Below are 42,919 nucleotides of genomic sequence, written 5' to 3'. Positions count from 1 at the left end.
GCGAAGAAGCGCTGGGGGAAATTTTCGGGGTCAGCCGCACCATCATTCGCCGCGCCTTGTCGCGCCTGGCCCATGAAAGCGTGGTGCTGTTGCGTCCGAACCGCGGTGCCGTGGTCGCCAGCCCGAGTGTCGAAGAGGCTCGGCAGGTGTTCATGGCCCGCCGTCTGGTGGAGCGAGCGATTACGGAATTGGCGGTCCAGCACGCCACCGCCGAGCAGATCGCCGAGTTGCGCCAAATGGTCAACGACGAACGCGACAGTTTTTCCCGTGGCGATCGTGGTGCCGGTATCCGTCTGTCGGGTGAGTTCCACCTGAAACTGGCCGAAGCGGCGAAAAACGCGCCGTTGATCAGTTTCCAGCGCAGCCTCGTGTCGCAGACCTCGCTGATCATTGCCCAGTATGAAAGCGGCAACCGATCCCACTGCTCTTATGACGAGCACACCCAGTTGATCGACGCCATCGAAGCGCGCAATGGTGAACTGGCGGTGGACCTGATGATGCATCACATGGATCACATCGACAGCAAGCTCAACCTCGATGAGGAAAGTGCTTCGGATGACCTGCATGCGGTGTTCTCGCACTTGTTGCAGACCAAGAAGCCAGGGCGATCGACTGCCAAGCTCTGACTTCCTGATACTGATCGTTCCCACGCTCTGCGTGGGAATGCCTCAATGGACACTTCGCGTCCGCTTCGGCAGGAACGCGGAGCGTCCCGGGCTGCATTCCCACGCGGAGCGTGGGAACGATCAAATCGCTGGCAAGCCAGCTCCCACAGGGACCGAGCTGAAACGCAAATTGTCTGGATCGTTCCCACGCAGAGCGTGGGAACGATCATGCACGCAATGCCTTAGCGCTGATGCACCAGATTCCCCGCCGCATAGGTCTGCAACACCGTCCGGTCATCCCCCAGCGTCATCAACACAAACAACGTTTCGGCGATGTTATTGGCCTGCTTCAGGCGATAGCCCAGCAGCGGCGTGGCGTTGTAGTCGAGCACCAGGAAGTCGGCGTCGGTACCCGGTTGCAGGTTGCCGATCTTGTCTTCCAGGCGCAATGCGCGGGCACCGCCGAGGGTGGCCAGGTACAGCGACTTGAACGGGCTCAGGCGCGCACCTTGCAGTTGCATGACCTTGTAGGCCTCGTTGAGGGTTTGCAGCAGCGAGAAACTGGTGCCGCCGCCGACATCGGTGCCGATGCCGACATTGAGTTTGTGCTTCTCGGCCATCGGCAGATTGAACAGGCCGCTACCGAGGAAGAAGTTTGAAGTCGGGCAGAACGAGATGGCCGAACCGGTTTCCGCCAGGCGCGCGCACTCTTCATCGCACAGGTGCACGCCGTGGGCGAACACCGAGCGTTCACCGAGCAATTGGTAGTGATCGTAGACGTCCAGGTAGCCCTTGCGCTCCGGGAACAGCGCCTTGACCCACTCGATTTCCTTGAGGTTTTCGCTGATGTGGGTCTGCATGTACAGATCCGGGTATTCGCTCAGCAACTGGCCGGCCAAGGTCAGTTGTTCCGGGGTGCTGGTCGGGGCGAAGCGTGGAGTCACGGCGTAGTGCAGGCGACCCTTGCCGTGCCAGCGCTCGATCAACGCTTTGCTTTCGAGGTAGCTCGATTCAGCGGTATCGGTCAGGTAGTCCGGGGCGTTGCGGTCCATCATCACCTTGCCGGCGATCATCCGCAGGTCGAGCTGCTCGGCCGCTTCAAAGAACGAGTTCACCGATTGCGGATGTACGCTGCCGAAAACCAGTGCCGTCGTGGTGCCGTTGCGCAGCAATTCCTTGATGAAGATATCCGCGACTTCGTCGGCATGGGCCTTGTCGGCGAACTGGCTTTCGCACGGGAAGGTGTAAGTGTTGAGCCAGTCCAGCAATTGTTCACCGTAGGCACCGACCATGCCGGTTTGTGGCAGGTGGATGTGGGTGTCGATAAAGCCGGGGGTAATCAACGCGTCCTGATAATGGGTGATTTCGATGTCTGCAGGCAGCGTCGGCAGCAAATCACTGGCGTGGCCAAGTGCGCTGATTTTGCCGTTATCAACCACCAGCAAGCCGTCCTCGAAATATTCATACGAGGCTTCGATGCCAACGATGGCAGGGTCGGCGATGCTGTGCAGGATGGCGGCGCGGTAGGCTTTGCGAGTCAGTGGCATGAGCGTTCTCAATGGGAGGCTTGGCTGCGGCGTGACGCAGGCAGCAGTTTGGCAATCGATCCGGCGCTGGCGGTGTGCTGGCCGAAGTTCGCGTTGTAAGTGGCGATGATCTCGCCGGCGATGGAGATGGCGATTTCCACAGGCAACTTGCCTTTGACTTCGCCGATGCCCATCGGGCAGCGCATGCGTTGCACGACGCTGCTGTCGAAGCCGCGATCACGCAGACGATGTTCGAACTTGACCCGTTTGGTCTTCGAACCGATCAGGCCGAAGTAGGCGAAATCGTTGCGCTTGAGAATCGCGGCGGTGAGTTCGAGGTCGAGCTGGTGATTGTGGGTCATGACGATGCAGTAGCTGCCGGCGGGCAGGTCGTCGATTTCATCCACCGGTTCTTCGGCAACGATCTTGCGAACGCCGTGGGGGATCTGCTCTGGAAACTCATCATCGCGTGAGTCGATCCAGCGCACGCGGCAGGGCAGGCTGGAGAGCAATGGCACCAGCGCCCGGCCGACGTGGCCGGCGCCGAACACAGCGATTTGCGCTTGCACCTGGCCCATCGGTTCAAACAGCAAAACGGTGGCACCGCCGCAGCACTGACCAAGGCTGGCACCGAGGCTGAAACGCTCCAGATGCGTATCCTGCTTGCCGCTGGCGAGCATCTCGCGAGCGATCTGCATGGCCTTGTATTCCAGGTGCCCGCCACCGATGGTGTCGAAGGCCTGACGGGCGCTGATGACCATCTTCGAGCCGGCATTGCGCGGAGTCGAGCCGAGCTCTTCGATGATCGTCACCAACACGCAGGGCTCACCCTGGTTTTGCAGGTCGGCGAGGGCGTCGATCCAGTTGTACATGTTTCACCTCGACATCTGTGTGTCAGATCGTTCCCACGCTCCGCGTGGGAATGCATCACTGGACGCTCCGCGTCCGCTGTTCAGGATGCGACGCGGAGCGTCGCCGGCTGCATTCCCACGCAGAGCGTGGGAACGATCATCAGAGCGAAGCCAGTTCGGTTTCAGCTTCGACAGCCTTCGTCGCCTTCAACTGGCGCATCTGCTCGCAACCCCACAACACCCGTTCCGGCGTCGCCGGAGCGTCGATCTTCGGTTGATGCTTGTAGTCACCCAGGCTCGCCACGGCGTCTTTGATCGCACACCACGCGGCGATGCCGAGCATGAACGGCGGCTCACCCACGGCCTTGGAATGGAACACCGTGTCTTCCGGGTTCTTGCGGTTTTCCACCAGCTTCACCCGCAGGTCCAGCGGCATGTCCGCCACGGCCGGGATCTTGTAACTGGCCGGGCCGTTGGTCATCAGCTTGCCCTTGTTGTTCCACACCAGCTCTTCCATGGTCAGCCAACCCATGCCCTGGATGAAACCACCCTCGACCTGACCAATGTCGATGGCCGGGTTCAACGACGCGCCGACGTCGTGGAGGATGTCGGTGCGCAGCATCTTGTATTCGCCGGTCAGGGTGTCAACCAGCACTTCGCAGCACGCCGCGCCAAAGGCGAAGTAGTAGAACGGACGGCCACGGGCCTGGCTGCGGTCATAGTAGATTTTCGGCGTCTTGTAGAAGCCGGTGCTCGATAGAGATACCTGGGCGAAATAGGCCTGCTGTATCAACGCTTCGAAAGTCAGGATGTGGTCGCGAACCCGCACGTGGCCGTTGTGGAATTCGACGTCCTCTTCGCTGACCTTGTATTGGCGGGCGGCGAATTCCACCAGGCGCTGCTTGATGGTTTCGGCGGCGTTCTGCGCGGCTTTGCCGTTCAGGTCGGCGCCACTGGACGCTGCGGTCGGCGAGGTGTTCGGTACCTTGTCAGTGTTGGTCGCAGTGATTTGCACGCGGTCCATTTCCACCTGGAACACTTCGGCCACGACCTGCGCGACCTTGGTGTTCAAGCCCTGGCCCATTTCGGTGCCGCCGTGGTTCAAATGGATGCTGCCGTCGGTGTAGACGTGCACCAGAGCGCCGGCCTGGTTGAGGAAGCTGGCGGTGAAGGAAATGCCGAATTTCACCGGAGTCAGCGCCAGGCCTTTTTTCAGGATCGGGCTGTTGGCGTTGTAGCGACGGATCGCTTCGCGGCGCTCGGCGTACTGGCTGCTTTCTTCCAGTTCGGCGGTCATTTCCTCGAGCATGTTGTGCTCGACGGTCTGGTAGTAATGGGTGACGTTGCGCTCGGTCTTGCCGTAGTAGTTGGCTTTGCGTACGGCCAGCGGATCGAGGGCCAGATGCCGGGCGATGGCGTCCATCACCTCTTCGATGGCGACCATCCCTTGCGGGCCGCCGAAACCACGGTAAGCGGTGTTCGACGCGGTATTGGTCTTGCAACGGTGACCGTTGATGGTCGCATCACCGAGGTAATAAGAGTTGTCGGAGTGGAACATCGCGCGGTCGACGATCGAGGCCGACAGGTCTGGCGAGCAACCGCAGTTGCCGGCCAGTTCCAGGGCGATGCCGTGCAGGCGGCCGGTGCTGTCGAAGCCGACGTCGTACTCGACATAGAACGGGTGACGCTTGCCGGTCATCAGCATGTCTTCGACGCGCGGCAGGCGCATCTTGGTCGGCTGGCCGGTCAGGTGCGCGATCACCGCGCACAGGCACGCCGGGCTCGCCGCCTGGGTTTCCTTGCCGCCGAAACCACCGCCCATGCGGCGCATGTCGACGACGATCTTGTTCATCGACACGTCCAGCACTTCAGCCACCAGCTTCTGCACTTCGGTGGGGTTTTGCGTGGAGCAGTAGACGATCATGCCGCCGTCTTCGGTCGGCATCACCGAAGAGATCTGGGTTTCCAGATAGAAATGCTCCTGGCCGCCGATGTGCAGCGTGCCCTGGATGCGATGTTCGGCGGTGGCCAGCGCCGTGGCTGAATCGCCGCGCTGATGGGTGTGGCTGTCGAGCACGAAGTGGCGTTTGCGCAGTGCTTCGACCACGTCAAGCACGGGTTCCAGGTCTTCGTATTCGATGATTGCGGCCATCGCTGCCTTGCGGGCGGTTTCCAGATCCTTGGCGGCCACGGCCAGCACCGGCTGCCCGACGAACTGCACGTCATCAATGGCCAGGAGCGGATCACCGGGCAACAGTGGGCCGATGTCTTTCAGGCCTGGTACGTCTTCGTGGGTGATGGCGATGCGCACGCCCTCGAAGGCGTAGCAAGGCTGGGTGTCGATGCTGATGATCTTCGCGTGGGCGCGGTCCGACAGGCGCGCGTAAACGTGCAACTGGTTGGGAAATTCCAGGCGATCATCAATGTACTGCGCTTCACCGGACACATGCTTGGCCGCGCTGTCGTGCTTGACGCTGCGACCGACACCGGTGGTCAGGTCCTTGGCGAACAGTTCAGCCAGTTCGGCCTGGGTCTTCTCTACGGCGTGATGATTAGACATAAGCGGTCACCCGAGTCTCGATGTGCGGTGTTTGCAGTTCAATGAAGTATTTGCGCAGCAGGTTTTGCGCGCTGAGCAGGCGATATTCCTTGCTGGCGCGAAAATCCGAGAGCGGCGTGAAATCTTCGGCCAGTGCGGTGCAGGCGCGTTCGATGGTGGCATGGTTGAACGGCGAGCCGAGCAGCGCCGCTTCACAGGCTGCGGCACGTTTCGGAATGGCCGCCATGCCGCCGAACGCCACGCGGGCTTGCGCGACGATGCCGTTTTCCAGGCGAATGTTGAAGGCGGCGCACACGGCAGAGATGTCGTCGTCCAGACGCTTGGAGACTTTATAGGCGCGGAACAGATTCTCGACGCTGGCGCGGGGCACGATGATCTTCTCGATGAACTCGCTTTCCTGACGCGCGGTCACGCGGTAATCGATGAAGTAGTCCTCCAGCGCCAGGGTACGGCGGGTTTCGCCTTTGCACAGAACGATTTGCGCGCCGAGGGCGATCAACAGCGGAGGCGAATCGCCGATGGGCGAGGCATTGCCGATGTTGCCGCCCAGCGTGCCCTGGTTGCGGATCTGCAAGGACGCGAAACGCTGCAGCAGTTCGCCGAAATCCGGGTATTCAGCCTTCAAGGCTTCATAGCAATCGGAGAGGGCGGTGGCGGCACCGATTTCCAGGCGGTCGTCGAAACGCTCGATGCGCTTCATTTCGGCGACGTTGCCGACATAGATCATCACCGGCAGGGTGCGGTGGAACTGCGTGACTTCCAGCGCCAAGTCCGTACCGCCGGCCAGCAGGCGGGCCTGCGGGTAAGCGTCGTAGAGATCGGCCAGGTCGGCCACGGTCAGCGGCACCAGGCAGCGTTTGTCGCCGCTGTTGAGTTCGCCGATGTCGGTCGGTGCGATGGCTTTCAAGCGGGCAATGGTGTCCGCTTCACGCGCATCGAACTGATCCGGTTGTTTACCGCAGCAGGATTGTTCGGCGGCTTCGAGAATCGGCCGATAGCCGGTGCAACGGCAGAGGTTGCCGGCCAGGGCTTCGTGGGCTTTGTGGGAATCGGGCGCTTCGCTGTTCTTTTGCAGGGCGAACAACGACATCACGAAGCCCGGTGTGCAGAAGCCGCACTGTGAGCCGTGGCACTCGACCATGGCTTTCTGCACGCTGTGCAGTTCACCTTTGTGCTTGAGGTCTTCAACGCTGATGAGTTGTTTGCCATGCAGTGACGAAACGAACGTCAGGCATGAGTTGAGGCTGCGATAACGGATGTGTTCGCGACCGGTGTCATCCGTCTGCAATTCGCCGACCACCACGGTGCACGCGCCGCAGTCACCGCTGGCGCAGCCTTCTTTGGTGCCGGGCTTGCCCACATGGTCGCGCAAATAGTTGAGCACGGTCAGGTTCGGGTCCAGGGCGTGCTCGCTACGGAGTTCCTGGTTTAGTAAAAACTGGATCACGGAAGGCCTCGCAGACTCATTATTGTTGTTAACCGACGTGAACCGAATTTAGCAGGTCTGACTTTTCGGTCAATGATTTTCTGACTTAAAGGTCAGGAAAATGCATTTTGTCGACTCACAACTGTTTCTTCATTATTGACCCTCGCAGGCCAGCCTGCTTTTTGCTTGAATCGTGCCAAAACCCCCGCCAGGGCTGTGCGCCATGACGTATCAATTGCGCTACACTGCGCCGCTTGTGCAGATCGAACAGTTTGAAGGACAACCATGACGTTCAAGGCGCCGGACAGCCTCGCCGAGCAAATCGCTCACCACCTCGCCGAACGCATCATTCGCGGCGAAATGAAGCCCGGGGAGCGCATCCAGGAACAGAAGGTCACGCTGGCACTCAATGTCAGCCGCGGCTCGGTCCGTGAGGCCTTGCTGATCCTTGAGCGTCGCCACCTGATTGCGATCCTGCCGCGACGTGGCGCCCACGTGACCGAGCTCACCGCGCACAAGGTACGGAGCCTGTGCACGCTGATGGGCGAGATGTACATCCTGCTCGCCAATGCCGTGGCCACCGGCTGGAAAGTCCAGGCCGACCTGGCGCCGTTCGTACAGATTCAGCAGCGGCTTACCGCCAGCTACGAACGCCAGGACATCCATACCTTCGTCGATGAAAGCTTCAATGTGATGCGCGCCACGTATTCGTTCGCCAACAATCCGTATTTGCAGGAAACCGTCGAGAATCTGCAGCCGGCCATGAGCCGTGCCTATTTCCTTGCCCTGGATCAGCGCAAGGCCTCGATGAGCGAATATCTGGAGCTGTTCGAGCGTCTGCTCGCGGCAGTGATTGCCCGGGACTACGCTCAGATCCGCGAAGTGCTGATCGCCTACGGCCAGCGCAGCTGCGATCTGGTGATCTCCGCCCTGACGGACGCCTGATCTTGCGGCTCAAATGCATCAAGCTGGCGGGGTTCAAATCCTTCGTCGATCCGACCACGGTGAACTTCCCCAGCAACATGGCGGCGGTGGTCGGACCCAATGGTTGCGGCAAGTCGAACATCATCGACGCCGTGCGTTGGGTCATGGGCGAGAGTTCGGCCAAGAACCTGCGTGGCGAGTCGATGACCGACGTCATCTTCAACGGCTCCACCAGCCGCAAGCCAGTGAGCCAGGCGAGCATCGAGCTGGTGTTCGATAACTCCGACGGTACATTGCTCGGCGAATACGCCGCTTATGCGGAAATTTCCATTCGTCGCAAAGTGACCCGCGACAGCCAGACCACCTATTACCTCAACGGCACCAAATGCCGTCGCCGCGACATCACTGACATCTTCCTCGGCACCGGCCTCGGCCCGCGCAGCTACTCGATCATCGAGCAGGGGATGATCTCCAAGCTGATCGAGTCCAAGCCCGAAGACCTGCGAAACTTCATCGAAGAAGCCGCGGGCATTTCCAAGTACAAGGAGCGCCGGCGCGAGACCGAAAACCGCATCCGCCGCACCCACGAAAACCTCGAACGCCTGACTGACCTGCGTGAAGAGCTGACGCGTCAGCTGGAACGCTTGCACCGCCAGGCCGAGGCGGCCAAGAAATATCAGGAATGCAAAAGCGAGGAGCGTCAGCTCAAGGCGCAGTTGTCGGCACTGCGCTGGCAGGACTTGAACGATCAGGTCGGTCAGCGCGAAGCGATCATCGGTACCCAGGAAATCAGTTTCGAAGCCTTGGTGGCCGAGCAGCGCAACGCCGATGCCAGCATCGAGCGCTTGCGCGATGGTCATCACGAGCTCTCTGAACGCTTCAATCTGGTGCAGGGACGCTTCTATTCGGTCGGCGGCGACATCGCTCGGGTCGAGCAGAGCATTCAGCATGGACAACAGCGCCTGCGTCAGTTGCAGGACGACTTGAAAGAAGCCGAGCGCGCGCGGCTGGAAACCGAATCTCACCTGGGGCACGACCGCACGTTGCTGTTGACCCTCGGCGAAGAGCTCGACATGCTCACGCCGGAACAGGAAGTCACCAGCGCCGCCGCCGAAGAGGCCGCCGCGGCACTGGAAGAATCCGAAACGACCATGCACGGCTGGCAGGAGCAGTGGGACACGTTCAATCTCAGCGCCGCCGAACCGCGCCGTCAGGCTGAAGTGCAGCAGTCGCGGATCCAGCAACTGGAAACCAGTCTGGAGCGCTTGGCAGATCGTCAGAAACGTCTTGGCGAAGAACGCGCGTTGCTCTCGGCAGACCCGGAAGACGCAGCGATCATGGCGCTCAGCGAACAGCTCGCTGAATCCGAGGCGACCCTCGAGGATTTGCAGACCAGTGAAGAAGCCCAGGTCGAAAAACTCGAGCAACTGCGTCAGCACTTGCAACAAACGCTGACGGCGCAGCAACAGGCCCAGGGCGACCTGCAGCGGCTCAATGGGCGTCTGGCGTCGCTGGAAGCCTTGCAACAAGCCGCGCTCGATCCCGGCACCGGCACCGCCGAATGGCTGCGCGAGCAGCACCTCGCGGATCGCCCGCGTCTGGCCGAGGGCCTGAAGGTCGAAGCAGGTTGGGAGCTTGCGGTGGAAACCGTCCTGGGCGCCGACTTGCAGGCCGTGCTGGTGGATGACTTCAATGATTTTGATCTGGCCGGGTTTGCCCAGGGCGATTTGCGCTTGCTCAGCCCCGCTGGCGACGGCGTGCGGGTGCCGGGCAGCCTGCTCGACAAGGTCGAGGCACAGATTGATCTGTCGCCTTGGTTGGGGCAGGTCAAACCGGTTGAAAATCTTGAGCAGGCGCTGACCTTGCGCGGGCAGTTGGGCGTGGGCCAAAGCCTGATCAGTCGCGACGGTTTCTGGGTTGGCCGGCATTTCCTGCGGGTGTGCCGGGCCAGCGAAGCAGAAAGCGGTGTGTTGGCCCGTGGCCAGGAAATCCAGGCGCTTGGCCTTGAGCGTGAAGAGCGCGAAGCCGCCGTCGAAAACCTCGAAAGCCAGTTGCAGAACCTGCGCGCGCAACAGCGCCAGCAGGAAAACGGCCGTGAACATTTGCGCCGTTTGCTGCAAGATGAAGCCCGTCAGCAGGGTGAATTGAAAGCCCAATTGTCGGCCGGTAAGGCCAAGGCCGAACAGTTGAGCCTGCGCCGCACTCGCCTCGATGAAGAGCTCATTGAGCTGGACGAACAGCGTGCGTTGGAACACGAAAACATCGGCGAAGCGCGTCTGCAGTTGCAGGAAGCTCTGGACAGCATGGCGCTGGACACCGAGCAGCGCGAATTACTGCTGGCCCAGCGCGACAGTCTGCGCGAACGCCTTGACCGGGTGCGCCAGGAAGCGCGGCAGCACAAGGATCACGCCCATCAACTGGCGGTGCGGTTGGGCTCGCTGAAGGCTCAGCACGATTCGACGCGACAGGCGCTCGAGCGCCTGGAAATGCAGTCTGAACGCCTGACCGAAAAGCGCGAGCAATTGAGCCTCAATCTGGAGGAGGGCGAGGCACCGCTGGAAGAGCTGCGTTTGAAACTTGAGGAATTGCTCGACAAACGCATGACCGTCGACGAAGAGCTCAAGACCGCACAGATCGCCTTGGAAGATGCCGATCGTGAACTGCGTGATGCGGAAAAACGCCGCAACCAGGCTGAGCAGCAATCACAGCTGATCCGCGGTCAACTCGAACAGCAACGCATGGAATGGCAGGCGTTGACCGTGCGCCGCAAGGCTTTGCAGGATCAGTTGCTGGAGGACGGCTACGATCTGCACGGCGTACTCGCCACGCTGACAGCCGAAGCCAGCGAGAAAGCTGCCGAGGAAGAGCTCGAACGCATTGCGGCGCGGATTGCGCGCCTCGGTGCGATCAACCTGGCGGCCATCGACGAATACCAGCAACAATCGGAGCGTAAACGTTATCTGGATGCCCAGGACGCCGATCTGGTGGAAGCACTGGAGACCCTGGAAAACGTGATTCGCAAGATCGACAAGGAAACCCGAAACCGTTTCAAGGATACCTTTGATCAGATCAATGGCGGTTTACAGGCGCTTTTCCCAAAAGTTTTCGGTGGCGGTCGCGCGTATTTGGAACTGACGGGCGAAGATCTACTCGATACAGGGGTAACGATCATGGCGCAGCCGCCAGGAAAGAAGAACAGCACCATCCATTTGCTCTCCGGTGGCGAAAAGGCCCTGACCGCATTGGCTCTGGTTTTTGCGATCTTCAAGTTGAACCCGGCGCCGTTCTGCATGCTCGATGAAGTTGACGCGCCATTGGATGACGCTAACGTTGGACGCTATGCAAGGCTGGTCAAGGAGATGTCGCAAACGGTGCAATTCATCTATATCACCCACAACAAGATCGCCATGGAAATGGCCGAACAACTGATGGGGGTGACGATGCATGAGCCCGGTTGTTCGCGTCTGGTGGCCGTGGATGTCGAGGAGGCGATGGCAATGGTGGATGCCTGAGTTGTATCTGTAAGACAGGTACTACAGGGTTATCGGACTTTTTTGCTTGCGTTGACTTGCTGGCTAATCGACATATTCGCGCTAGCCACAGTGACAGACGGTGTAAAGTTGCCTTTGGTCGTGCTAGTTTAATGTCAATTTTTCGTATACGTGGGCAAAACGCCTGTCAGAACATAGAGTTGGCGCCACGTTTTAAAGCGGTTTGCAGCTTGTAAACCCCTTATTTTTCAGCATTTTTTATAGAGGCACGGGATTACATGGAAATCGGTCTGCGCGAGTGGCTGATCGTCATCGGCATTATTGTCATTGCCGGTATTCTTTTTGATGGCTGGCGCCGGATGCGCGGCGGCAAGGGAAAATTGAAATTCCGTCTTGATCGAAGTCTGTCCAATCTTCCGGACGAAGACACCAGCGCCGAGTTGTTGGGTCCGCCCCGTGTGCTGGATTCCCACAAGGAACCGCAACTGGACGAACACGACTTGCCTTCGGTGAGCATGCCGGCACGTGAACCGCGTGAGTCGGGCTCCAAACGCGGCAAGCGTAGTCATGGCGAGCCGGCTCAGGGCGACATGAACCTCAGCCTGGATCTGGACGGCGGTCCGAGCTTCAGCAGTCGTGACGACGATTTTCCGGATGACACCAAACCCTCTCCATCGGTCAGCGAGAAAGAGCAGCCCCAGGCTGAAGAAGTGCTGGTGATCAGTGTCATTTGCCGCGACGCAGCAGGTTTCAAAGGACCGGCGTTGTTGCAGAACATCCTCGAAAGCGGCCTGCGTTTTGGCGAGATGGACATCTTCCATCGTCACGAAAGCATGGCGGGCAACGGCGAGGTGCTGTTCTCCATGGCCAACGCGGTCAAGCCAGGTGTGTTCGATCTGGACGACATCGACCACTTCAGCACTCCGGCGGTAAGCTTCTTCCTCGGTTTGCCAGGCCCGCGTCATCCCAAGCAAGCCTTTGACGTGATGGTGGCTGCAGCGCGCAAACTGTCGCAAGAGTTGAACGGCGAATTGAAAGACGACCAGCGCAGCGTGCTGACCGCCCAGACGATCGAGCATTATCGTCAGCGCATCGTCGAGTTCGAGCGCCGCGCCCTGACCCAGAAGCGCTGATATTGAATGGACGGGGCAGGCTTCTGTGACACAGGAGCTTGTTGTGGCGAGGGAGCAAGCTCCCTCGCCACAATGTCCATAGCCTTGAGCTACTGTACTTAGAAAATTGAGCAGCCTCGGCTGCTCTTTTGCTTTATGAGAGAACACCCATGACTGCCGCCAAAAACCGCATTCTAGAGCTGCGTACCGAGCTGGATCAGCACAACTATCGCTATCACGTGCTGGACGAGCCGAGCATTCCGGACGCCGAGTACGATCGGTTGTTTCACGAGCTCAAGGACCTGGAAGCCGCTCATCCAGAGCTGGTGACCAGTGACTCGCCAACCCAGCGAGTGGGCAGCGCGGCGTTGTCGGCATTCACTCAGGTGCGCCATGAAGTGCCGATGCTCAGCCTTGGCAACGCGTTCGAAGAAACCGACATGCGCGAGTTCGATCGACGGGTCACCGAGGGTCTGGATCTGCCGGTTGGCGATCTGTTCGGTGGCGGCGCGGCGGTGGAGTACAGCTGCGAACCCAAACTCGATGGCCTGGCGGTCAGTCTCCTGTATCAGGACGGCGTACTGGTGCGTGGCGCCACGCGCGGCGATGGCACCACTGGCGAAGACATCAGTGTCAACGTGCGCACTGTGCGCAACATTCCGCTGAAGTTGCACGGCACTGGGTGGCCGGCGACGCTGGAAGTGCGTGGTGAAGTGTTCATGTCCAAGGCCGGGTTCGAGCGGCTTAACGCCACGCAACTGGAGGTGGGCGGCAAGACTTTCGCCAACCCGCGCAACGCGGCGGCGGGCAGTCTGCGACAGCTGGATTCGAAAATCACCGCCAACCGGCCACTGGAGTTCTGCTGCTACGGCATTGGCCAGGTGTCGGCGGACATTGCCGATACACACATCGGCAATCTGCAACAGCTCAAGGCCTGGGGCTTGCCGATCAGCCATGAGCTGAAGCGGGCGAACGGGATCGATGAATGCCTGGCGTATTACCGCGATATCGGTGAGCGTCGCAATGCGTTGCCTTATGAAATCGACGGTGTGGTGTTCAAGGTCAATAGCATCGCTTCACAGCGGGAACTGGGTTTCCGCGCCCGCGAACCGCGTTGGGCCATCGCCCATAAATTCCCGGCCATGGAAGAACTCACCGAGTTGCTCGACGTGGAATTCCAGGTCGGTCGTACCGGCGCCGTGACGCCGGTGGCGCGACTGAAACCGGTCAAGGTTGCCGGCGTCACCGTCGCCAACGCGACGCTGCACAACATGGATGAAGTGGCGCGCCTGGGGTTGATGATCGGTGATACGGTGATCATCCGCCGAGCGGGTGATGTGATTCCGCAAGTGGTGCAGGTAGTGCTCGAACGCCGTCCGGATAACGCCCGGCCGGTGCAGATTCCCGAGCAATGCCCGGTCTGTGGTTCCCACGTCGAGCGTACGCAACTGGTCAAGCGCAGCAAGGGCCGCGAGACGGTCAGTGAAGGTGCGGTGTACCGCTGCGTCGGCCGACTGGCCTGTGGCGCGCAACTCAAGCAGGCGATCATTCACTTCGTCTCGCGACGGGCGATGGACATCGAGGGTTTGGGCGACAAGAGTGTCGAGCAACTGGTGGACGAAGGGTTGGTCAGTTCGCCGGCCGATCTGTATGCCCTGAAGTTCGACGACATCGTCGATCTGGAAGGCTTTGCCGAGGTGTCGAGCAACAAACTGCTCAGTGCCATCACCGACAGCAAGACGCCGGGGCTGGCGCGGTTCATCTATGCCCTCGGGATTCCCGATGTCGGCGAAGAGACGGCCAAGGTCCTGGCGCGTTCCCTCGGTTCGTTGGAGCGGGTGCAGCAGGCATTGCCACAAGTGCTCACGTATTTGCCGGATGTCGGGCTGGAAGTGGCCCACGAGATCCACAGCTTCTTCGAGGATGCCCATAACCGGCAAGTGATCACAGCTTTGCTCAAGCACGGGCTGCAGATCCAGGATCAGGGCGAACTCGGCGCCGAGTTCGCCGCCAGCACCACCCTGGGCGGTTTCCTCGACAAGCTGCACATTCCTTCGGTGGGGCCGGGCGGGGCGCAGAAACTGGCCGAGAAATTCGGCTCGCTGCAAGCGGTCATCGGTGCCGATTGGCTGGATATGCGTCAGGCGTTGCCGGAGAAGCAGGCCAATTCGGTTCGGGAGTTTTTTACCATCGAGGAAAATCGTCGACTCGCCGAAGCGGCTGAAAAACAGCTGGCCGATTTCGGCATGCACTGGCGCAGCGAAAAGAAAATTGTCGAAGGCCTGCCATTGGCTGGGCAAACCTGGGTGCTCACCGGCTCGCTGGAGCTGATGAGTCGCGATGTGGCCAAGGACAAACTCGAAAGCCTTGGTGCCAAGGTGGCGGGTTCCGTGTCCGCCAAGACCCATTGCGTAGTGGCGGGGCCGGGCGCCGGTTCGAAGTTGACCAAGGCCAATGAGCTGGGCTTGAAGGTGCTGGATGAAGAGGCGTTTGTTGAAACATTGCGCGGGTTCGGCAAGGTGGACTGAGCAGCAATATAAACTGTAGGGGCCGTCCCGCCGCCGCGCTGTGATCGTTCCCACGCTCCGCGTGGGAATGCCCCAGCGGACGCTCCGCGTTCGGGCGCTGAAGGGTGGGGCGCGGAGTGTCCTGGCCTGAGTTCCCACGCAGAGCGTGGGAACGATCCAGTGTCCGCAATGATCTAGTCTTGGCAAGCCCCAGGGAGAGATCGCCATGTACCGCTTCTTCGAACAGCTCAGCTCACGCATCGCGGCGCCCTTCATGGGGGAGAGTTCGCGCAACAGCAAGATCTGGCCGTGTCGATGCGGGCAGTCGCTGTTCTTTCGCAATAGCCAGTGCCTGGCCTGTTCGGCGGCGCTGGGCTATCAGCCGCAGGAGAGCCGTCTGTCATCGTTGCAGCCCGGCGATCAGCCGGATAGCTGGTGGCTTGATGCCGATCCCGCAGCCGGTTTGTTTCGTCGTTGCGCCAACCTTGATTCCCCGGCAGCGTGCAATTGGCTGCTGCCTGCCAATGACCACGATGTGTTGTGCATCGCGTGTAGCCTGAATCGCACCATTCCCGATTTATCGATAGCCGAAAACCATGAGCGCTGGCGCAAGATGGAAACCGCCAAGCGGCGGCTGGTCGCGCAATTGGTCAGCCTGGGGTTGCAGGTGATACCCAAGACGGTCGATGAAGAAACCGGTCTGGCCTTCGATTTCATTGGCGTCGACCTCGAAGGCAAGTCGCCCACCACCGGTCACGCCAATGGCCTGATCACCCTCGACATCGAAGAAGCTGACGATGCTCATCGCGAGCAGATGCGGGTACAGCTACACGAACCCTATCGCACATTGCTCGGGCATTTTCGTCACGAAGTCGGGCATTACTACTGGGACCGTCTGATCGCCAATAGTGATTGGCTGCAAGCGTTCCGCGGCTTGTTCGGTGATGAGCGTGCCAGCTACACCGACGCCCTTGAACGACATTATCAGCAGGGCGCACCGCTTGATTGGCAGCAATCCTGTGTCAGTGCCTATGCCACCATGCATCCTTGGGAGGACTGGGCTGAAACCTGGGCGCATTACCTGCACATGATGGATGCAGTCGATACGGCACTGGGGTTCGGCATGAGTGCGCGGGAAATGGACCTCGATTATCAGCCGTTTCCGATCGATACCCTTTACGATCCGCAGCATCCCGGTGGGGCGGCGTTTCTCTCTTTCGTCAATGCCTGGATCGAACTGGCCGGCATGCTCAATGAACTGTCGCGCAGCATGGGCCAGCCGGATTTTTACCCTTTCGTGCTGCCGCCGACGGTGATCGCCAAGCTGCACTTCATTCATCTGGTCATCCAGGGCGAGGGCGGCAGGGCGGACGAAGTGGTGCAGGACCTGTAGAGCGAGCAGGCTCGCGCCTGCATAAGCCGATTTTCACCATTCGCGCATGTCTTTGACCGGCCTCATATTTTTAATCCGCCGCAACGGTTGTAACTTCGACTGAGATAGGTACAATGGCGCGGCTCGCCGTCAGGTGAGCGTCGTTATGGTGACCCCATCGGTCCCCCCGCAACGATTACCCGTGAACCTGGTCAGATCCGGAAGGAAGCAGCCACAGCGGGAACATTGTGTGCCGGGGTGTGGCTGGTGGGGTTGCCTCCATAACGCAGCGCGAATCCTCTGTCGCGTTATCCTGTTCAAATACTTTCACTGTGCTGCCATGGATTTTGTCCATAGCGGTTTTTTGTCGTTTTCGATTTGGCTGACGCTGTAAAAACATCAGATGATTTGCATCATACTGCGCCATGATCGATCACCTTGCCTTGCAATATGCGATGCATCTCGTAGAATCGCCGCCGGAAACCGGCACTTGGTGACCGGTTCCCGGAAGATCGATCAAGACAACAAAGCCGACATGGCGTCTACTCACAGGGTTGCGTGAGTCCTTTAGCAGCGCTGATATTGCGCGAATGATCCGCGCTAATTTGCTGCTCCACCGCCGCCAATGTAAGCAACAGCGAGTCTGACTCATGGATGAGAAGTACCGCAGGGCCGTGGATGCCGCCGCGATTTTTTCCGAGACCGATCTGACCGGCCGGATAACCCACGTCAACGACCAATTTTGCGCCATTTCCGGGTATAGCCGGGAAGAACTGCTGGGGCAAAATCATCGGCTGCTCAATTCCGGCACCCATTCGACCGAGTTTTTCGCCGGCATGTGGCGCACCATCGCCATGGGCAATGTGTGGAAAGGCGAAATCTGCAATCGCGCCAAAAATGGCAGCCTGTATTGGGTAGAAAGCACGATGGTGCCGGTCCTCGATGAAGACACCGGCCGGGTCGAGCGTTATTTGTCGATCCGCTTCGATATCAGCGAAAAGCGCCAACTGCTGCATACCCTGCAATGGCGGGTCGGGCACGATGTGTTGACGGGACTGCCCAATCGCGCGTTTCTGTCGGACCTGCTTGATCAGGCGCTGGAGTTTTCGCGACAGGAAAACACTCCGCTGGCGGTGTGCATGCTCGATCTCGACGGTTTCAAGGCTGTCAACGATGGTTACGGGCATGCCAGCGGCGATCTTTTGCTGGTCGAAGTGGCCAAACGATTGCGCGGTATCGTCCGTGCCGAAGATGTCGTGGCGCGGCTGGCGGGTGACGAGTTTGTCCTGGTGTTGCGTTACGTGCGCGATCTGCCGGAATTGAATGCGGCATTGAATCGGGTCCTGGGCACGATCTCGGCGCCATACACATTGCGCGGTAAGGAAATCAATGTGTATGCCAGTATCGGCGTCACGCTGTATCCCCATGACAATGCCGATGCCGAAACCCTGTTGCGTCATGCCGATCAAGCCATGTACGTGGCCAAGCAAAGCGGGCGCAAGCGTTTTCATTTGTTCGATGTGTCCCGGGATCGGGAGGTCAAGGCTACTCACCAGACCGTCGAGCGGGTGCGCCAGGCACTGATCAATCATGAATTACGTCTGCACTTCCAGCCCAAGGTCAACATGCGACGCGGCGAGGTTGTCGGCTTCGAGGCATTGCTGCGCTGGAAGCACCCGCAAAACGGCATGATGACTGCCCGGGAGTTTTTGCCTTTGGTCGAGGAAACGGATCTGATCGTCGACATTGGTGAGTGGGTGATGGATCAGGTGCTGTTGCAGCTGGAGGTCTGGCAGCTGCAGGGGTATGACTGGCCGGTCAGCGTGAACATCGCGGCGCGGCATTTCCAGCGCGCGGATTTTGTCGGCCGGCTTGAAAGCGCGTTGGCCCGGCATGGGCGAGTGCCTGCGCAGAGACTGGATCTGGAAATCGTCGAGTCGGTGGCCATCGAGAATATTCAGCACGTCAGCGCCTGCTTGCAGGCCTGTCAGGCGCTGGGCGTGCAGTTTTCGTTGGGTGATTTCGGCACCGGTTTCTCATCCTTCAGCTACCTCAAACGGTTGCACACACAAACGATCAAGATCGATAAATCGTTTGTCAGGGATATCCTGCATGACGGTGACGATCTGGCCCTGACCACTGCAGTAATCAGCCTGGCGAAGGCATTTGGTCGACAGGTGATTGCCGAGGGGCTGGAAAGTGTCGAACACGGTGAGTTACTGCTGCGGCTGGGGTGCGAGGTGGCGCAGGGGTATTTCATTGCGCGCCCCATGCCGGCCACCGACGTGCCGGGCTGGGTGGCAGGCTACGTCGCACCGTCGCAATGGCGGGCGCTGGCGCCTGCCGGCTAAGGCTTGCCTCCGATATAAAGCCGAATGATGTCATCGATTTCGCCGGACATTTTCATCCGCACCAACGTGCGCAGAATTCGCTGCACCGGCACGTCCGGGTCGTTGCGTACGTAGCAGCCGACACGCTGCTCCTGCAATACCGCCACACTCAGTAATTGCTGCTGTGGCAGCAGGCGCTGGTTGAACCAGTCCAGCGTCCATTGGTTGCTGACCGCGTAGCGGTTGCGTCCGGCCTGGAGTTTCTCCAGCACCTGTTCCTGATTGCGCGCGTCATCGCGGTGCAGGCGCTTTGCGTCGAACAGCGGTTGCAAAGTCGGGTAGCTATAGCCCAGAACCGTACCGATCGATTGTGGCGACAGACTCGCCGCGATGACCGGATCGGGTTGGGCGGGGCGGCTGATCAGCAGGTCAGGTTGCGTCCAGAGTGGAATGCTCCAGATGTAGTCGCCGGATTGATTGGGTAACCACGATTGTGCGGCATAGCAGCGGACATCGACCTCGCCGTGTTCCATCGCGTTTTGCACCCGGCCCCGGGGCAATACAACAAACCTGGCCGGTACGCCGACCTGGGTCGCAAGGCTGAGCATCACGTCATAAAGAATGCCTTGTGTGGGCCGGCCGTGCTCAAGCTGCACCATCGGCATCGCCCAGCTGTCGGGCACCACAAAGCGCAACGGCGCGTCCGCAGCCGCACTGTCCAGGCTGATCAACAGCAGTGCCCCCAAGGCCAACCGCATAAACGCTCCAACAATCACCGCAAATTGCAGCTTAACCAGATTAGACGAGCGCACCGGATGCATTTTTGCCCTTGCTCCGCTAGCATTAGCCGCTTCTGCTTCCTTCGCTGCGACGGTTTTCGATGAGTTATCAGGTTCTTGCACGTAAATGGCGTCCGCGCTCGTTCCGCGAAATGGTCGGCCAGACCCATGTGCTCAAGGCTCTGATCAATGCCTTGGACAGCCAGCGGCTGCACCACGCCTACTTGTTCACCGGTACGCGCGGGGTCGGCAAGACCACCATCGCGCGGATCATCGCCAAATGCCTGAACTGTGAAACAGGTATTACTTCATCGCCGTGTGGCGAGTGTTCGGTGTGCCGGGAGATCGATGAGGGCCGGTTTGTCGACCTGATCGAGATCGACGCCGCGAGCCGGACCAAGGTCGAGGATACACGCGAACTGCTCGACAACGTGCAGTACGCCCCGAGCCGCGGGCGCTTCAAGGTCTACCTGATCGACGAAGTGCACATGCTCTCCAGCCATTCCTTCAATGCGCTGCTCAAAACCCTTGAAGAGCCGCCACCCTACGTCAAGTTCATCCTGGCCACCACCGACCCGCAGAAACTTCCTGCAACGATTCTTTCGCGGTGCCTGCAGTTCTCCCTGAAGAACATGACCCCGGAACGGGTGGTCGAGCATTTGACCCACGTGCTCAGTGTCGAAAACGTGCCGTTCGAAGACGACGCGTTGTGGTTGCTGGGGCGTGCCGCCGATGGTTCGATGCGCGACGCCATGAGCCTGACCGACCAGGCGATTGCCTTCGGCGAGGGCAAGGTCATGGCCGCCGATGTGCGGGCGATGCTTGGAACTCTCGATCATGGTCAGGTCTACGACGTCCTGCATGCGTTGATCGAAGGTGACGCCAAGGCCTTGCTCGAAGCGGTCCGCCACTTGGCCGAACAAGGCCCGGACTGGAATGGCGTGCTGTCGGAAATTCTCAATGTGCTGCACCGTGTCGCCATCGCCCAGGCCCTGCCCGAAGGCGTCGACAATGGTCACGGCGACCGTGACCGGGTACTGGCTTTGGCGCAGGCGCTGCCGGCTGAGGATGTGCAGTTCTACTACCAGATGGGCCTGATCGGCCGCCGCGATTTGCCGCTGGCGCCGGATCCCCGCGGCGGGTTTGAAATGGTGCTGCTGCGGATGCTCGCGTTCCGACCGGCAGACACTGCGGATGCCCCGAGGCAACCGCTAAAGCCAGTGGGGATCAGCCAGGCCACAGTTGATTCCGCAGATTCAGTGGCTGCCGCGCCGGTTGTTGCGCCGGTAGTCGCTGCTGCAGTGGCACCGACACCCGTTGCGCCCATCGCACCAGCTGCGGCTGCGGTTGTGGCTCCGGCACCAGCACCAGAGCCCGAACTTGAGCCGGTTGCATCGGTTGTCGAGCCTGAGCCTGCGGTCGATGCGGCCGTGGTCGAAGATGTGGTCGATCTGCCGTGGAACGATCCGGTCGAGCCTGCTCCGGCTCAGCAGCCAGCGGTCGAGCCTGTACTGGAAACCACCAGCGAACAGCCCGAGTTGCCACCGATGCCGTTGCCGACGCCTGACAGTGTGGTGCCGGATGCGCCTGAATGGGCCGCTACGCCAATTCCGGAACCATCTGTGGCAGAGGTCGATGCCGCGACGCCTGGCATGGACATCGACGACGAGCCGCCGCTCGATGAGGACTACATCGAGCCGGACATGGATTCGGCTTACAGTTATCTCGACGAACTGGCCAGCGAGCATGCCGCCGAGCCCGCACCGGAACCCGAACCTGAGCCCGCAGCGGCACCGGCCACAGGCCTTGCCCTGCAGTGGCTGGAGCTGTTCCCGAAGCTGGCGATCTCCGGCATGACCGGCAGCATCGCTGCTAACTGCACGCTGATCGCCGTGGATGGCGACAACTGGCTGTTGCACCTGGACCCGGCTCACAGTGCCTTGTTCAATGCCACGCAACAGCGCCGGCTCAACGATGCCCTGAACCAGTATCACGGGCGCACCCTGACCCTGACCATGGAACTGATCAAGCCCGAGCAGGAAACCCCGGCCCAGGCGGCGTCCCGTCGTCGTGCCGACCGTCAGCGCGAGGCCGAGGAGTCGATCCACGGTGATCCGTTCATCCAGCAAATGATGCAGCAGTTCGGTGCAGTGATCCGTAACGATACTATTGAACCTGTCGAAGCTCTGGTCAGTCAGGGCTAATAACTGAGGGCGTTCGGCCGTCAGGGCCGGGCGCTGTTTTTATCCAAGTACTTTTGAGGTGATTCCCATGATGAAAGGTGGCATGGCCGGCCTGATGAAGCAGGCACAGCAGATGCAGGAAAAAATGGCCAAGATGCAGGAAGAGCTGGCCAACGCCGAAGTCACCGGTAAAGCCGGTGGCGATATGGTCACCGTGGTGATGACCGGTCGTCATGACGTCAAGCGCGTGACCATTGACCCAAGCATGGTCGAAGGCCTGAGCGAAGACGATCGCGAGATGCTGGAGGCAGTGTTCGCCGCAGCCGTCAACGATGCGGTGCGCAAGATCGAAGCCAACAGCCAGGACAAGATGTCCGGCATGACCGCAGGCATGCAACTGCCGCCGGGCATGAAGCTGCCGTTCTGATTCGCCTTTGGGCGATAGATGAGCTACAAAAAATGCCAGGCATCACGCCTGGCATTTTTGTTTTCGGCTTGTTTTCATGAGGTGTCTGGCAGGACTTCATCGCGGCAGAACTGAGATACATCGAACGCCATACCCGCACAAAGGTCTGCTCCCTATATCCCCCAACTCATTGATCAAAGGAGACGCTGACATGTCCGATCCCATGACGCTCAACCAACGTATCGTCCTGGCCTCACGCCCGGTAGGCGCACCGACGCCGGAAAACTTCCGTCTGGAGCGTGTCGCGCTGCCCGAGCTTGCCGACGGTCAGGTACTGCTCAAGACCCTTTACCTTTCGCTGGACCCTTACATGCGCGGACGCATGAGCGACGCTCCGTCCTACGCCGCCCCCGTGGAAATCGGCGACGTGATGATCGGTGGCGCTGTCAGCCGGGTCGAGCGCTCGCTCAATCCCAAGTTTCAGGAAGGCGATCTGGTGGTTGGCGCCACGGGTTGGCAAAGTCACAGCATCAATGACGGTCGCGGCATCATTCCAGTCCCGAACGGCTTGCCGAGCCCATCCATGGCCCTGGGGGTGTTGGGTATGCCCGGCATGACTGCTTACATGGGCTTGATGGATATCGGGCAGCCCAAGGCCGGCGAAACCCTGGTGGTTGCGGCGGCTTCCGGCGCGGTGGGGTCGGTGGTTGGCCAGGTGGCGAAGATCAAAGGCCTGCGCGTGGTCGGCGTGGCTGGCGGTGCGGACAAATGCCGCTATGTGGTCGAGGAGTTGGGCTTCGATGCCTGCATCGACCACAAGAGCGCGAGTTTCGCCGATGAACTGGCCCAGGCGTGTCCCGATGGCATCGATATCTACTACGAAAATGTCGGTGGCAAGGTGTTCGATGCTGTGGTGCCATTGCTCAATCCCAAGGCGCGGATTCCGCTGTGTGGCCTGATTGCCTCGTACAATGCCAGCGAAGCGCCGAGCGGGCCCGATCGTCTGCCGCTGTTGCAGCGTACGCTGCTGACCAAGCGCGTACGCATTCAGGGTTTTATCGTGTTCGACGACTATGGCGATCGGCAGCCGGAATTCATCAGTGCGATGGCGCCGTGGGTGCGTGATGGCAAGGTGAAATTCCGTGAAGACGTAGTCGACGGCCTGGAGAACGCACCGCAAGCGTTCATCGGTCTGCTGGAAGGACGCAACTTCGGCAAACTGGTGGTGCGCGTTGCACAGGGCGCGTAATTGACAACGTGATTTGACGCTAATCAGAGGCGCGGGTATAAACCGCGTCTCGTTGTTTTGTCGGACTTTTTCCTCATGAGCTTCAGCCCTTTGATTCGCCAACTGATAGACGCCCTGCGAATTTTGCCAGGCGTAGGTCAGAAAACCGCCCAGCGCATGGCGTTGCAGTTGCTCGAACGTGATCGCAGTGGCGGATCGCGATTGGCGCTGGCCCTGAGTCAGGCCATGGAAGGGGTCGGTCATTGCCGTTTGTGCCGCACACTGACCGAGGATGACCTCTGTCCGCAATGCGCCGATACCCGCCGCGACGATACGCTGTTGTGCGTCGTGGAAGGGCCGATGGATGTCTACGCCGTGGAACAGACCGGTTTCCGCGGCCGCTACTTTGTACTCAAGGGGCATCTGTCGCCCCTTGATGGCCTGGGGCCGGAAGCCATCGGGATTCCGCAGTTGATGGCGCGGATCGAGGAGGCTGGCAGCTTTACCGAAGTCATTCTCGCGACCAATCCGACGGTAGAAGGCGAAGCCACGGCCCACTACATCGCACAGTTGCTCAGCAGCAAAGGCCTCATCGCCTCGCGTATCGCCCATGGCGTACCGCTGGGTGGCGAGCTGGAATTGGTGGATGGCGGGACGCTGGCGCATTCGTTTGCGGGGCGTAAGCCCATTGTCTTTTAGCGGCTCAAGCGACGTCTTCGCGGGCTAGCCGTGATCCTCCAGGACAAAACCGGTAGGAGCGAGGCTTGCCCGCGAAAGCCGCGCCCAGATCTCCCTGATATACACAATCCTGTTGAAAACCAAGCAAGCGCTCGGTTAACTTCGCTGAACCCTTCAGTGGAGTTCGCCGATGTCTGCCTTTCAGGAATACTTCGACCCCAGCCACCAATTGGTCCGCGACAGCGTCAGACGTTTCGTCGAGCGCGAGATTCTTCCGGACATCGACCAGTGGGAAGAAGCCGAAAGCTTTCCCCGTGAGCTTTATCTGAAGGCTGGCACGGCCGGGATTCTCGGCATTGGATACCCTGAGCGTTACGGTGGCAGTCACGAGGGCGACCTGTTCGCCAAGGTCGCCGCCAGCGAGGAACTGATGCGTTGCGGCTCCGGTGGCCTGGTGGCGGGGCTCGGTTCTCTGGACATCGGCCTGCCGCCCATACTCAAGTGGGCCACACCTGAAATCCGTGACCGAGTGGTGCCGCAGGTACTGGCCGGGGAAAAAATCAGCGCCTTGGCTGTCACCGAACCCGGCGGCGGCTCCGACGTCGCCAATCTGCAAACCCGCGCCGTGCGTGAGGGTGATGTTTACCGGGTCAGCGGCAGCAAAACCTTCATCACCAGCGGTGTCCGTGCCGATTACTACACCGTGGCCGTGCGTACCGGCGCGCCGGGTTTCGCCGGTATCAGCCTGTTGCTGATCGAGAAGGGCACTCCCGGTTTCACTGTGGGGCGGCAGTTGAAGAAAATGGGCTGGTGGGCGTCAGACACGGCCGAACTGTTCTTCGATGATTGCCGTGTACCTGTAGGCAATCTGATCGGCGCCGAGAACATGGGCTTCGCCTGCATCATGGGCAACTTTCAGAGCGAACGCCTGGCACTGGCCCTGATGGCCAACATGACCGCGCAACTGGCGCTCGAGGAAAGTCTGAAGTGGGCGCGGGCGCGTGAGGCTTTCGGCAAACCGATCGGCAAGTTCCAGGTGATCAAGCACCGCCTCGCCGAGATGGCCACACAGCTTGAGGTTTCACGCGAATTCACCTACCGGCAAGCAGCGAAAATGGCGGCGGGGCAGAGTGTGATCAAGGATATTTCCATGGCCAAAAACTTTGCGACGGATACGGCGGACCGGATCGTCAGCGATGCCGTGCAGATTCTGGGCGGGTTGGGCTACATGCGCGAAAGCCTGGTGGAGCGGCTGTATCGGGATAACCGGATTCTGTCGATTGGCGGCGGGACACGTGAGGTGATGAACGAGATCATCAGCAAGCAGATGGGGTTATAGGCGGTCGTGTGGCCGATGACGCCATCGCTGGCAAGCCAGCTCCCACAGTGGTTTATGCCGTACAGACATCCTGTGCATGACGGTGAAACCTGTGGGAGCTGGCTTGCCAGCGATAGCGGTCTGACAGCCGCCGGTTATTTATCCGTCAGCGCAAACTGCGTCAGGCAGAAGGTCGGGATGCCCATGTCCTGCAATCGCTGCGAGCCACCCAGCTCTGGCAGATCAATGATCGCCGCCGCTTCATGCACCCGCGCACCCATGCGTCGAATCAGGTTCGCAGCGGCGATCAGGGTGCCGCCAGTGGCAATCAGGTCATCGAACATCACCACCGAATCGCCTTCGCACAGGCTGTCGGCGTGTACTTCGAGAAACGCTTCGCCGTATTCGGTTGCGTAGCCCTCGGCCAATACGTCGGCAGGCAGCTTGCCTTGCTTGCGGAACAGCACCAGCGGCTTGTTCAGCTGGTAGGCCAGCACCGAACCGATCAGGAAACCCCGGGCATCCATCGCGCCAATGTGGGTGAAATCGGCCTCGACGTAACGATGGGCGAAGCTGTCCATCACCAGGCGCAGCGCCGTGGGCGACTGGAACAGCGGGGTGATGTCACGAAAGATCACGCCCGGCTTGGGAAAGTCGATCACGGGGCGGATGAGGGATTTGATGTCGAAGGAGTCGAAGACCATCGTCGGGTGTCCTGGCAGGCTGCAAACGACGCAGTATAACGGCGGCTGAACCGTTTCGCTCAGCCGCAACCGCTTGTTTCAGCTTTCCAGTGAACCGCCGGCCAGGGCGCACAGCTGGATCGGGTCGAGGATGCGGATTTCCTTGCCCTCGGCGGCAATCAGTTCGTTCTGCTGGAAACGCGTGAACACCCGTGACACGGTTTCCACCGCCAGACCCAGATAGTTGCCGATTTCGTTGCGCGACATGCTCAGGCGGAACTGGTTGGCCGAGAAGCCCCTGGCACGGAAGCGTGCTGACAGGTTGACCAGGAACGTGGCAATGCGTTCGTCAGCGGTTTTTTTCGACAACAGCAACATCATCTGTTGATCGTCACGAATCTCGCGGCTCATCACACGCATCAATTGACGACGCAATTGCGGCAGTTGCAGGGCCAGTTCGTCGAGGCGCTCGAAGGGGATTTCACACACCGATGTGGTTTCCAGCGCCTGCGCCGATACCGGGTGTTTTTCGGTGTCCATGCCCGACAGGCCGACCAGTTCGCTCGGCAAGTGGAAACCGGTGAGCTGTTCTTCGCCGGCATCACTGAGGTTGAAGGTCTTGAGGGCTCCGGAGCGGACCGCGTAAACGGAGTCGAAAGTGTCGCCCTGACGGAACAGAAACTCGCCTTTTTTCAGTGGGCGGCCACGTTTGACGATTTCGTCCAACGCGTCCATATCTTCCAGATTCAGCGATAGCGGCAAACACAGCGGGGCCAGGCTGCAATCCTTGCAGTGGGCCTGGGTATGAGCGCGCAACTTAACTGGCTCGGACATTTCTTCAATCCTTGTGGGAAAACACACATAAGACGTAAGGGTAACTCACCCAAGGACATTGAGGCCAGTACGTGGCGGTTATGTCGCAGCGATTAGATCACTCTGGAAAACCGTTGGCGGCTGTGTTGTTCCAGGTAGGCATCGAACACCATGCACACCGAGCGAACCAGCAAGCGCCCGGCTGGCAACACGGTAATTGCGTCGCTGTCGAACGCGATCAGGCCGTCTTGGGCCATGCGCTGCAACTGCGGCCACAGTTCGCCGAAATAGCCCTGAAAATCGATGTTGAAGGCCTGTTCGATCTGGGCAAACTCCAGGCTGAAGTTACAGATCAATTGTTGTATCACTGCACGGCGCAAGCGGTCGTCGGCGTTGCACAACAGGCCGCGGCTGGTGGCCAGTTGCGAAGAGGCCAGGGCGTTCTGGTATTGATTCAGGTCGCTACTGTTCTGGCAGTACAAGTCGCCGATCTGGCTGATCGCTGAGACGCCGAGACCGATCAAATCGCAATGGCCGTGGGTGGTGTAGCCCTGGAAATTGCGTTGCAGGGTCGATTCTTCCTGGGCGATCGCCAGTTCATCGTCGGGCAGTGCAAAGTGGTCCATGCCGATGTAACGGTAACCGGCGGCGGTCAATTGCTCGATGGTGCGCTGGAGCATTTCCAGTTTCTTGGCTGGCGTCGGCAGTTCATTACCGTTGATTCGCCGTTGCGGCATGAACCGTTCCGGCAGGTGCGCGTAGTTGAATACCGAGAGCCGGTCCGGTTGCAGGCTGATGACTTCCTCGACGGTGCGGGCGAAGTTTTCCGGTGTCTGCTTCGGCAAACCATAGATCAGGTCGATGTTGATCGAGCGAAACTGCAGGGTCCGGGCGGCGTCGATCACCGCGCGGGTTTCCTCCAGGCTTTGCAGGCGATTGACGGCGCGCTGCACGGCGGGGTCGAGATCTTGCAGGCCGATGCTGACCCGATTGAAGCCCAGCTCGCGCAACAACCCCATGGTCGACCAATCTGCCTCGCGGGGATCGATTTCGATGCCGTAGTCGCCGGTATCATCGTCGAGCAGATTGAAGTGTTTGCGCAGGTGCGCCATCAATTGACGCAGCTCGTCATGGCTGAGAAAGGTTGGCGTGCCGCCACCGAAGTGCAGTTGCTCGACTTTTTGCGCCGGGTCGAGGTGGCAGGCGATCAGTTGGATTTCCTGCTCCAGGCGCTGCAAGTAGGGCAGTGCCCGGCCACGATCCTTGGTGATGACCTTGTTGCAGGCGCAGTAGTAGCAAATGTTCGCGCAGAACGGTACGTGCACATACAGCGACAACGGGCGCAGGGCCTTGCGGCTGTCGCGCAGGGCGTGGAACAGGTCGAAAGTGCCGATCTTGCTGTGGAATTGCACGGCAGTCGGATAGGAGGTATAGCGCGGTCCCGCCAGGTCATAACGGCGGATCAGATCGGTGTCCCAACGAATGGCGTCGAGCATCATGCGGGCATTCCCCCGGATAGTCTGGCAGTGCCGGCCAGTCTAGGGGCGGTGGTGTTGATGCATCTTGATTTGCATCAAGGATATCCGGGCTCCGATCGTTTTTGTGGCGAGGGAGCTTGCTCCCGCTGGACTGCGCAGCGGTCCCATTTTTTGGGGCCGCTTCGCGCCCCAGCGGGAGCAAGCTCCCTCGCCACAATCAGTGCCCCATGAGCCAATGCTGGTGCGGTCCCGGCAAGGTCCAGATACCAAACAGCATGACCAGCAGCCCACCGGCCATGCGTATGCTGCGCTTGCGCAACAACGCGGTCACCCGTTCAGCCGCCAGCCCGGTGGCCAGCAGCACCGGCCACGTTCCCAGCCCGAATGCCAGCATCAATAAGGCACTGTCCAGGGCATTGCCCTGACTGGCCGACCACAGCAAGGTGCTGTAAACCAGGCCGCACGGCAGCCAGCCCCAGAGCGCGCCCAGCAGCAGCGCACGAGGAAGGCTCGACACCGGCAGCAGTGTGTTGGCAATCGGCTGGATATGCCGCCAGAGGCCACGACCGAGACTTTCAATGCGCGTCAGGCCGCTCCACCAGCCCGCCAGGTACAAACCCATCGCAATCAGCAACAACCCGGCAAGGAGTCGCAGGAACATTGCCGCCGGGCTGTTGGCCACGGCCCAGCCGGCCAGGCCGATCAACAGTCCTGCGGTGGCGTAGCTGAGGATTCGTCCAAGGTTGTAGGCCAGCAGCAGGCGAAAGCGACGACTGCGTTGTTCCTTGGGAATCGCCAGGGTCAGCGCGCCCATCAGGCCGCCGCACATGCCCAGGCAATGGCCACCACCGAGCAGACCGAGAATCAGCGCAGACACCAACAGTGGCGCCAATTCAAGCATGGGGCGGAGCCTTGTCGTCGGGTTTGGCCGGATGGCCGCTGGCCTCGTCGACCGCAGCGGTGTGATTCGGGTCCTGGTCATCGAACAGGATGCTGTGGGCCGGGCCGTCGAGGTCGTCGTACTGACCGCTGTCGACCGCCCAGAAGAAAATGTACACAGCGATGGCCACGATCAGCAGTGCGGCCGGGATCATCACGTAGAGAGCTGGCATCTGGACTCCATGCCCGCGCGGCTCAGGCCGGCAGCGGGCGGGTTTCTGGCGTGGCGTCGGCACCTTGTACACCCGGCAGGCGAGTGAGGCGCAGCGCATTGAGCACCACGGTCAACGAACTGATCGACATGCCGACGGCAGCCCACACTGGCGTGATCCAGCCGAGGGCGGCGAACGGCAACATGAGGCCATTGTACAACCCGGCCCATAACAGGTTCTCGATGATTACCCGACGGGTGCGTCGCGCCAGACTGAAGGCTTGCACCAAGGCATCGAGGCGATTGGACAGCAGCACCGCGTCGGCGCTGGTTTTTGCCAGGTCAGTGGCCGAACCCATGGCGACGCTGATGTCCGCCGCAGCCAGCACGGGTACATCGTTGACACCATCGCCGAGCATCAGCACTTTGCGTCCGTCCCTGTGCAATTGTTGCAGGACTTGCAGTTTGTCGTCCGGACGCAATCCTCCCCGGGCTTCATCGATGCCGAGTTCAGCAGCTACGCTGTTGACCATCGGCGAGCTGTCGCCGGACAACAGCAAGGTGCGCCAGCCACGGGCCTTGCATGCCGTCAGCAGGGCAGCGGCATCGGCGCGCAGCCGGTCGTCGAGGACAAACCAGGCCAACGGCCCGTGACGGTTACCGAGCAACAACCATTGGCCGGCTTCGTTGGGCATCACTGGCACGCCAGCGCCGCTGAGTTCGCAGACAAAACCGGGGTGGCCGATCCGCAATCGTTGATCGCCGACCACGCCTTCCAGGCCAAGCCCCGGCGTGCTGTGGACTTCTTCAGCGGCCAACGGTGCGCGGCCAAACGCACGGGCGATCGGGTGTTCAGAGCGGTTTTCCAGTGCGGCGGCGAGCGCCAGGCACTGGTCGCTGTCGAGGTCGCCGAGCGGGCGAATCGAACGCAGAGTCAGACGTCCTTCGGTGAGGGTGCCGGTCTTGTCGAATATCACCGTATCGATCTGGTTCAAGCCTTCCAGAACGTGACCACGGGTCAGCAGCAAGCCGAGTTTGTGCAAGGTGCCGGTCGCTGCGGTAAGCGCGGTCGGCGTGGCCAGGGACAACGCGCAAGGGCAGGTCGCGACCAGCATCGCCAGCACGATCCAGAACGCCCGCGACGAATCCAGTTCCCACCACAGCAGGCCGATGGCCGCTGCCGCGATCAGCGACAGCAACAGGAACCATTGCGCGGCGCGGTCGGCAATTTCCGCCAGGCGCGGTTTTTCCGCTTGCGCCCGATCAAGCAAACGCACGATGGCAGAGAGCCGGGTGTCCTGGCCGAGCGCCTGGACTTCGACGGTCAGTGCGCCTTCAACGTTAAGGGTGCCAGCGGTGACTGCATCGCCCGGGGTGCGGGCCTGCGGCAGGTATTCTCCGGTCAACAGCGACTCATCGACACTCGACTGGCCGTCGAGGATCCTGCCATCGGCGGGCAGCACAGCGCCTGGATGCACCAGCACCTGATCGCCCACTTGCAGTTCACTCAACAGGATCCGTTCGCTCTGGCCGTCAGCGCTTAGCCGCAAACACGAAGCGGGCAGCAAATTGACCAGTTGTGCAGTGGCGGCGGCCGTGCGTTCGCGGGCGCGTCGTTCAAGATAGCGCCCGGCCAGCAGGAACAGCGCGAACATGCCGACCGCATCGAAATACAGCTCTCCGACGCCGGTGATCGAGGTCCAGATCCCGGCGATGTAGGCGCTGCCAATTGCCAGCGACACTGAAACGTCCATGGTCAGGTGACGGGTGCGCAGGTCACGCATGGCGCCCTTGAAGAACGGCGCGCAGCTGTAGAACACGATCGGTGTGGTGAGGAACAGCGCGACCCAGCGCAGGATCGCATGGAGTTCAGGGCTGAGGTCGATGTTGAATTCCGGCCAGGTGGCCATGGTTGCCATCATCGCCTGGAACCACAGCAGCCCGGCGACGCCAAGTTGGCGCAAAGCCAGGCGATTTTCACTGGCCAGTTGTTCGCTGGCGCGGTCGGCCTGATAAGGGTGGGCGACGTAACCGATGTAGCGCAGTTGGCTGAGTATTTTGCTCAGCGGCAGTTGAGCGTCGGCCCAGCGCACGTGCAGCCGATGGTTCGACAGATTCAAACGGGCTTCATCCACGCCGGGCAATGTGCGCAGGTGTTTCTCGATCAGCCAGCCGCAGGCCGCGCAGCTGATGCCTTCCATCAGCAGTGTGGTTTCGGCGAGTTCGCCTTGGTGGCGCACGAACGGTTGCTGCACATCGGCGCGGTCATACAACGCCAGTTCGTCCACCAACTGCACCGGCAAGGCTTCGGGGTTGGCCGAGGCTTCGCTGCGATGCTGGTAGTAGCTTTCCAATCCGCCGGCGACGATGGCTTCGGCCACCGCCTGGCAACCCGGGCAGCAGAACTCGCGTGGCTCCCCGAGCACGATGGCGGTGAAGCGGCTGCCGGACGGGACGGGCAGGGCGCAGTGGTAGCAGGGAAGTGGAGTGGTCATGTGTGTTGCCATGAAAACCATTGTGGCGGGGGAGCTTGCTCCCGCTCGGCTGCGTAGCAGTCGCAAATCGGCGAACTCGCTGAGACTGAAAGGACCGGTCTGCAGGTTTTGGGCGCGCTTCGCGCCCCAGCGGGAGCAAGCTCCCTCGCCACATTTGATCGCATTCGCAGGTTATTACTTCTTCAGGTCTTCCGCGCCCTGCAGGGGCTCGTCCCCGAGCAGCAGGTCCTTGTCATGGCTGACCAGTTCTTCTTCGAACATGCGCCAGATATGGTCGTCTTGGCTGCCCAGCAATTCGACAAAGCGGCGACCCTCGATCTTGTCGCTCAACTGGCCGATGTAACGGCCCTGTTCGGTTTCGCTGCGGGTGAGGGTGATTTTGCGGTCTTTTTCCGGCTGGGTCGGCGAGATCAGGTTCAGCTCCAGGGTCTTGGGCTGGCTGTTGCCGCTCAGGCGCAGGTCGACTTCGCCGGTCACGTCATCCAGATGCACGCTGGCGCGCATCAACAGGGTTTGCGCCAATAATTCGCGATCCAGAGAGCGGTTGATGCCTTTGCCGGCTTCGTAATAGTTGTCGTTGACCAGGTTGTCCGGGTTGTTCACCGCAATGGTCACCATGGACAAGGTCAAGGCCACCGAGCAGGCCAGGATCCCGATGATGATCCATGGCCAGAGGTGCTTGTACCAGGGACTTGCGGCGTTTGCTGCGGACATGATCACTTCTCTCAACGAATTTGTGGGCCGATGAATCGGCTCTTGGCTTCAACGTGGATGCTGGCGTCATCGGCATCCTTGAGGATGAATTTCACCTCATTGGTGCTCGATGGCAGGTGTTCCGGCGCCACGGACAACTCGGCCGGCTGGCTGATGATGTCACCGGCCGCAACTTTGATCTCGCGTCGGCCTTGCAGCTTGAGATCCGGCAGGCCGGTGGCTTCAAGCACATACGTGTGGTCGCGCTGATCCTTGTTCATGATTTTCAGGCTGTAGACGTTTTCGATCCGGCCCTCGGCGTTCTCGCGGTACAGAACCCGGTCCTTGCTGACGTCGAAGCCCACCAGCGAGCGCATGAAGAACGCGGTCACCAGCAAGCTGATCATCGCCAGCAACACCACGGCATAGCCGATCAGGCGCGGACGCAGTTTATGGGTTTTCTGCCCGGACAGGTTGTGTTCGGTGGTGTAGCTGATCAAGCCGCGCGGGTATTCCATTTTGTCCATGATGGCGTCGCAGGCATCGATGCAGGCGGCACAACCGATGCATTCGATTTGCAGGCCGTCGCGGATGTCGATGCCGGTCGGGCAGACCTGAACGCACATGGTGCAGTCGATGCAATCACCCAGGCCCTGAGCCTTGTAATCGATCCCTTTCTTGCGCGGGCCACGGCTTTCGCCACGGCGCGGGTCGTAGGAAACGATCAGCGTGTCCTTGTCGAACATCACGCTCTGGAAACGCGCGTACGGACACATGTAAATGCACACTTGCTCACGCAGCCAACCGGCGTTGCCGTAGGTGGCAAGGGTGAAGAAGGCTACCCAGAAATACGACCAGCCATCGGCCTCGCCAGTGAAGAAATCGATCACCAGTTCGCGGATCGGCGAGAAGTAGCCGACGAAGGTCATGCCGGTGACAAAGCCGATGAGCAGCCACAGGGTGTGCTTGCTGAATTTGCGCAGGAATTTGTTGGCACCCATCGGCGCCTTGTCGAGCTTGATGCGCTGGTTGCGGTCACCCTCGGTGACCTTTTCACACCACATGAAGATCCACGTCCACACACTTTGCGGACAGGTATAACCACACCAGACCCGGCCGGCATACACCGTGATAAAGAACAGGCCGAACGCGGCAATGATCAACATGCCAGACAGCAGGATGAAATCCTGAGGCCAGAAGGTCGCGCCGAAAATGAAGAATTTGCGTTCGGGCAGGTTCCACCAGACAGCCTGATGGCCACCCCAATTGAGCCAGACCGTACCGAAATACAACAGGAACAAAACGGCACCGCCGGCCATGCGCAGATTGCGGAACAGTCCGGTGAAGGCGCGGGTGTAGATCTTTTCTCGAGAGGCGTAGAGATCGACGCTGTTGTTCGCGTTCTTCGCGGTTGGAGTGACGTCGTGTACCGGAATCTGGTTGCTCATCATTGCATCCCACGGCAGTGGACAAATGCCTCGGTCAGTACGTGCCGACCGCGGTCAAAAAGAGGTGTTGCAGTGGCGCAATGATACGCCTGTCGCTCTAGCCCAAGGGTGCGACCTTTGGTCACGTTGGGAGAAATTAATCGATGGTGTAATGACTTGAATCAATTGACTTGTGAATTATGGACGGATTTGCGGCCGTTGGCGCTCAATCGGCCCATGGGTTTATCAACTGCACGCCACTGAATTGAAAATCACCGACATTGCGGGTAACCACGGTCAAACCATGAATCAGCGCAGTCGCTGCAATCAACGAGTCTGCTTCGTTTGCGCGATCCGGAACGTGCAAACTGGCACATCGAAGGGCCACGGCAGCATCGATCGGCAGAATGCGGGCATCGAATGCCGGTAAGACATGACGCTTGAGCCAGGTGCGCAATATCTTTCCCTGAACGGCATCGCGACGCTCCATGCGGAGCACTCCGGTCTCCAGCTCCTTGAGGGTAATGGCTGAAATGAACATGCGTGAAGCGATAATGCCTTTGGCCCAGGCGACGACATTTGCGTCAGCCTGGGGTTTGCGAAGTTCGGAAATCACGTTGGTGTCGAGCAGGTACATCAAGACAAATCCACAGGGCGATGAGTGATCACGGCACGCTCGGTTTCGAACTCGATATCTGCCGCTTCAGGCATGACCAGGAGTTCGACGATGTCGGCGTTGATGCCAGTGAGTTTTTGGTAGTCCTCAATGCTTAGCAGCACATGCGCCGGTTTGCCTCTGTCAGTGATGAAAACCGGCCCCTGGCGTGTGGCTTTTTTGGCACCACTTGTGTCCTGGTTGAATTCGCGGCTGGAAATGGTGGTGATGGCCATCATGTATGACCCTCCTGAATAAACTAATGTAGAAACGTTACTACTATGCTGAGTGCCACGCAACCTTGATGTGGGAAACACGTTGGCGACTCAAAAAAAAGGCCCTGTCAGATGACAGGGCCTTTTCGTTGCATCAAGCGTTTCCCTTATTGGGCGTCCGCCGCTGGAGCCTTCTCTCCATGAGAGAGGCTATACACGTAAGCGGCCAGCAGATGAACCTTGTCGTTGCCTTGCATCGCGTCTTGCGCAGGCATCTGGCCCTGACGGCCGTAACGGATGGTCTGCTGCAATTGAGCGAAGCTCGAGCCGTAGATGAACGCGCCCGGGTGAGTCAGGTCAGGCGCGCCCATGGCCGGAGTGCCTTTGCCTTGCGGGCCGTGGCACGCCACGCAGTTGGCGGCGAACAGCTTCTGGCCGGCAACCGGATCAGCCTTGGCGCCTTCCGGCAGCTTGCGGCCATCGAGGTTGGTCAGGACAAACGCCGCCACATCGGCAACGCCTTGCTCGCCAATGACTTCAGCCCACGCCGGCATGACTGCGTGACGGCCACCCATGATGGTGGTCTTGATCGTTTCCGGCTCGCCGCCCCAGCGCCAGTCGGCGTCGGTCAGGTTCGGGAAGCCGTAGGCGCCCTTGGCGTCGGAACCGTGGCAAACCGAGCAGTTGGAGGCAAACAGGCGGCCACCCATCTTCAGGGCTTGCGGGTCCTTGGCCACTTCTTCGATTGGCATGGAAGCGAACTTGGCGAAGATCGGGCCAAACTTGGCATCCGACTTGGCCATTTCCTTTTCCCACTCGTGAACGCCGGTCCAGCCGGTCTGGCCGTTGGCGAACGCGGTCTGCTTCTCGTTGTCCAGGTAGTTGTAACCCGGCAGCAGGCCTTTCCAGTTGCCCAGGCCCGGATACAGTACCAGGTAGCCGAGGGCGAAAATGATGGTGGCCACGAACAGCATGAACCACCATTTCGGCAACGGGTTGTCGTACTCCTCGATACCGTCGAAGGAGTGCCCAACCGTCTCTTCGGTGGACTCGGTGCGCTGGCCCTTGCGGGTCGACAGCAGCAGCCAGGTCAGGGAAAAGATCGTACCGAGACTGAGGACTGTGACGTACAGACTCCAGAATGTAGTCATTCTTTGTTACTCCTAGAAGCTTGCTCGACGTGCTTGATGGCTTCGGGATCATCCGCAAAAGGCAGCAAGGTCGCGTCTTCAAACTCTGACTTGCGCTTGGGGCTGAATACCCACAACGCCAGACCGATGAAGGCCACCATCACAACGACGGTGCCCAGGCCACGAATCATCCCGATATCCATTTAGATCACCGTTTGCTTTTGATGATGGTGCCCAGGCCTTGCAGATAGGCCACCAGCGCGTCCATTTCGGTTTTGCCCTTTACAGCATCCTTGGCGCCGGCGATGTCTTCGTCGGTGTAAGGGACGCCGAGCGTGCGCAAGACTTCCATTTTCTTGGCGGTGTCTTTGCCGTCGAGCTTGTTTTCCACGAGGAACGGGTAGGCCGGCATTTTCGATTCCGGCACCACGTTGCGCGGGTTGTACAGGTGCGCACGCTGCCAGTCATCGGAGTAACGGCCGCCGACGCGGGCCAGGTCCGGACCGGTACGCTTGGAACCCCACAGGAACGGGTGGTCCCAAACGCTTTCACCGGCGACCGAGTAGTGGCCGTAGCGTTCGGTTTCAGCACGGAACGGGCGGATCATCTGCGAGTGGCAGCCGACACAACCGTTGGCGATGTAAACGTCCCGGCCTTCCAGTTCAAGGGCAGTGCGGGGCTTCATGCCCTCGACCGGCTTGTTGGTGACATCCTGGAAAAACAGCGGAACGATCTGGGTCAGGCCGCCGACACTGACGGCGATAACCATGAAGAAGGCCAGCAGGCCAATATTCTTCTCGACTGCTTCATGCTTCATCAGTGAGCTCCAACTACAGCAATCTGTTCGGCGGCTTCAGCTTCAGCCGGATTCGAGGCGCGTACGGTACGGAATACGTTGTAGGCCATGAACAGCATGCCGGTGGCGAAGAACGCACCGCCCAATGCGCGAACGATGAAGCCAGGGTGGCTGGCTTGCAGCGCTTCGACGAACGAATAGGTGAGGGTGCCGTCATCGTTGATTGCACGCCACATCAGGCCCTGGGTGATGCCGTTGACCCACATCGAAGCGATGTAGAGCACGGTGCCGATGGTGGCGAGCCAGAAGTGCGCATTGATCAGCCCGGTGCTGTGCATCTGCGCGCGGCCGAACAGTTTCGGGATCATGTGGTAGATCGCGCCGATCGAGATCATCGCTACCCAACCGAGGGCGCCGGCGTGTACGTGGCCGATGGTCCAGTCGGTGTAGTGCGACAGCGAGTTCACGGTCTTGATCGCCATCATCGGTCCTTCGAAGGTCGACATGCCGTAGAACGCCAGGGAAACGACCAGGAAACGCAGGATCGGATCGGTGCGCAGCTTATGCCAGGCGCCCGACAGGGTCATCATGCCGTTGATCATGCCGCCCCAGCTCGGTGCCAGCAGGATCAGCGACATCACCATGCCCAGCGATTGCGCCCAGTCCGGCAGCGCGGTGTAGTGCAGGTGGTGCGGACCGGCCCAGATGTACAGGGTGATCAGCGCCCAGAAGTGCACGATCGACAGGCGATAGGAGTAGATCGGACGCTCGGCCTGTTTCGGCACGAAGTAGTACATCATCCCCAGGAAGCCGGTGGTCAGGAAGAAGCCCACGGCGTTGTGGCCGTACCACCACTGGATCATCGCGTCGGTCGCACCCGAGTAGGCCGAGTACGACTTGAACAGGCTGACCGGCAGCGACATGTGGTTGACGATGTGCAGCATCGCGGTCACGACGATGAACGCGCCGTAGAACCAGTTACCCACATAGATGTGCTTGGTCTTGCGCTTGACGATGGTGCCGAAGAACACCAGGCCGTAGGTGACCCAGACAATGGCCAGCAGAATAGCCAGGGGCCATTCCAGTTCCGCGTATTCCTTGGTGGTGGTCAAACCCATCGGCAAGGTAATGATCGCGCCGACAATCACCGCTTGCCATCCCCAGAAGGTGAAGGCTGCGAGGCTGTCGGAAATCAGTCGCGTTTGGCAGGTTCGCTGCACGACGTAATAGGAAGTGGCAAACAGTGCACATCCACCGAAGGCGAAAATCACCAGGTTTGTGTGCAACGGGCGCAGGCGTCCAAAGCTCGTCCAGGCCAGACCGAAGTTCAACTCCGGCCAAACCAGTTGCGAGGCGATGAAGACACCGAGCCCCATGCCAAGGATCCCCCAGACCACCGTCATGATGGCGAACTGGCGGACTACCTTATAGTTATAAGCAGTCGGACTGATTGCTGTGCTCATTCTAAGGTTCCACGGTTTGGGTGTTTTATTAGGATTAAAAATCGGCCGCAAGTATGTAGAAAGCAGGGGGTCATTGCAACGCGCCATGACCTGGGTCAATGCTTTCAAATGCTGATTCTGCGGCCTTTCCATGCGCCGCGTAAGGACAAAATTGCCCATGGGCAAAATGTCTCGGCGGACTCGAGAGGCGAGGGGGGCAGGTCGGATGTTACGAGGTGTGTTCAAACACAGCGTTGAGTGATCGCAGGCAATTGGCGCGACAGCCGGTAACTACCAGCCTTTGCGGCCTGTCAGTCAGCCGATTCGTAGAACACATCGTTTAAGGGTCGACCTGGAGCTGGCACCGGCCAGTCCGCATCGGGAGAGCTTAGACCCGAATCCGGGGATCCGAAAGGAAGACTGGAGGGGGGTGCGACAAAAAGAAGCAGCTACAAGCCGCAAGCTACAAGCTCCAGGTTAGAGCCCGTGCCTGCGGTTTTTGCTTATGCCTTCACTTGCCGCCTGTAGCTTGAAGCTTGCCGCTCAACTGCTTGTCACCTCTGGAAAGGCTGTACACGTAAGCCGCGAGCAGTTGCACTTTATCGTTGCCGAGCAGTTCATTTTGCGCCGGCATGTGGCCCTGGCGGCCATGCCGAATCGTTTGTTCAAGCTGGGTCAGGCTGGTGCCATAGATGAAACCGGTCGGGTGTGTCAGGTTCGGCGCTCCCATGGCTTCGGTGCCTTGCCCGTTTGCCCCGTGACAGGCTACGCACGTGGTGTTGAACGCCTGCTGTCCGGCCTGCAGGTCTGCCTTGGTGTCGGCGGGCAATGGCAGGCCGGCCAGTTCATGACGAACGTACGCAGCGACGTTTTTCACGCCATCCTCACCCAATATTTCCCCCCAGGCCGGCATGGCCGCCATGCGACCGCCCATGATGGTGGTCTTGATGGTGTCGGCGTTGCCGCCCCAGCGCCAATCACTGTCCGCCAGATTGGGGAAGCCGAACGCGCCCTTGGCATCCGAGCCATGGCACACCGAGCAATTGGAGGCAAACAAGCGTCCGCCCATTTTCAGCGCTTGCGGATCGTTGGCCACTTCTTCCACTGGCATCGCGGCGAATTTGGCGAATATCGGCGCGAACTTCGCGTCCGCCTTGTCCATCTCCTTTTCCCATTCGTGCACGCCGGTCCAGCCGTTTTCGTAACCGGGCAGGATGCCTTTCCAGTTGCCCAGACCCGGATAAAGGATCAGGTAGCCGACGGCAAACACCAGCGTGCCGGCGAACAGCATGAACCACCATTGCGGCAACGGATTGTCGTACTCCTCGATGCCGTCGAAGCTGTGGCCCATGGTCTGGTCGACGCTGCCTTTGGTTTCGCCCTTGCGGGTGCCGATCAGCAACCAGGTCAGGCCGATCAGGCTGCCGATGGTCAGTACGCAGATCCACGTACTCCAGAAAGTGGTCATGGCCGGGTACTCCTTGTTTCGATTTCGTCGGTGATGTCGGGTTGCAGCTCGTCGGCGAACGGCAGCAGGCGCGCCTCGGCGAATTCCGTTTTGCGCTTGCTGCTGAATACCCAAAGGGTCAGGCCGAGGAAGGCTACGAAGACCACGACCGTGCCCAGTCCGCGGATCATTCCAGTACTCAATTCAACGACCATGGCTCACCTCTTGCTCTTGATCGCAGTGCCGAGCACTTGCAGGTAGGCGACCAGCGCATCCATTTCACTCTTGCCTTTGAGCGAGGCAACGGCGCCGCTGATGTCCTCGTCGGTGTACGGCACACCCAGAGTGCGCATGGTCTTGAGCTTGTTTTCGGTGTGGTTGCTATCGAGTTGATTGGCCACCAGCCACGGGTAGGCGGGCATTTTCGATTCCGGCACCACGTTGCGCGGGTTGTACAAGTGCGCGCGGTGCCAGTCATCCGAGTAACGCGCGCCGACCCGCGCCAGGTCCGGACCGGTACGTTTCGAGCCCCAGAGGAACGGGTGATCCCAAACGCTTTCACCGGCCACTGAATAGTGGCCGTAGCGTTCGGTTTCGGCGCGGAACGGGCGGATCATCTGCGAGTGGCAGCCGACGCAGCCTTCGCGGATGTAGATGTCTCGACCTTCCAGTTGCAGCGCGGTGTAGGGCTTCATGCCTTCCACCGGTTTATTGGTCACGTCCTGGAAGAACAGCGGGACGATCTGGGTCAGGCCGCCGATGCTCACGGCGAACACCATCAGCAGCATCAGCAGGCCGACGTTTTTCTCGATTGTTTCGTGTTTCATGGCGGACTCCTCAGGCCATCTGCGCGGCAGCGGCGACGTCGGCAGGCTGCGAAGCCCGTACGGTGCGCCAGGTGTTGTAAGCCATCAGGAACATGCCGCTGAGGAAAATCGCGCCACCCACCAGTCGCACGACGAAGCCTGGATGGCTGGCCGCCAGGGTTTCGACGAAGGAGTAAGTCAGCGTGCCGTCCTCGTTGACCGCGCGCCACATCAGGCCCTGGGCGATGCCGTTGACCCACATCGAGGCGATGTACAAAACGGTGCCGATAGTGGCGAGCCAGAAGTGCGCGTTGATCAGGCCGATGCTGTGCATTTGCTCGCGGCCGAAGACTTTCGGGATCATGTGGTACAGCGCGCCGATGGAAATCATCGCCACCCAGCCGAGCGCGCCGGCGTGAACGTGGCCGATGGTCCAGTCGGTGTAGTGGGAGAGGGCGTTGACGGTCTTGATCGCCATCATCGGCCCTTCGAAGGTCGACATGCCGTAGAACGCCAGGGACACCACGAGGAAACGCAGGATCGGGTCGCTGCGCAACTTATGCCAGGCGCCCGACAACGTCATCATGCCGTTGATCATCCCGCCCCAGCTCGGTGCCAGCAGCACCAGCGACATCACCATGCCCAACGACTGCGCCCAGTCCGGCAGCGCGGTGTAATGCAGGTGATGCGGGCCGGCCCAGATGTACAGGGTGATCAGCGCCCAGAAGTGCACGATCGACAGGCGATAGGAATACACCGGGCGCTCGGCCTGTTTGGGCACGAAGTAATACATCATGCCGAGGAACCCGGCGGTGAGGAAAAAGCCCACGGCGTTGTGTCCGTACCACCATTGCACCATCGCGTCGGTAGCACCGGCGTACACCGAGTAGGACTTGGTGAAGCTCACCGGCAACTCAAGGTTGTTGACGATGTGCAAAATCGCCACGGTGATGATGAACCCGCCGAAGAACCAGTTGCCGACGTAGATGTGCCTGGTCTTGCGCTTCATCACCGTGCCGAAGAACACAATGGCGTAGGCCACCCAGACGATGGTGATGAGGATGTCGATCGGCCATTCCAGCTCGGCGTACTCCTTGGAGCTGGTGTAACCCAACGGCAAGCTGATGGCTGCCAACAGGATCACCAGTTGCCAGCCCCAGAAACAGAACGCGGCGATTTTCGGCGCAAACAGCTGGGTCTGGCAGGTGCGTTGCACCGAATAGAACGAACTGGCGAACAGGGCGCAGCCGCCGAAAGCGAAGATCACTGCGTTAGTGTGCAGCGGGCGCAGGCGGCCGAAACTGGTCCAGGGTAAATCGAAGTTGAGTTCGGGCCAGACCAACTGGGCGGCGAGAAAAACCCCGAGCCCCATGCCGACGATGCCCCACACCACCGTCATAATGGCGAATTGGCGGACCACCTTGTAGTTGTAGGCGGTACTGATAGAAGTGTTCATGGTTCCCCATCCACGGTTCAGCCGAAGTGAGCGCGCAGCGCGCCCTTCGGCCGGAGTTATAGGCAGACTAAAAGCGAGGCAAGCATGACCAAAGGGCACAAGGCCGGTATTGACGGGGATCAATGGGCGCAATGTGTGCGCGATCATGGATGGCTGTGGGATGTCGCTTCAGGCACCTCTTCGGCGACCTTGATTCTCGCCCACGGCGCCGGTGCGCCGATGGACAGCGACTGGATGACCGACATGGCTGCACGGCTCGCGGCGCAGGGCGTCAACGTGCTGCGTTTCGAGTTTCCGTACATGGCACAGCGGCGTATCGATGGCGGTAAGCGTCCACCCAACCCGGCGCCGAAATTGCTGGAATGCTGGCGCGAGGTCTATGCCGAAGTGCGACGCCATGTCACCGGGACTCTGGCCATTGGTGGCAAGTCGATGGGCGGGCGTATGGCCAGTTTGCTGGCTGACGAGTTGGCTGCCGATGCACTGGTATGCCTGGGTTATCCGTTCTACGCGGTGGGTAAACCGGAGAAACCGCGGGTCGAGCATTTGGCGGCGCTGAAAACGCGGACGTTGATCGTGCAGGGAGAGCGGGATGCGTTGGGTAACCGTGAAGCCGTCGAAGGGTATGCCTTGTCACCCAGTATCGAAGTGTTCTGGCTGGTGGCGGGGGATCACGATCTGAAGCCGTTGAAAGCTTCGGGGTTTACCCATGAGCAGCATTTGTCGGCTGCGGCGGGGCGGGTGGCTGCGTTTCTTCAGTAAACGGTAGGTTGCCTATATAGCCTCTTTGCGCGCGCGGCTATTGCTACAGGTCGTCCAGTTCGGGAAAGACAATCTTTGGATGATCGTTCCCACGCTCCGCGTGGGAATGCCTCTTGTGACGCTCTGCGTCACGCTTTGGAACGCAGAGCGTCCCGGCTGCATTCCCACGCAGAGCGGGGGAACGATCAATGCACACCAATCAGCGATTGAACCGCTCCACCAACGAGTATTGCGT

36 protein-coding genes and 1 other RNA gene are annotated in these 42,919 nt (G+C 60.1%); 14 read left to right on the top strand and 23 right to left on the bottom strand.

Translation table 11 applies throughout. The features are described 5' to 3' along the window. On the top strand, positions 1-626 hold a 626-nt coding region (locus tag D8V06_RS20645; RefSeq protein ID WP_130931691.1), incomplete at its 5' end, for a GntR family transcriptional regulator. A gap of 221 nt (positions 627-847) precedes the next feature. Here D8V06_RS20645 and guaD read toward each other — a convergent pair. From guaD to xdhA, 4 genes are all read right to left on the bottom strand, one after another. Then, complete coding sequence (gene guaD, locus D8V06_RS20640; RefSeq protein WP_056856975.1) at positions 848-2,152, bottom strand: guanine deaminase; 1,305 nt, start codon at positions 2,150-2,152, stop codon at positions 848-850. A gap of 8 nt (positions 2,153-2,160) precedes the next feature. Then, positions 2,161-3,003, bottom strand: a complete 843-nt coding sequence (gene xdhC / locus D8V06_RS20635; protein WP_056856976.1) for a xanthine dehydrogenase accessory protein XdhC — start codon at positions 3,001-3,003, stop codon at positions 2,161-2,163. Between the two features lie 139 nt (positions 3,004-3,142). Then, complete coding sequence (gene xdhB / locus D8V06_RS20625) at positions 3,143-5,542, bottom strand: xanthine dehydrogenase molybdopterin binding subunit (protein WP_130931689.1); 2,400 nt, start codon at positions 5,540-5,542, stop codon at positions 3,143-3,145. Next, positions 5,535-6,989 carry a xanthine dehydrogenase small subunit gene (gene xdhA / locus D8V06_RS20620; protein ID WP_056856978.1) on the bottom strand — a complete coding sequence of 485 codons (1,455 nt, stop codon included), beginning with the start codon at positions 6,987-6,989 and terminating at the stop codon, positions 5,535-5,537. The genes xdhB and xdhA overlap by 8 nt, the downstream gene beginning before the upstream one ends. A gap of 264 nt (positions 6,990-7,253) precedes the next feature. On the opposite strand from xdhA, the gene D8V06_RS20615 reads away from it, so the two are divergent. From D8V06_RS20615 to D8V06_RS20585, 7 genes are all read left to right on the top strand, one after another. Further along, a complete protein-coding gene (locus tag D8V06_RS20615) occupies positions 7,254-7,913 on the top strand; it encodes a GntR family transcriptional regulator (protein ID WP_056856979.1) in 660 nt (219 codons plus the stop codon). Between the two features lie 2 nt (positions 7,914-7,915). Beyond that, the gene (smc, locus tag D8V06_RS20610; protein WP_130931688.1) at positions 7,916-11,404 is read left to right on the top strand and encodes a chromosome segregation protein SMC; all 3,489 of its coding nucleotides are present in this window, start codon (positions 7,916-7,918) and stop codon (positions 11,402-11,404) included. Positions 11,405-11,661: 257 nt separating this feature from the next. Beyond that, entirely contained in the window at positions 11,662-12,516 is an 855-nt protein-coding gene (gene zipA / locus D8V06_RS20605; RefSeq protein ID WP_056856981.1) for a cell division protein ZipA, read from the top strand. A gap of 149 nt (positions 12,517-12,665) precedes the next feature. Beyond that, entirely contained in the window at positions 12,666-15,023 is a 2,358-nt protein-coding gene (gene ligA, locus D8V06_RS20600) for an NAD-dependent DNA ligase LigA (RefSeq protein ID WP_130931687.1), read from the top strand. A gap of 205 nt (positions 15,024-15,228) precedes the next feature. Continuing rightward, entirely contained in the window at positions 15,229-16,395 is a 1,167-nt protein-coding gene (locus tag D8V06_RS20595; RefSeq protein WP_056856983.1) for a putative zinc-binding metallopeptidase, read from the top strand. Positions 16,396-16,550: 155 nt separating this feature from the next. After that, positions 16,551-16,647, top strand: an RNA gene (gene ffs / locus D8V06_RS20590) — signal recognition particle sRNA small type. A 377-nt stretch (positions 16,648-17,024) separates the two neighbouring features. Beyond that, the gene (locus tag D8V06_RS20585; RefSeq protein WP_130908420.1) at positions 17,025-18,725 is read left to right on the top strand and encodes a GGDEF and EAL domain-containing protein; all 1,701 of its coding nucleotides are present in this window, start codon (positions 17,025-17,027) and stop codon (positions 18,723-18,725) included. Here the strand turns inward: D8V06_RS20585 and D8V06_RS20580 are convergent. Beyond that, complete coding sequence (locus D8V06_RS20580; protein WP_130931686.1) at positions 18,722-19,462, bottom strand: transporter substrate-binding domain-containing protein; 741 nt, start codon at positions 19,460-19,462, stop codon at positions 18,722-18,724. The two genes, D8V06_RS20585 and D8V06_RS20580, sit on opposite strands and share 4 nt — an antisense overlap. Positions 19,463-19,584: 122 nt before the next feature. Between D8V06_RS20580 and dnaX the strand changes: the two genes are divergently transcribed. The 5 genes from dnaX (at position 19,585) to D8V06_RS20555 (ending at position 25,317) form a co-directional block, all read left to right on the top strand. Next, on the top strand, positions 19,585-21,687 hold the full coding sequence (gene dnaX / locus D8V06_RS20575; RefSeq protein ID WP_130931685.1) for a DNA polymerase III subunit gamma/tau: 2,103 nt from the start codon (positions 19,585-19,587) through the stop codon (positions 21,685-21,687). A gap of 67 nt (positions 21,688-21,754) precedes the next feature. Next, complete coding sequence (locus D8V06_RS20570; protein ID WP_056856987.1) at positions 21,755-22,093, top strand: YbaB/EbfC family nucleoid-associated protein; 339 nt, start codon at positions 21,755-21,757, stop codon at positions 22,091-22,093. Between the two features lie 190 nt (positions 22,094-22,283). Further along, on the top strand, positions 22,284-23,321 hold the full coding sequence (locus D8V06_RS20565; RefSeq protein WP_130931684.1) for an NADP-dependent oxidoreductase: 1,038 nt from the start codon (positions 22,284-22,286) through the stop codon (positions 23,319-23,321). Between the two features lie 75 nt (positions 23,322-23,396). After that, entirely contained in the window at positions 23,397-23,999 is a 603-nt protein-coding gene (gene recR, locus D8V06_RS20560) for a recombination mediator RecR (RefSeq protein ID WP_130906159.1), read from the top strand. A gap of 169 nt (positions 24,000-24,168) precedes the next feature. Continuing rightward, the gene (locus D8V06_RS20555) at positions 24,169-25,317 is read left to right on the top strand and encodes an acyl-CoA dehydrogenase family protein (RefSeq protein WP_130906160.1); all 1,149 of its coding nucleotides are present in this window, start codon (positions 24,169-24,171) and stop codon (positions 25,315-25,317) included. A 134-nt stretch (positions 25,318-25,451) separates the two neighbouring features. Here the strand turns inward: D8V06_RS20555 and D8V06_RS20550 are convergent, their stop codons facing one another. The 18 genes from D8V06_RS20550 to ccoN (D8V06_RS20455) all read right to left on the bottom strand — a co-directional run bounded on the left by D8V06_RS20550 (position 25,452) and on the right by ccoN (D8V06_RS20455) (position 41,922). Continuing rightward, positions 25,452-26,000, bottom strand: a complete 549-nt coding sequence (locus D8V06_RS20550) for an adenine phosphoribosyltransferase (RefSeq protein ID WP_056856991.1) — start codon at positions 25,998-26,000, stop codon at positions 25,452-25,454. Between the two features lie 78 nt (positions 26,001-26,078). Beyond that, positions 26,079-26,813, bottom strand: coding sequence for a fumarate/nitrate reduction transcriptional regulator Fnr (gene fnr / locus D8V06_RS20545; RefSeq protein WP_056856992.1), 735 nt, complete (start codon positions 26,811-26,813; stop codon positions 26,079-26,081). 92 nt (positions 26,814-26,905) lie between these two features. Then, positions 26,906-28,288, bottom strand: a complete 1,383-nt coding sequence (gene hemN, locus D8V06_RS20540) for an oxygen-independent coproporphyrinogen III oxidase (RefSeq protein WP_056857097.1) — start codon at positions 28,286-28,288, stop codon at positions 26,906-26,908. A gap of 199 nt (positions 28,289-28,487) precedes the next feature. Next, positions 28,488-29,171 carry a sulfite exporter TauE/SafE family protein gene (locus D8V06_RS20530; protein ID WP_056856993.1) on the bottom strand — a complete coding sequence of 228 codons (684 nt, stop codon included), beginning with the start codon at positions 29,169-29,171 and terminating at the stop codon, positions 28,488-28,490. Further along, entirely contained in the window at positions 29,164-29,382 is a 219-nt protein-coding gene (ccoS, locus tag D8V06_RS20525) for a cbb3-type cytochrome oxidase assembly protein CcoS (RefSeq protein WP_047531427.1), read from the bottom strand. The genes D8V06_RS20530 and ccoS overlap by 8 nt, the downstream gene beginning before the upstream one ends. A gap of 22 nt (positions 29,383-29,404) precedes the next feature. Beyond that, positions 29,405-31,855, bottom strand: coding sequence for a heavy metal translocating P-type ATPase (locus D8V06_RS20520; RefSeq protein WP_130931683.1), 2,451 nt, complete (start codon positions 31,853-31,855; stop codon positions 29,405-29,407). Between the two features lie 174 nt (positions 31,856-32,029). Beyond that, positions 32,030-32,569, bottom strand: coding sequence for a FixH family protein (locus tag D8V06_RS20510; RefSeq protein WP_130906163.1), 540 nt, complete (start codon positions 32,567-32,569; stop codon positions 32,030-32,032). Positions 32,570-32,580: 11 nt separating this feature from the next. Further along, positions 32,581-33,996, bottom strand: coding sequence for a cytochrome c oxidase accessory protein CcoG (ccoG, locus tag D8V06_RS20505; RefSeq protein ID WP_130908175.1), 1,416 nt, complete (start codon positions 33,994-33,996; stop codon positions 32,581-32,583). 205 nt (positions 33,997-34,201) lie between these two features. Beyond that, the gene (locus D8V06_RS20500; protein ID WP_130906165.1) at positions 34,202-34,612 is read right to left on the bottom strand and encodes a type II toxin-antitoxin system VapC family toxin; all 411 of its coding nucleotides are present in this window, start codon (positions 34,610-34,612) and stop codon (positions 34,202-34,204) included. Beyond that, positions 34,612-34,866, bottom strand: a complete 255-nt coding sequence (locus tag D8V06_RS20495; protein ID WP_056857098.1) for a type II toxin-antitoxin system Phd/YefM family antitoxin — start codon at positions 34,864-34,866, stop codon at positions 34,612-34,614. The genes D8V06_RS20500 and D8V06_RS20495 overlap by 1 nt, the downstream gene beginning before the upstream one ends. 146 nt (positions 34,867-35,012) lie before the next feature. Further along, positions 35,013-35,996 (bottom strand): cytochrome-c oxidase, cbb3-type subunit III, encoded by a 984-nt coding sequence (gene ccoP, locus D8V06_RS20490; protein ID WP_056856998.1) that lies wholly within the window; start codon positions 35,994-35,996, stop codon positions 35,013-35,015. Continuing rightward, complete coding sequence (locus D8V06_RS20485) at positions 35,993-36,178, bottom strand: CcoQ/FixQ family Cbb3-type cytochrome c oxidase assembly chaperone (protein ID WP_003175465.1); 186 nt, start codon at positions 36,176-36,178, stop codon at positions 35,993-35,995. Before D8V06_RS20485 ends, ccoP (D8V06_RS20490) begins: the two co-directional genes overlap by 4 nt. 5 nt (positions 36,179-36,183) lie before the next feature. Further along, positions 36,184-36,792 (bottom strand): cytochrome-c oxidase, cbb3-type subunit II, encoded by a 609-nt coding sequence (gene ccoO / locus D8V06_RS20480; RefSeq protein ID WP_007905434.1) that lies wholly within the window; start codon positions 36,790-36,792, stop codon positions 36,184-36,186. Continuing rightward, a complete protein-coding gene (gene ccoN / locus D8V06_RS20475) occupies positions 36,792-38,234 on the bottom strand; it encodes a cytochrome-c oxidase, cbb3-type subunit I (RefSeq protein WP_130931682.1) in 1,443 nt (480 codons plus the stop codon). The genes ccoO (D8V06_RS20480) and ccoN (D8V06_RS20475) overlap by 1 nt, the downstream gene beginning before the upstream one ends. A gap of 490 nt (positions 38,235-38,724) precedes the next feature. Beyond that, positions 38,725-39,681, bottom strand: coding sequence for a cytochrome-c oxidase, cbb3-type subunit III (ccoP, locus tag D8V06_RS20470; protein WP_130906167.1), 957 nt, complete (start codon positions 39,679-39,681; stop codon positions 38,725-38,727). Beyond that, a complete protein-coding gene (locus D8V06_RS20465) occupies positions 39,678-39,875 on the bottom strand; it encodes a CcoQ/FixQ family Cbb3-type cytochrome c oxidase assembly chaperone (protein WP_130931681.1) in 198 nt (65 codons plus the stop codon). The genes ccoP (D8V06_RS20470) and D8V06_RS20465 overlap by 4 nt, the downstream gene beginning before the upstream one ends. A gap of 3 nt (positions 39,876-39,878) precedes the next feature. Beyond that, entirely contained in the window at positions 39,879-40,487 is a 609-nt protein-coding gene (ccoO, locus tag D8V06_RS20460) for a cytochrome-c oxidase, cbb3-type subunit II (RefSeq protein WP_130931680.1), read from the bottom strand. Between the two features lie 10 nt (positions 40,488-40,497). Next, positions 40,498-41,922, bottom strand: coding sequence for a cytochrome-c oxidase, cbb3-type subunit I (ccoN, locus tag D8V06_RS20455; RefSeq protein ID WP_130908174.1), 1,425 nt, complete (start codon positions 41,920-41,922; stop codon positions 40,498-40,500). Positions 41,923-42,006: 84 nt separating this feature from the next. Here ccoN (D8V06_RS20455) and D8V06_RS20450 point away from each other — a divergent pair, with 84 nt between their 5' ends. Continuing rightward, positions 42,007-42,684 carry an alpha/beta fold hydrolase gene (locus D8V06_RS20450; RefSeq protein ID WP_056857004.1) on the top strand — a complete coding sequence of 226 codons (678 nt, stop codon included), beginning with the start codon at positions 42,007-42,009 and terminating at the stop codon, positions 42,682-42,684. Positions 42,685-42,919: the final 235 nt, after the last annotated feature.

The sequence above is a fragment of the Pseudomonas sp. Sample_24 genome (assembly GCF_004307605.1).
Taxonomy (GTDB): domain Bacteria; phylum Pseudomonadota; class Gammaproteobacteria; order Pseudomonadales; family Pseudomonadaceae; genus Aquipseudomonas.
The sequence above is the reverse complement of the archived record's forward strand: the minus strand, read 5'-3'. Positions and strand labels throughout refer to the sequence as shown.

What these genes read in the sequence shown, in the direction of transcription:
- zipA (WP_056856981.1), top strand. Translation starts at nt 11,662, where the DNA reads ATGGAAATCGGTCTGCGCGAGTGGCTGATCGTCATCGGCATTATTGTC.
- ccoS (WP_047531427.1), bottom strand. Translation starts at nt 29,382, where the DNA reads ATGCCAGCTCTCTACGTGATGATCCCGGCCGCACTGCTGATCGTGGCC.
- D8V06_RS20550 (WP_056856991.1), bottom strand. Translation starts at nt 26,000, where the DNA reads ATGGTCTTCGACTCCTTCGACATCAAATCCCTCATCCGCCCCGTGATC.
- D8V06_RS20465 (WP_130931681.1), bottom strand. Translation starts at nt 39,875, where the DNA reads ATGGTCGTTGAATTGAGTACTGGAATGATCCGCGGACTGGGCACGGTC.
- ccoO (WP_007905434.1), bottom strand. Translation starts at nt 36,792, where the DNA reads ATGAAGCATGAAGCAGTCGAGAAGAATATTGGCCTGCTGGCCTTCTTC.
- D8V06_RS20500 (WP_130906165.1), bottom strand. Translation starts at nt 34,612, where the DNA reads ATGTACCTGCTCGACACCAACGTGATTTCCGAACTTCGCAAACCCCAG.
- ccoP (WP_130906167.1), bottom strand. Translation starts at nt 39,681, where the DNA reads ATGACCACTTTCTGGAGTACGTGGATCTGCGTACTGACCATCGGCAGC.
- xdhC (WP_056856976.1), bottom strand. Translation starts at nt 3,003, where the DNA reads ATGTACAACTGGATCGACGCCCTCGCCGACCTGCAAAACCAGGGTGAG.
- dnaX (WP_130931685.1), top strand. Translation starts at nt 19,585, where the DNA reads ATGAGTTATCAGGTTCTTGCACGTAAATGGCGTCCGCGCTCGTTCCGC.
- guaD (WP_056856975.1), bottom strand. Translation starts at nt 2,152, where the DNA reads ATGCCACTGACTCGCAAAGCCTACCGCGCCGCCATCCTGCACAGCATC.
- recR (WP_130906159.1), top strand. Translation starts at nt 23,397, where the DNA reads ATGAGCTTCAGCCCTTTGATTCGCCAACTGATAGACGCCCTGCGAATT.
- ccoN (WP_130931682.1), bottom strand. Translation starts at nt 38,234, where the DNA reads ATGAGCACAGCAATCAGTCCGACTGCTTATAACTATAAGGTAGTCCGC.
- D8V06_RS20565 (WP_130931684.1), top strand. Translation starts at nt 22,284, where the DNA reads ATGTCCGATCCCATGACGCTCAACCAACGTATCGTCCTGGCCTCACGC.
- D8V06_RS20615 (WP_056856979.1), top strand. Translation starts at nt 7,254, where the DNA reads ATGACGTTCAAGGCGCCGGACAGCCTCGCCGAGCAAATCGCTCACCAC.
- ccoO (WP_130931680.1), bottom strand. Translation starts at nt 40,487, where the DNA reads ATGAAACACGAAACAATCGAGAAAAACGTCGGCCTGCTGATGCTGCTG.
- hemN (WP_056857097.1), bottom strand. Translation starts at nt 28,288, where the DNA reads ATGCTCGACGCCATTCGTTGGGACACCGATCTGATCCGCCGTTATGAC.
- ccoN (WP_130908174.1), bottom strand. Translation starts at nt 41,922, where the DNA reads ATGAACACTTCTATCAGTACCGCCTACAACTACAAGGTGGTCCGCCAA.
- D8V06_RS20555 (WP_130906160.1), top strand. Translation starts at nt 24,169, where the DNA reads ATGTCTGCCTTTCAGGAATACTTCGACCCCAGCCACCAATTGGTCCGC.
- D8V06_RS20485 (WP_003175465.1), bottom strand. Translation starts at nt 36,178, where the DNA reads ATGGATATCGGGATGATTCGTGGCCTGGGCACCGTCGTTGTGATGGTG.
- ccoP (WP_056856998.1), bottom strand. Translation starts at nt 35,996, where the DNA reads ATGACTACATTCTGGAGTCTGTACGTCACAGTCCTCAGTCTCGGTACG.
- D8V06_RS20580 (WP_130931686.1), bottom strand. Translation starts at nt 19,462, where the DNA reads ATGCGGTTGGCCTTGGGGGCACTGCTGTTGATCAGCCTGGACAGTGCG.
- ccoG (WP_130908175.1), bottom strand. Translation starts at nt 33,996, where the DNA reads ATGAGCAACCAGATTCCGGTACACGACGTCACTCCAACCGCGAAGAAC.
- D8V06_RS20570 (WP_056856987.1), top strand. Translation starts at nt 21,755, where the DNA reads ATGATGAAAGGTGGCATGGCCGGCCTGATGAAGCAGGCACAGCAGATG.
- D8V06_RS20595 (WP_056856983.1), top strand. Translation starts at nt 15,229, where the DNA reads ATGTACCGCTTCTTCGAACAGCTCAGCTCACGCATCGCGGCGCCCTTC.
- ligA (WP_130931687.1), top strand. Translation starts at nt 12,666, where the DNA reads ATGACTGCCGCCAAAAACCGCATTCTAGAGCTGCGTACCGAGCTGGAT.
- fnr (WP_056856992.1), bottom strand. Translation starts at nt 26,813, where the DNA reads ATGTCCGAGCCAGTTAAGTTGCGCGCTCATACCCAGGCCCACTGCAAG.
- D8V06_RS20585 (WP_130908420.1), top strand. Translation starts at nt 17,025, where the DNA reads ATGGATGAGAAGTACCGCAGGGCCGTGGATGCCGCCGCGATTTTTTCC.
- D8V06_RS20450 (WP_056857004.1), top strand. Translation starts at nt 42,007, where the DNA reads ATGACCAAAGGGCACAAGGCCGGTATTGACGGGGATCAATGGGCGCAA.
- D8V06_RS20520 (WP_130931683.1), bottom strand. Translation starts at nt 31,855, where the DNA reads ATGACCACTCCACTTCCCTGCTACCACTGCGCCCTGCCCGTCCCGTCC.
- D8V06_RS20510 (WP_130906163.1), bottom strand. Translation starts at nt 32,569, where the DNA reads ATGTCCGCAGCAAACGCCGCAAGTCCCTGGTACAAGCACCTCTGGCCA.
- D8V06_RS20495 (WP_056857098.1), bottom strand. Translation starts at nt 34,866, where the DNA reads ATGGCCATCACCACCATTTCCAGCCGCGAATTCAACCAGGACACAAGT.
- xdhB (WP_130931689.1), bottom strand. Translation starts at nt 5,542, where the DNA reads ATGTCTAATCATCACGCCGTAGAGAAGACCCAGGCCGAACTGGCTGAA.
- D8V06_RS20530 (WP_056856993.1), bottom strand. Translation starts at nt 29,171, where the DNA reads ATGCTTGAATTGGCGCCACTGTTGGTGTCTGCGCTGATTCTCGGTCTG.